Genomic DNA, 57,671 nt, shown 5'->3' on the forward strand with positions numbered 1-57,671 from the left:
GAACCGGCGTCGTCACGCCGCGTCAATCGACCAAGTGCAGCCACTTCACGCAGATGCTGGCGCGCGGGTTTCGCCGGCGAGCCCATCATCTTGTTGAGCCGCGTCTTCGTGCGCTCCGCGCTCAAGCGCTGGTGGTAGATGACGTCCTTCCCCGGCCACATCGTAGCGACGCCTTCACGAGGGTCGAAGGCGCCCACGGCGTCCTTGAGCGACAGCCCCTCCATGAGGAATATCGCATCCGAGTGGTACTTGCCGGGTTCGTCGCCGAACCCTTTAGGCCGCTCAGCGATCATCGCCTTGTAGGTCGCCTTCGGCAGCGCCAACACCTTGATCAGTTCGCTGTCGAGCTTGAACTTGGCGGGAAGGACCTTCTCGATGGCGCCCTTGGCATACAGCGTCGGCCGTCCTTCCACGTCGTGCAGCGTCGCCATCGTCTGCCGCGCCGAATCGAAGGGGAGTTCGTCCTGGCGCGGAAAGACATGGCGCAGGGTGGTCTCGTCCAGTCCGCCCTTGCGCGCCGCGACCAGCAGCGCGACTTCGGTGGGGTCGCCGGCGTGTAGCCAGCGCCGGCTTTCGAGGCTTAGCGCGGCGTCGTTGCATAGCGCAGCCGCGATCAGCACCTCGCGCAGCGCCGGTCCGGGTTCGCCGCCGCCGAGTGAACCTTCGGGATCGTAGCCATGGCCCGTAACGGTGACGCTGGTGCCGGCCGCCCACAGTTCGGTGACTGTCATCGCGTTCTCGGTCAGCGTGCCGGTCTTGTCCGAGCAGATCACCGTGGTACTGCCCAGCGCTTCCACCGCCGGCAGGTGGCGGATGATGGCGCGGCGTTTGGCCATGCGGCTGACGCCGATGGCGAGCGTGATGCTCATCGCCGCGGGCAGGCCTTCCGGGATCGCGCCGACGGCGAGCGCCACCGCCGCCATCAGCATTGCCGTCATCGGTTCGCCGCGCATCACGCCGATGACGAAGGTCAGCGCTGCCAGGCCGAGGATCACCCACAGCAGCAGGCCGGCGAACTCGCCCATCTTCTTCGTCAGCGGCGTGGCGATTTCGGGTGCGCTGGCGATCAGGCCCGAGATGCGCCCGGTCTCGGTGGCGTCACCCGTGGCGACGACGAGGCCATGGCCCTGGCCGGCGACCACGGTGGTGCCGGCGTAGGCCATGTTGCGCCGGTCCGCGAGCTGGGTGTCCGGCGGCAATCCGTCGTGGTGCTTGTCGATCGGCGCGGCTTCGCCGGTCAGCGCGGCCTCGACGGTGCGCAACTGGCGCCCGGAAATGATGCGCAGGTCGGCCGGTACCTTGTCCCCGGCGCTGAGCCAGACCACGTCGCCGGGCACGAGGTGTACGGCATCCATGCGCCGCCGGCGGCCGTCGCGCAGCACCGTGACCTCGGTCGCCACGGCGCGGGCCAGCGCCGCCAGTGCCGCCTCGGCCTTGCCTTCCTGCAGGTAGCCGATCACTGCATTGATGGCCACGACGCCAAAGATCACCGAACTGTCCACCCATTCGCCCAGCGCGGCGGTGACCGCGCCGGCGCCGATCAGTACCAGCACCAGCGGCTCGGTGAGCTGGCCGAGAAAACGCGAGAGAGCGCTGCGTCCGGCTTGCTGGCTGGGTCGATTGGGGCCATGGCGCGCCAGGCGTGCCGCCGCCTCGTCTTCGGTCAGGCCGTGGTCCGGGCGCACGCCGTGATCGGCCAATGCGTCGGCGGCGGGCAGCGCGTGCCACGGCGGTGGGTCGGGTTTGGACGACGATTCGGGGGGGAGGTTCATGCGCCAATTATCCAGCGCCCCGCAGCGGGACTAATTGATCGCCGGCAAATGTATGCGTGCGACAAGTCCGCGGCCGTCCGGCCCTTGCTCGAGCAACAGGCTGCCGCGGTGGACTTCGGCGATGCGGCGAACGATCGACAGTCCGAGGCCGCTGCCCGGAATGTTCTGTTCGCCCGCGTCACCGCCGCGGACGGCAGCCGAAAAGTCGGCGCTGGCGCCACGGCGAAAGCGCTGCTGCACGGCCTCGATTTCCGCCTCCGGAAGGCCCCTGCCGTCGTCGCTGACGCTCAGCACGGCGCGCTTGCCCTGCCGTTCGATGTGCACCTCGACGCGGGAAGGCGCGGCGTGGCGCAGCGCGTTGTGCACCAGGTTGCGCAGCATGGCCTGCAGCAGCGCGACGTCGCCGCGCACCCGCGCATCGCCGTCGGCCAGCACCAGTTCGCAGTTGCGCGCGATGGCCTCGCCGGCGGCGTCCGCCAGTACGTCGGCGGCGATCGGGCGCAGGGCCAGTGGCTGCAATGCCTCACCGCTGTCGGCATCGAGTCGCGCCAGGGTCAGCAACTGGGTGAGCAGATGCGTGGCCCGGTCGCAGCCGACCAGGATCTGGTCCAGCGCGTGGCGGCGCTGGGTTTCGTCGGTGGCGGCCAGCGCGACCTGGGCCTGGGCCTTGAGCGCGGCCAGCGGCGTGCGCAGCTCGTGCGAGGCGTCGGCGGTGAAGCGGCGCTCGTTCTCCAGGGCCCGCTTGATCCCGACGAAGAGCTCGTTCAGTCGCTGCACCAGCGGCAGGATCTCGCGCGGCGTGCCGCTGTCCGTGATCGGCGTCAGCCGGTGCGGCGCGCGTGCCGCGACGTCGTCGGCCAGGCGGCGCAGGGGCCGCAGCGAAACGCCGACCGCGACCAGCAGCACCAGGGCCAGCCCAGGCAGGGCGAAAAGCATGGGCTTCAGCAGGTGCTCGGCGATTTCGGCGGCGAGTTCGGCGCGCTCCTCCCGCATATGGCTGGCCGTGGCGGGGGGATGGTTGAGCAGTTCCTCGATCTCGTGCAGCGCCGAGCGCCAGGTGAAGGCGGCGGTAACCAGCCACACCACTGCCACCGCGGCGGTGGTCAGCAGCACCAGGCGCAGGCGCAGGGACATCATGCGGCGGCGTCCCTGGGGATCACGTAGCCGATGCCGCGCAGGGTGCGGATCGCTTCCGCACCGAGCTTGCGGCGCAGGTGGTGGATGTAGACCTCGATCGTGTTGCTGCCGATTTCCTCGCCCCAGGCATAGAGATGTTGTTCGAGTTGGGCGCGCGACAGGGCGCGTCCCGTCTGCTGCATCAGGGCGTGGAGCAGCGCGTATTCCTTGGCCGAGAGTTCAACCGCCTTGCCGGCGCAACTCACCGCGTGCGTCGCCGGGTCTAGCGTGATGCCGGAAGCCGTCAGCACCGGCGCCGGCTGGCCGCCGGCGCGGCGCAACAGGGCGCGCAGCCGGGCGTTCAGTTCGCCGAGGTCGAAGGGCTTCACCAGGTAGTCGTCGGCGCCGGCGTCGAGTCCCTTGATGCGGTCATCGACGGTGTCGCGCGCGGTAAGGATCAGCACCGGCAGCGCACGCTTCTTGGCGCGCAGCCAGCGCAACACGTCGAGCCCGTCCTTGCGTGGCAGGCCCAGGTCGAGCACCACGGCGGCATAGTCCCCGGTCGCCAGCGCCGTTTCCGCACTGACGCCGTCGCGCGTCCAGTCGACGGCGTGGCCGGCCTGCTTCAGGCCGGCCTGCAGCGCGTCGCCCAGCAGGGCATCGTCTTCAACCAGCAGGATTCTCATGGCGGATGTGCTTGCGTCCCGTGATCATCGCCTTGACCAGATTCTCTCCATGCAGCCAGCTGCTGACGACCACGCCGGCCAGGTGGATGCCGACCATCGCCATCATGCCATTGGCAGCAGCTTCGTGGACTTCCTCCATGAAATCCCCGCCGAACTCGTTGTAGGTGGCGTAGCCGCTGGCGGCGGCGGTGATGCCGAATCCGAGCAGGAGGAAGACCGCCACCGCGCCGGCCGGATTGTGGCCGACGTAGTGCTGCGGCTTTCCGCCCAGCAGGGACTTCAGGTAGTCGATGACTGTGGTCGGCGTCGGCAGGAAGTCGGCGAAGCGCGCATGGCCGCCGCCGACGAAGCCCCACAGGATGCGGAAGGCGATCAGCCCGGCCATGGCGTAGCCGGCCAGGACGTGGATGTCGCGCAGCTTCTCCGATTCCGCGGTGGCGAAGGCGATGACGAAACTGGTCGCCAGCGACCAGTGGAAGATGCGCGTCGGCAGGTCCCAGACGCGAACCGGTGTGCTGTCTGCATTCATGGCTGCCCTCACTTGGGGATGTTGATCGAACGTTCGCTGTAGTCGCCGGCCGCCGCTTGGCGGTGGCAGGCCGTGCAGTTAACCGGGCTCTTGATCGAGGCGCGCTTCCAGGTCGCGGCGGCGATCTCGCGATGCTTCCTTTCGAAGCGCGCGGTCTCGGTGATGCGCAGCAACGGCTTGCCGGAAGCGTCGCGCGTGGTGCCGGTCTTGCGGCCGCCGGCGTGGGTGACCAGAAAGTCGGTGATGGCGGCACGGCGTTTTTCGTCGAGGCTGGCATCCGATCCGAAGTGGTGCGCGAGGTCGCCCATCATCGCGCGCCAGGAATCGGCGTGCAGCATCTGCGGCGGAAAGGCCATGTGGCAGGAAGCGCATTCTTCCTCGAAGGCCCCGTGCTTCGGCAGGCGGTAGTTGTCGGCATGGGCGCTCACGGCGAACAGCAGCAGGGCGGTGGCTATCAGTCGTTTCATAAGAATCTCCGGCCTATTTGAGGGTCAGCAGCCAGGCCATGACGTCGGCCTTTTCCTGCGCGCTGCAAAGGCGATTCACTGTGTCGTTGCAGTTGCGGCGGAACCACTTGTCCACCTTGGCGGCGTCGGTGAAGCGCTCCGCATTCGCCACCGGCGCCAGCGCCGCGATCGGCTTGTCGGTCCTGGCGTGGCGTCCGGCCTGGGTCGGCTTGTCGGTGTGGCAGGAGGCGCAACTCCACTCGCCGCCCTGCTTGCTGTTGAAGAAGCGCGCGCCGCGCTCGGCGGAGGCGGCGCTGCCGGCCTCTTTTTCGAAGCGGGTCAGGAAATCGCGCGGGGTTTCGGCCCGGGCACCGGCGGCGGCGAGCAGGGCGGCGATGATGAACAGCTTGCGCATGTGAACCTCCATGGATGATCAGTGCCGCGCATCATGGAGGGCACCGCTTAAAGCGCGCTTAAGCGGTCGGGGAGGTCGCTTACTTCTTCGCCGGCTGGTAGAACTCGCGCAGCGAGGCATAGCGCGCGGCGCGGACTTCGCGCACGTGCTGGATCGCGTGCTCCATCGGGATGCCGGCCTGGACCAGGGTTTCGGCGGCGATCAGCAGGCTGCTCTCCAGCACTTCGGGAATCACCTCGGTGGCGCCGGCGGCCTTGAGCCGGGCCACATCCTTGTCGTCGGTGGTGCGCACCACGATCGGAATGTCGGGCCGGGTCGCGCGCACGATGCGCACCACGCGTTCCGCCGAGTGCGCGTCGGGATAGGTGACCACAACGGCGCGCGCGCGGGCGATGCCGGCCGCCTGCAATACCTCGCGGCGGTCGGCATTGCCGAAGACGACATTGATGCCCTCGGCCCGTGCGTCGGCGATGCGCTGCGGGTCGACGTCCAGCGCGATGAAGGGAATGCTTTCGATGGCGAGGAATTCGGCGATGCGCCCGCCGGTGCGCCCGTAGCCACATACCACCACGTGCTCGCCGAGGTCGATGCTGTGCACCGCGATGTCGTGGATCACGGTGGCCTTGTGCGCCCAGTCGCCGCGCCCCATGTCGCCGGAAAGGCGCGCGGCGCGGGCGATCAGGAAGGGCGCGATGAACATCGACAGCAGCATCGCCGAGAGCGTGATCTGGAAGGCGCTGTCGTTGATCAGCTTGAGCTGGCGCGCCAGTTCGATCAGCACAAGGCCGAACTCGCCGGCCTGCGCCAGTTGGGCCGCCGTGCGCAGGCTGGCCACCAGCGGTGTACGCGCGATGCGCGTCACGATCAGCATGACGAGGGCCTTGCCGGCGATCAGCAGCACCACGGCCAGCAGCAGCTTGTGGGCATTGGCCAACACATAATGGATGTCGAGCAGCATGCCCACCGTGACGAAGAACAGGCCGAGCAGGATGTCACGAAACGGCCGGATGTCGCCTTCCACCTGGTGGCGATACACGGTTTCCGAAATCAGCATGCCCCCGACGAAGGCGCCCAGCGCGAGCGAAAGCCCGCTTTGTGCCGTGAGGAAGGAAAGCCCGACCACGATCCACAGCGTGGTCAGCACCAGCAGCTCGTTGGAGCGAACCCGGGCCGCGGCATCGAGCAGGCGCCCCATCAGCTTCTGCCCGAGCCAGATCAACAGCGCCAGGACGAGGACCATCTGGGCCGCCGCCAAGGCCAGCGAACGCCACAGGTCTTCGCCGGAGGCCGCCAGCGCAGGCAGCAGGATCAGGCAGGGCGCCACCGCGAGGTCCTGGAACAGCAGCACGCCCATGGTCTGGCGCCCGGACCTCGAATGCAGTTCGAAGCGGTCGGAGAGCATCTTGGCCACGATCGCGGTCGATGACATGGCCACCGCCAGGCCGACGGCGATGCCCCCGCGCCAGCCCTGTCCGTAGGCCAGCGCCGTCACCAGTCCGGTACCGAGCGCGGTCAGCGCCATTTGCGCGGAACCGAAACCGAACACCAGGTTGCGCATCGCCTGCAGGCGCTTCAGGCTGAATTCGAGTCCGATGGTGAACATCAGGAACACCACGCCGAACTCGGCGAAGCCCTGTACTTCCTCGCTTTCCGCCAGCAAGGCCAGTCCGTGCGGCCCCAGGGCGATGCCGATGGCGAGGTAGGCCAGCATCGAGGGCAGCTTGAGGCGGCGCGCGATCAAGACCGCGCCGACGGCGGCGGTGAGCAGCAGCAGGATCGACAGCAGGTTGGAATGCATGAGGTAATCATAGCCTGCGGCCGCATTCGCAATCTTGACCTGGGTAAAATGGGCCTTCGATATCCGGCCACCCTTTCCTCGCCCCGATGACCGACCCAGTACTGCAGCCGCGCTTGCGTTACGGCGAGTTCCTCAGCGCCGTGCGCGTCAAACAGCGGCGCGTCAGCTACAGGGATGTGCATGCCGATGCCGGTAAATGGTCACGCGCGCGCAGCCTGCGACTGGTGGACGTGCATCGGCTGCTGACGCCCTATGTCAGCGTGCGCTTCCTCGAGCAATTGCGCGCCGTGGTGCCGCTGGCGCTGTTCCTCGCCCTGTTCCAGATCGCTGCATTGCGCGCCGATGTGCGGGAGGGCGAGCTGATCGCGTTCGGCATGCTGGCCGTGATGCTGGGGCTCATGCTTTTCATGGACGGCGTCAAGTACGGCCTGATGCCCTTCGCCGAAAGCATCGGCTTCAACCTGCCCAATCGGGCGGCGCCCGCGGTGGTGCTCGGCTTTGCCTTCCTGCTGGGCGGCATCGCGACCTTTGCCGAGCCGGCGATCGGCGCCCTGCGGGCGGCCGGCGGGGGTGTCGATCCCCTGCGGGCGCCCTGGCTGCATCTGCTGCTGACGCGCTATCCCGACCGCCTGGTGCTGGCCGTCGGGATCGGCGTCGGCCTTGCCGTGGTGGTGGGCATGCTGCGCTTCTTCTTCGCCTGGCGCATGAAGACCCTTGTCATCGCGACCTTGCTGCCATGCCTGGCCCTGACCACCTATGCCGGTCTCGACCCGCGCCTGGCGCCGATCATCGGACTGGCCTGGGATTGCGGCGCCATCACCACCGGGCCGGTGACCGTGCCCCTGGTGCTGGCGCTGGGCATAGGCGTGGCCGCCGCGGCGGGACAGGAAGACAATCCGCTCGCCGGCTTCGGCATCGTCACCCTGGCCTCGCTGTTTCCTGCGTTTGCGGTGATCCTGGTCGGTATCGGCCTGGTCGGCGAAATGCCCGATCCGGCCGCCCTGCCATCAATAGTCGGCGCTGGTGGCACGGCAGCCTGGTGGGATGAAACGCCGGCGGCCGAACTGGTCGCCGCATTGCGCGCCATCGTGCCGCTGATCCTGCTGCTCTGGCTGGTACAGCGCTTCCTGGTGGGTGCGGCGGTGAAGCAGCGCAACATCATTGCCTATGGCGTGGTGGTCGCGGTGCTGGGCATGGCCCTGTTCAACCTGGGCCTCAGCGTCGGGCTGGTTCCGCTCGGCAACCAGGCAGGGGCCACGGTACCGGCGGCGTTCAGCGCGGTCGGGGGCGGCGACGCGCTCTACCCGTACCCGCTCGGCATCGGCCTGACCCTGGTCTTCGCCGCCACCCTGGGCTACGGCGCCACAGTGGCCGAACCGGCGCTCAACGCCATGGGCACCACGGTGGAAAACCTGACCGACGGCGCCTTCCCCAAACGACTGCTGATCCAGGCGGTTGCCGTTGGCGTCGCACTGGGCATCGCGCTGGGAGTCGCCAAGATCGTTTTCGCCTGGTCGATACTGCCCCTGCTGCTGGGCGGCTACACGCTGGCCCTGGTCGCGACGGCCTGGTCCAGTGAAGAGTATGTCGCGCTGGCCTGGGACAGTGCCGGGGTGACCACCGGCCCGGTCACGGTGCCGCTGGTGCTGGCGCTCGGCCTCGGCTTGGGTCAGGCCGTGGGTGTCGCGGAAGGCTTCGGCATCCTGGCGATGGCGTCGCTGGGTCCGATCGTTTCGGTTCTATTGGTGGGCTTCTGGATCCGCCGCAGGGCGGAAGTCGCTGCGCGAGGGGAAAGCTAGGCATGAAACAACGCGACGAAATCGTGGTCCTGACGGATGCGGTCCTGATCACCTGCATCGTCCAGCGCGGGGTCGCCGACACCGTGGTCGACGCGGCGACGGACGCCGGCGCCCAGGGCGCGACCATCTTCTACGCGCGTGGCATGGGCGTGCGACAAAAGCACCTCGGCGTACTGGGCATTACCGTGAATGCCGAGAAGGAAGTGATCTACATCGTGGTTCCGGCCGACCACGCCGACCACATCTTCGAGCGCGTCTATGTCGCCGCCAAACTGGATACGCCGGGCATGGGCATGATCTACATGTCGCCGCTGGACAAGATGGCGACCTACGTGCCGCCGGAAATCGCCGCGCGCTTCGGCCACCATGGCTGAGGAGCTCAGGCCGCCGCCACCACGCGGCGAGTATCGCGTCATCACCTGCATCATGCCCGCCGGGCGCGGCGCCGAGGTGATGGAGGCGCTGCGCCGCGAACTCGGCGTGGTCAGCACCAGCTTCCACCATGCGCGCGGCATCGGCACGCACAGCCTGCGCCACAGGGTGTATTCAGACGAAAAGCAGGTTTTTACCGCGGTGGTCGCCGCGGACAAGGCGGACGCCGTGTTCGAGCTGATCTACTTCAGTGCCGGGCTCAATCTGCCCCATGCCGGCATGGTGATGATGGGCAAGGCTTTTCGCGCGGCGGGACTGGAATCGCCGGTCGCCGCCGAGGACGTGCAGTAGATCGAAACTGACGAGAAGCGGCGGGCGGCATGCTTACTTGACCACCGTCACCGGGCAAGGCGAGAGGTAGATCACGTCCCTGGCGACCGTTCCCATGAGGGCGGCGGCCAGCTTGCCGGTACCTTGGCGGCCAAGCACGATGACGTCGCATTCGCGCTCGGCGGCGATGCGGGCAATGCTTTCTGCGACGGGGCCCAGCACCACCATGGCTTCATGGGAGACACCCGCGGCGTCGAGCAACGCCCGTGTCGAAACGAGGGCGTCGCCGGCACGGGTTTCCTGCATGGCTTCGATCTCGCGCAGCGGCATGTGGCCGCGAAGTTCCGGCGCGTCGATCGGCGGCTGGACGTTGAGCAGCACGACGTCGCAGGCAATGCTGTTCTTTGCCAACTGGATGACATGCCGGGCGACGCGCTCGGAATGCTCGGAACCATCGACCGGAAGCAGAATTCTCATGGCTGGACTTTCACTCTCTGTAAGGCTCGAAGTTTAGCGTATTCCGCGAGAATCCCGACCACGAACCCGCTCCGGTGCAGGTTTCGCCGGCCGGCAGGCTGCTACAATCGGCCGACAAAAACGAGGAGGAGTGGTTGGAGATGATGGCTTTGCATCGCTTGTACAAATCCCTGCCACTGGCGGGCCGCTGGCTGGCCGCTTTCGCCATGCTGCTCGCGGCGTCCGCGGCGCAGGCGGCCGATGCGGCGGTGACCTCGCCTGCCTTGTTCGGCATCCCGGTGGATTTCATCCTTTTTGCGGCGACGCTGCTCGGTGTCGCGCTGTTCCACCACTACGTGCTGCAGGTGGCGCTGGCGGGGCTGGCCACCATCGCCACCTACAAGATCCTGTTCACCGGTTTCAAGACCGGCGCCGGCCTTGCCGGCTTCGGCGTGCATATGGCGCACGAATGGGTGCTGCTGGCCAACCTGCTCGGCCTGCTGGTCGGGTTTGCGTTGCTGGCGCGGCATTTCGAGGACAGCGGGGTGCCGGAGGTATTGCCCAAGCTGCTGCCCGAGGGCTGGCTCGGCCCCTTCATGCTGCTGGTGATCATCTTCGTCCTCTCCGGCTTCCTCGACAACATCGCCGCCGCGCTGATCGGCGCCACGGTGGCGGCCAGCGTGTTCAAGCGCAAGGTGCATATCGGCTACCTCGCCGCCATCGTTGCGGCCTCGAACGGCGGCGGCGCCGGTTCGGTGGTCGGCGACACGACGACGACCATGATGTGGCTGGACGGCGTCAGCCCGCTCGACGTGGTCGAGGCCTACATCGCCGCCGCCGTGGCACTGGTGGTGTTCGGCATTCCGGCGGCGCTGCTGCAGCACAAGCACATGGCCATCAGCCGCGACTTCCAGGCGGCGCACCATATCGACTGGGCGCGGGTCGGCATCGTGGTCTTCATCCTGGTCGCCGCCATCGTTACCAATGTCACCGTGAACCTGAAGTTTGCCGCCATGGCCGAGCACTTCCCCTTCCTCGGCGCCGCCGTCTGCATCGCCCTGCTGGTGGCGGTGCCCTTGCGCAAGCCGGAGTGGAGCCTGATACCCGGCGCCTTCAAGGGTTCGGTGTTCCTGCTGGCGCTGGTGACCTGCGCCTCGATGATGCCGGTGGAACAGCTGCCGCCGGCATCCTGGTCGACTGCGCTGGCGCTGGGCTTCATCTCGGCGGTGTTCGACAACATTCCGCTGACCGCACTGGCGCTGAAGCAGGGCGGCTACGATTGGGGCTTCCTCGCCTACGCTGTCGGTTTCGGCGGCTCGATGCTGTGGTTCGGCTCCTCGGCCGGCGTCGCCGTGGCCAACCTGTTTCCCGAGGCGAAGTCGGTCGGCCAGTGGCTGCGCCACGGCTGGTTCATTCCCATCGGTTACGTGGTCGGGTTCTTCGCCCTGCTGGCGATCCTCGGCTGGCATCCCCACGAAAAGCACAAGGAAGGTCCGGCGGCTGCCGTTCAGGTGCAGAAGGTGGTGCCTGCGGACTCACCGACACCGGCTCCGGTCGGCGCGCCGGGCTACCAGTAAGGAGTCAGGCGGCGGCTGCCGGGCTCCAGCTCACCGGCGCCTTGCGGATCGCCTCGACCGCCGGATGGCGGATGCGCCGCTCGTTGGAAATCGCGTAGTACTGCTCGCGCACCTCGTCCAGTACGCCGACCGCTTCGGCGCCGAACTGCGCCGCGATGTCGGCGCCCAGCACCGAAGGCGCCGGAAAGAGGCCGATGCCGGCGCGGCCGAAGGTCGTCAGCAGCGCGCTGTCCTCGAATTCACCGACGATCAGCGGCGCCACGTCATGGGTTTCCAGCCAACGCTCGATCTGGCCGCGCAGTGCGTTGCCGCGCGTCGGCAGCAGCATCGGCGCAGCGCCGAGGCTGTGCGGGAAATCCTTGCGGTAGCGCCAAGCCAGAGTAGGCGCGCCGAACAGCGTGATCTCGAACTCGCCCAGCGCGTGGCTGAACACCTTGAGGTTGCCACCGTGGGGCGCCGGCCGGTCGGTCAGCACCACGTCGAGCCGATGCAGCGCGAGTTCGGCGAGCAGGGTGTCGAACTCGCCTTCGCGGCAGACCAGGCGCACCTGCTGCGGCAGGTGGAACACGGCTTCCATCAGGCGATAGGCGATCAGCTTGGGCAGCGCATCGGAGATGCCGACCGCCAGGCGCAAGGTGTTCGCCGCATCGGTCTCGCGCAACGCGGCATCCATGCGTTCGCCGAGCTGGAAAATCTGGTCGGCGTAGGCCACCGCCAGCCGCCCGGCCTCGGTCGGCACCAGGCGCCGGCCCTGCGGTACCAGCAGCGATCTGCCGAGCGATTGTTCGAGCCGGGCGATCTGCACGCTGATGGTTTGTACCGCGACGCCGAGCCGCCGCGCCGCACGCGTGACGCTGCCTTCGCGGGCGACGACCCAGAAGTAGCGCAGGTGGTGGAAGTTCAGCGCAGCGGATTTCATTTTCGTATTTTACGAAGTTAACGTCATTTGTTGTTCGGTTTGTAGGAAGCTTGAATTTTCGTAGAATCGCTGCATCTAAGCCTTCACAATGAAGGCCTCAGGTGCCGTCGGCCGATCCCGGCCGGCGTGCGGCTCCGGCCAGGGTCTTTTTCGGGAGATTGCAATGAAACGCATCGTGCTGTTCTTGGTCACCAACATCGCCGTGATGCTGGTGTTGTCGATCGCCGCCAGCGTGCTGGGGGTGAATCGCTTCCTCCATGCCAACGGACTCAACCTCGGCATGCTGCTGGTGTTCGCCGGTCTCATGGGCTTCGGCGGCTCCTTCATTTCGCTCTTGATGTCGAAGATGATGGCCAAGTGGTCGACCGGCGCACGCATCATCGACAGCCCGTCGACCTCGACCGAATTCTGGCTGGTCGAAACGGTGCGCAAGCAGGCGCAAAAGGCCGGCATCGCGATGCCGGAAGTGGCCATCTACGAGGGTGCGCCGAATGCCTTCGCCACCGGTCCGAGCAAGAACAACTCGCTGGTGGCGGTGTCCACCGGCCTGTTGCAGAGCATGAGCAAGGAGGAGGTCGAGGCCGTGCTGGCGCACGAGGTCAGCCACGTCGCCAACGGCGACATGGTGACGCTGACGCTGATCCAGGGCGTGGTCAATACCTTCGTCATCTTCGTCTCGCGCATCGTCGGCTACCTGGTCGACAGCTTCCTGCGCCGCGGCAGCGACTCCTCCGGTCCCGGCATCGGCTACACGATCACGGTGATCGTCTGCGACATCCTGTTCGGGATACTGGCCAGCATCATCGTCGCCTGGTTCTCGCGCCAGCGCGAGTTCCGCGCCGATGCCGGCGCCGCCGGCCTGATGGGTTCGCCGCGGCCGATGATCTCGGCGCTGCAGCGCCTCGGCGGCCTGTCGGTGGAGCCCCTGCCGAAGAGCCTGGCGAGTTCCGGTATCGCCGGCGGGAAGGGCCTGATGGCACTGTTCGCCAGCCACCCGAGCATGGAAGAGCGGATCGCCGCGCTCTCCGCGCAAGGCCGGTGATTCCCATCCGGCGGGTTCGCCGGTCGAGGCCTCCGCCCAGAGCGGGGGCCTTTTTGCTTTGCTTAGCCGCCGCGCCGGCCTGGGCCGCGGGTTCCGACGTGGTCGGCATCAACCTGCTGTGGCTGGCGCTGATCCTGATGAGCGCGCGCCTCTTCGCGCCGCTGGCGCAGCGCGTCGGCTTTCCTGCCGTGCTCGGCGAACTGCTGCTTGGCGTGGTGCTGGGGAATCTTGCGCTGGTGGGCTTCACGGGTTTCGAGGCCATCCCGAAGGATCCGGTCATCGCCTTCATCGCCGAACTCGGGGTCATCGTGCTGCTGCTGCAGATCGGCCTGGAGACGCGGCTTGCTGACCTGATCAAGGTCGGTCCGCGCGCGCTCGCGGTCGGCTTGGTGGGCATTGTCGTGCCCTTCGTACTGGGCACCTGGGTGGTCGGGCCGTGGCTGCTGCCAGGACTGTCGCACAACGCCTATCTTTTCCTCGGCGCCACGCTTTCGGCCACGTCGGTCGGCATCACCGGGCGGGTGTTTCGCGACCTGGGCAAGCTCGACACGCCTGCGGCGCGCATCGTGCTCGGGGCGGCGGTGATCGACGACGTGCTGGGCCTGGTGATACTGGCCGTGGTCTCCAGCCTGGTGCAGGCGGGTTCGGTCAGCGTCGGTCAGGTCGGCGGCATCATCGCCCAGGCAGTGATTTTCCTCGCCGGTTCGATCTGGATCGGGCGCATGATTGCGCCGCACTCCAGCCGCTGGCTGGCCCAACTCGATGCGGGGCCATCGATGCTGTTCGCCCAGGTGCTGGCCACCGGCCTGTTCCTCGCCTGGCTGGCGCATGCCATTGGCCTGGCGCCGATCATCGGCGCCTTCGCCGCCGGCCTGCTGTTCGAACCGATGTTCCTGCGCGACTTCGACCGCCCGGCCATCGTGCGCGAAATCGAGCCGCTGCTGCCGAAGGGCGAACCCGCCCTGGCCGAGCGCCTGCTGCCGATATTGAAGAAGCACGGCGGCCACCAGCACGAGCACATGATCGAGCCGATCGGCTACTTCTTCGTGCCGGTGTTCTTCGTCCTGACCGGCATGCAGGTGGACCTCAAGACGCTGGCCGACCCGACCGTGCTGGGAGTCGGCGCCGGCGTCACGGTGGCGGCGATCGCCGGCAAGCTCGCCGCGGGCCTTGCCGCTGGGTCGTCGGGACGCTGGCTGGTGGGCTGGGGCATGGTGCCGCGCGGCGAGGTCGGCCTGATATTCGCCATGGTCGGCAAACAGTTGGGTGTCATGAACGAGGCGATGTTCTCGGTCATCGTCATGATGGTGATCCTCACCACGCTGGTCACGCCACCGGTATTGACGGCCCTGCTCAAGCGCCGGCAGTAGTGGCGGCCGTGCCCGCGCCGCTATAATCCGCGCCTCCTTTCCCGCGCCGCCGCCGACGTGTCCGATCGCCTCGCCGTCCTGTCCCAGTACCTGCTGCCGAAACAGGCCCTCACCGCGCTTGCCGGCAAGCTTGCCTCGGCGCAAGCCGGTGGGCTGACGACGTCGGTGATCCGCTGGTTCGTCGCTCGCTATGGCGTGAACATGGCCGAGGCCGCGGATCCGGACATTGCCGCGTATGCCAGCTTCAACGAATTTTTCACCCGGCCGCTGAAGGAGGGCGCGAGGCCGCTGGCCAATGCCGATTTCGTCTGCCCGGTCGACGGCGCGATCAGCCAGTTCGGCGCCATCGAGCGCGACCGGATATTCCAGGCCAAGGGCCACGGCTACTCGACCACCGCGCTGGTGGGCGGCGATGCGGCGCTGGCTTCCAAATTCGAGAACGGCGTGTTCGCTACGCTCTACCTGAGCCCGAAGGACTACCACCGCATCCACATGCCCTGCGCGGGAAAACTCACGCGCATGATCCACGTGCCGGGCGACCTGTTTTCGGTGAATCCGGTGACGGCGCGCGGCGTGCCGGGCCTGTTCGCGCGCAACGAGCGCGTGGTCTGCGTGTTCGAGGGCGAGCGCGGGCCATTCGTCATGGTGCTGGTCGGCGCCACCATCGTCGGCAGCATGGCCACGGTCTGGCACGGCGTGGTGAATCCGCCGCGCCCCGGCCATCTGCGCGATTGGCGCTACGAGGATCAGGACTTGCGCTACCGCCAGGGTGACGAAATGGGCCGTTTCCTGCTCGGTTCGACCGTGGTGATGCTGTTCCCTCGCGCCGCGCTGGGCTTCAATCCCGATTGGGCGCCGCAAGGGGCGATTCGGATGGGCGAGGCGATGGGCCGACGCCTGGCCTGAGCCAACTTTCATGATGCGGGACACACCACCCCGCATCATTGAAGTTGGCATTTTCCAAACACCCGCCCCCCTTCGCCCCCCTCGCGGGGGGTTCCTGATTTGCTCGCTGCGCTCGATGTCGCCTTGCGCGCTTTCTGCTGCCTTTCGTTAAGTCGGCCGCGCCGTAGCGAGGCCTTTCAATGCCATCCCCGGCATCCCGAAACAAGGGCGTGGGTCGCGCCAGTCGTAGCGGACGGCGAATTCCCCATCGAGCATCGCTTCTTCTCATAAATCACATTCAGTATGCCTTGTATCCATACTGATTTTATTGAGAAAAAATTTCACAAAATTTCTTGGGTTCCGCGTCTAAGCCTTTGTTGCGCTTGGAAAAATAGCCCTTTTCGATCTTGACCCCGGTCAAAATGTGTCTTAAAGTGGGTCTTAGTGGGGTTTGGTGGGAAATTTGATCGATTGATGGTCTGAATCCTGCCGGGGGAGACGGAATGTTCCAAGGTGCGACGTCGCTGAATCTAGATGCCAAGGGCCGCATGGCGGTGCCCAGTCGGCACCGCGACGCGCTGGCGGTGATCGGTCAGGGCCGTCTGGTGGTGACTGCCCATCCGCACCGCTGCCTGCTGCTCTATCCCGGACCGGCCTGGGAGCCTATCCGCGACCAGATTCTGGCCGCATCCAGCCTGCAGCCCGAAGCCGCCATGGTCCGCCGCCTGCTGGTGGGCTTCGCCGAGGATGTGGAACTCGACGGCGCCGGACGCCTGCTGCTCTCGCCCTCGCTGCGCCGCTACGCCGGGTTGGAAAAGGAAATCTGGCTGATCGGCCAGGGCCGCCACTTCGAGATCTGGTCGGATGCCGGCTGGAAGGCGCAGCAGGATGCGATCTTCGCCGTCGGCGACAAGCTTCTGCCTCCGGGCCTGGAAAACCTTGCGTTGTGAGTGTCGACTCCCACGTCAGCGTGCTGCTCGCCGAGTCGGTGGCAGCGCTGGCGATTCAGCCCCAGGGAACTTACGTCGATGCCACCTTCGGTCGCGGCGGCCACAGCCGGGCGATCCTCGCCGCGCTCGGGCCAGAGGGCCGGCTGATCGCGCTGGATCGCGATCCGGCGGCGATCGCGGCCGGCGCATCGATTGCGGATCCGCGCTTCACCCTGGTCCATGCGGCGTTCAGCGATTTCGACACGGTGCTGGACCGGCTCGGCGTCGGGCAGGTGGCTGGCGTGCTGCTGGACATCGGCGTTTCGTCGCCGCAACTGAACACGCCCGAACGGGGCATGAGTTTTCGTTTCGATGCGCCGCTGGACATGCGCATGGATACGACGCAGGGGGAGACCGCCGCCGAGTTCCTGGCGCGGGCATCGCAACCAGAAATAGAAAAGGTGATCAGAGACTATGGCGAAGAACGGTTTGCTCATGCGATTGCAAAGGCGCTTGTTGCTGCTCGGGGCGAGCACGGTATTTCAGGGACAGGACAGCTTGCCGCGCTCGTGGCGCAAACAGTCCGCACGCGGGAACCGGGCCAGCACCCGGCGACGCGGACTTTTCAGGCTTTACGGATTCACGTCAATCGGGAGCTTGAGGAACTGTCGCTAGTCCTGCCGCGGGCCCTCGATCGACTGGCACCGGGTGGACGCATGGCCGTGATCAGCTTTCATTCCCTCGAAGATCGCATCGTCAAACGCTTCCTGCGCGACGCGGCGCATCCCCCGCAGCCGCCGAAGGGCGTGCCGCTGCGCGCGGTCGAATTGCCGCAGCCGGTCGCCAGGCTGGTGGGCAAGGCGATGTTCCCATCAGACGCCGAGGTCGCGGCCAATCCGCGCTGTCGCAGCGCAGTGCTGCGCGTCGCGCAGAAGCTTGGCCCCGATAGCGGGTCACCGCGGAGCGGGAGCAACTAATTGGCACGGCTCAACCTCTTCCTGATCCTGATCCTGGTCGTGCTCGCCTGCGCCCTGTCGCTGGTGAGTTCCAACCATCGCGCGCGCAAGCTGTTCTCTGAGCTGGAAGCCGGGCAGAAGCGCATGCGCGACCTGGATGTCGAATTTGGCCAGTTGCAGCTGGAACAAAGTACTGTGGCGGCGCATGTGCGGGTGGAAAAGCTGGCGCGCGAGAAGCTGGGCATGAAACAGCCGGCGCCCGGGCAGATCATTTCGGTCGACGTCGGCACGGCGCGGTGATGCGGACATGAAGCCGATCAGGTTCGCCACGAGCCCGCTGCTCTCCGAGCGCCTGCCGCCGTGGCGGCAGCGCCTGGTGCTGGTCGTGCTGCTGGGCGCCTTTGCGCTGCTGGTCGGGCGTTCCCTCTACCTGCAGGGCTTCAACAACGAATTCCTCGGCGACAAGGGACGCGCGCGCTTCGAGCGCCAGATCGACATTTCAGCGACCCGCGGGCGCATCACCGACCGGCATGGTGACGTGCTGGCGGTGTCTACCCCGGTGCGCTCGATCTGGGCGATACCGGAGGATGCGCAACTGGTGCCGGCGCAGGCGCGCAACCTGGCGGCCGTGCTCGGCATGGACGTGCACGAAATCAACCGCAAGCTGGCTGCCGAGCGCGACTTCGTCTATGTCAAGCGGCAGTTGCCGCCGGAAACGGCGGAAAAGGTCAAGGCGCTTGCGCTGCCCGGCATCCACCAGAAGAACGAGTATCGGCGCTACTACCCGGCGGGCGAGGTGATGGCTCACGTGCTGGGTTTCACCGGCGCCGAGGATGTCGGCCAGGAGGGCATCGAGCTGGCCTTCAACGGCGAACTTGCCGGCAAGCCGGGCAGCCGCCGCGTGATCAAGGACCGGCGCGGCAACGTTGTCGAGGATGTCGAAAGCATCCGGCCGCCGCTGGACGGCAAGGAGATTGCGCTGGCCATCGACTCCAAGGTGCAGTACCTGGCCTATACCCACCTCAAGCAGGCGCTGGCCGAGCATCGCGCCAAGGCCGGTGGCGTGGTGGTGCTCGATGCCGACAGCGGCGAGATCCTGGCCCTGGTCAACCTGCCTACCTACAACCCGAACAACCGCAGCAAGCTGGCCGGCGCGCAACTGCGCAACCGGGCGCTGACCGACACCTTCGAGCCGGGTTCGACCCTCAAGCCCTTCACTGCCGCGCTGGCGCTGGAACAGGGCAAGGTGCGCTTCGACACGCCGATCCAGACTGCGCCGGGCAAGATGACCATCGGCTCGGCGACGATTTCGGATGCCCATGCCCATGGCGTCCTCACCGTGGCGCAGGTGATCCAGAAGTCCTCCAACATCGGTTCGGCGAAACTCGCGCTGTCGATGAAGCCGGAGGAAATGTGGGCGATGTTCGACAGCCTCGGCTTCGGCGCGCCGCTCAAGCTGGGTTTCCCGGGCGAAGCGGGCGGGCGCCTGCGTCCGGCGAAGACCTGGAAGCCGATCGAGCAGGCCACCATGGCCTATGGTCACGGCATCTCGGTGACCCTGATCCAGTTGGCGCGCGCCTACCAGGCTTTCGCCCGCGACGGCGACCTGCTGCCACTGTCGCTGTCGCGCGTGGTTGTGCCGCCGACCGCCGGCAAGCAGGTGTTCTCGGCGCAGACCGCGCGCGAAGTGCGTGCCATGCTGGAAATGGCCGTGCGTCCCGGTGGTACCGCGCCCAAGGCGCAGATTCCCGGTTATCGCGTCGCGGGCAAGACCGGCACCGCGCACAAGCTCGAAAGCGGGGCCTACGCCAACCGCTATGTCGCCTCCTTCGTCGGCTTTGCGCCGGTGTCCGACCCTCGCCTGATCGTCGCGGTGATGGTCGACGAGCCGTCCAACGGAAAATACTACGGCGGCGAGGTTGCCGCGCCGGTGTTCGCCCAGGTCATGGCCGGCAGCCTGCGCACGCTGGGCATTGCGCCCGACGCGCCGCTGGCGCCGCTGCTGATGACGGCCGCCGAGCCGACACGGGAAGAGATGTGAGCGCCGCCATGACGACCCTTGAACAACTCAGGGCAAAGGGCGTGACGCCGACCCGCCTCACCGCCGATTCGCGCCGCGTGCAGCCCGGCGACATATTCGTTGCACTCCCCGGCGCGCATGTCGATGGCCGCGATTTCATCGCGCAGGCCGTGGCGCGGGGCGCGGCGGCGGTGCTTGTCGAAGCGGGTGGCGGCGTTGCCGCAAAAGTCGGCGCTGGCGACACGGCGATGGTGGCAGTCGAGGGTCTGGCGGCGCTTTCCGGCGAGATCGCGCACATTGTGTATGGGCGTCCCTCCGAAAAGCTCTGGGTCGCCGGAATTACCGGCACCAACGGCAAGACCTCCATCTCGCAATGGATCGCCCAGGCGATGGATGCGCTGCCGTCTCTGCCGCCGGGCCGCCCCAAGGCAGAGACCGCCTTGAGGATGGAGTCGCCTGGCGACGAACCACCGTCATCCCTTTCCATGGGGCGCAGGCGGGGTTTCGCGGAGCACGGCTCCGCGCCGCCGCAGCCGGCCGGCTGTGCAAAGCCGGCCGTGGGGCAGGGGCTGGGGGAAAGGCTCCACAGGTGCGCCGTGGTCGGCACCCTGGGCAACGGTTTCGTCGATGCGCTGGCCGAGTCGCCCAACACCACGCCCGATGCCATCACCCTGCATGCGGCGCTGGCGGGATTCGTCGAACGCGGCGCGCAGGCCTGCGCCATGGAGGTGTCCTCGATCGGGCTCGACCAGGGGCGGGTGAATGGCGTTGCATTCGACGTCGCGGTGTTCACCAACCTGACGCGCGACCACCTCGAATACCACGGCAGCTTGGAGGCCTACGCCGCGGCCAAGGCGCGGTTGTTCGCCATGCCCGGCCTCGGCGCCGCGGTGTTCAATCTCGACGATGCCTTCGGCATCGAGTTGGCGCGCCGCCTCAGGGGCCGCGTACCGACCCTGGGCTACACGCTGGGCGACGCGGCGACGGAATGCGACGAAGTCCTGCGTGCCCGAAACCTGCGCATGGGTGCCGCCGGCATCGAATTCGATCTGCGCGGCGCGACCATCGCTGCGCCGGTTGTGGGCCGTTTCAACGCCTCCAACCTGCTGGCCGTCGCCGGCGCGCTGTTGAGCCGCGGTGAAGGCCTCGACACGATCGCGAGGGCGCTGCGCGGCATCCGTCCGCCGCCGGGACGCATGCAGGCGTTGGGCGGGCACGGCCATCCGCTGGTGGTGGTCGATTACGCGCATACGCCCGATGCCCTGGAAAAGGCGCTCGGCGTGCTGCGCGAAACCGCGGACGCGCGCGGCGGGCAACTGGTCTGCGTGTTCGGCTGTGGCGGCGAGCGCGATCCGGGCAAGCGGCCACAGATGGGGGCGATCGCCGAGCGCCTGGCGGATCGCGTGCTGGTCACCAGCGACAACCCGCGCGGCGAGGATCCGGATGCCATCATAGGTGCGATCCTCTCTGGAATGAAACACGAAGCACCGGTGCAGGCCGACCGTGCTCGGGCAGTCGCCGACGCGTTGGTCGCCGCCGACGCGCGCGACGTGATCCTGCTGGCCGGCAAGGGACACGAGCCCTACCAGGAGATCGCCGGCACGCGCCATCCCTACTCCGACCTCGATGCCGCAAAGTCGGCGCTGGCGGCACGGCGATGAGCGCCATTCGCAGGGCCGCCCCAAGGATGGCGCAGCCAGCAATATGGAGCGACGCAGTCGCGAACCCGAGTCACCCCTGCCCTTGGGGCGGGGGGTGGAGGCGGGGTTTCGCGAAGCACTGCTTCGCGCCGCCGCAGCCGGCTGGCCATGCAGGGCCGGCGGTGGAACGCGGGGTGGGTCAATGATGCGACTTTCAGAAGCCGGCGCTTCGTTCGGCGTGATGCACGAGGGCCCCGACGCGGAATTCCACGCCGTCGGCACCGATTCGCGCGCCGTGATCCCCGGCATGCTGTTCGTCGCGTTGAAGGGCGAGCGCTTCGACGGCCACGACTACGTGCGCGAGGTGCTGGCCAGGGGGGCCGCCGGGGCCATGGTCGAAGGCGCCTGGGCCGAGGCCAACCCGGGCCTGCCGCTGATCCCGGTGAATGACACGCACCTCGCGCTGGGCCAGCTCGCCGCCGCCTGGCGCGGCCGTTTCACGATTCCGCTCTTGGGCATCACCGGCAGCAACGGCAAGACCACGGTCAAGGAAATGTGCGCGGCGATCCTGCGCGCACATTTCGGCGGCGCGGCCGAGAGTGTGCTGGCGACCGAGGGCAACTTGAACAACGACATCGGACTGCCGCTGACCCTGCTCAAGCTGCGTGCGAAGCATCATGCCGCAGTGATCGAGATGGGCATGAACCACGCAGGCGAGATCGACTACCTGACGCGCCTAGCGGCGCCCACCGTGGCGCTGGTGAACAACGCGCAGCGCGCGCACCTCGAAGGACTCGGCACGGTGCAGGACGTGGCGTTGGCCAAGGGCGAGATCTACGTTGGCCTGGCACCCGACGGCGTCGCCGTGTTCAATGCCGACGACGCGCAGGCGGACGTCTGGCGCGAGCTTTCGCGCGACCGCCGACAACTGCGCTTCGGTCTCGACCGCGAGGCGGAGGTGCGCGGCAACTTCGTTCCGCACGGCCTCGGCGGCGAGCTGCACCTGGCCACGCCGGCCGGACCGCTGCCCGTAACGCTCGCGGTGCCGGGCCGCCACAACGCGCGCAATGCCTGCGCGGCCGCCGCCGCGGCGCTGGCCGCGGGTGCGACCCTGGATGCGGTGAAGCAGGGCCTGGAGGCGTTTGCCGGCGTCAAGGGACGCCTGCAGCGCCGCGTCGGTCGAGAGGGTGCGCTGGTGGTGGATGACAGCTACAACGCCAATCCGGATTCGATGCGCGCCGCGATCGACGTGCTGGCCACGGTACCCGGCAAGCGCATCTTTGTCATGGGCGACATGGGCGAAGCGGGCTCCGCGGCGGCGCAGTTCCACGACGAGATCGGCTGCTACGCCAAGAGCCACGGCATCGATCGCCTGTTCTGCCTCGGCCAGTTGGCGGCGGCGGCGGCCTACAATTTCGGCGCCGGCGGCGAGCATTTCGAACGCATCGAGGACCTGCTGAAACGCCTGGCCGGCGAACTCGATGGCGCCACCACGATACTGGTCAAAGGTTCGCGTTTCATGAAGATGGAACGCGTGGTCGAGGCCATCGTGGATCCCGTTCCCGCCGCCGGTCTGTCCCACGGCGGGAACCACCATCAACCGGAGCGGGCGTCGCCCGCGAACATCCGTCATCCCCTTCCGCGTGAAGGGGGAGGGGGGAAGGTCCGTAATGCTTCTTGAACTCGCACAATGGCTGGCGAAGGACTTCCGCGGCTTCAACGTATTCGGCTACATCACCCTGCGCGCGGTGCTCGCGACCATGACGGCGCTGGCGATTTCCTTCGTCTTCGGCCCCGCCGTGATTCGCTGGCTGACCGCCAAGAAGATCGGCCAGTCGGTGCGTGACGACGGACCGCAGACCCACCTGATCAAGGCGGGCACGCCGACCATGGGCGGGGCGCTGATCCTGATTTCGCTCGGCGTGTCTACCCTGCTCTGGGCCGACCTGTCCAACCGTTTCGTCTGGATCGTGCTGATCGTCACCCTGGGCTTCGGCGCGGTGGGCTGGGTCGACGACTGGCGCAAGGTGGTGTACCGCAACCCGGACGGCTTGTCGGCTCGTTCCAAGTTCTTCTGGCAGTCGGTGATCGGCGTGGTTGCGGCGATCTACATCGCGTTTTCAATCTCGGCGCCGAACAACGAAAAGGTGGTCGAGCTGTTCTTCCAGTGGGTCGGCAGCGGCTTCACGCTCGAGCTGCCGAGCCAGACCGCCCTGATCGTGCCCTTCTTCAAGACCGTGTCATACCCGCTGGGAATCTTCGGCTTCATGGTGCTGTCCTACCTGGTGATCGTCGGCAGCAGCAATGCCGTCAACCTGACTGACGGCCTCGACGGCCTCGCCATCATGCCCACGGTGCTGGTGGGCGCCGCGCTGGGCATATTCACCTACGTCGCCGGCCATGCCGGCTTCTCCAAGTACCTGCTGCTGCCCTACATCCCGGGCGCGGGCGAACTCGCGGTATTCTGCGGCGCGCTGGCCGGGGCCGGGCTCGGCTTCCTCTGGTTCAACGCCTATCCGGCCGAGGTGTTCATGGGCGACGTCGGCGCCCTGGCGCTGGGCGCGGCGCTCGGCGCCGTGGCGATCGTCGCCCGGCAGGAGATCGTGCTGTTCATCATGGGCGGGGTCTTCGTCGCCGAAACCCTGTCGGTGATGCTGCAGGTCGGCTGGTTCAAATACACCAAGAAGAAATACGGCGAGGGTCGGCGCATCCTGCGCATGGCGCCGCTGCACCACCATTTCGAACAGACCGGCTGGAAGGAGACGCAGGTCGTGGTCCGCTTCTGGATCATCACCATCCTGCTGGTGCTGTTCGGCCTGTCGACCCTGAAGATCCGCTGATGAAACTGCAAGGCAGACACGTCCTCATCCTCGGCCTCGGCGAATCCGGCCTGGCCTGCGCGCGCTGGTGCGCGCGGCAGGGCGCGCGGGTGCGCGTGGCGGACACGCGCGCGGCGCCGCCCTACCTTGACGAGTTGCGGCGCCGTGTCACCAGCGCCGACTTTCGTCCCGGCGAGTTCGACAAGGGCCTGCTCGACGGCATCGACCTGCTGGTGCTATCGCCGGGGCTTTCCGGCGGCCTGATGGTGGTGATCCATGCGCGCGCCGCCGGCATCCCGGTGCTCGGCGAAATCGAGCTGTTCGCCCAGGCCATGCGCGACATCAATGGCGGCCGGCCGCATCTGCCGCCGGTGCTGGCAATCACCGGCACCAACGGCAAGACCACCACCACGGCGCTCACCGGCCACCTGCTGCGCGCCACCGGCAGGACGGTCGGCGTCGCCGGCAACATTTCGCCGGCGGCGCTGACCGCGCTGATGGATGCGCAGGATGCCGGCGCCCTGCCCGAGGCGTGGGTGCTGGAACTGTCCAGTTTCCAGCTCGAAACCACCGAGACGCTGAACCCGGTCGCGGCCACGGTGCTCAATGTTTCCGACGACCATCTCGATCGCTACATCGATCTCGATGAATACGCGTCGGTCAAGGCCAGGGTATTCCAGAGCGGTGCCGGGACGCCGTGCATCCAGGTGCTCAACCGCAACGATCCGCGCGTTTGCCGCATGGTGCTGCCCGATCGCCAGATCGTCAGCTTCGGCCTCGACGCGCCGGCCGCCGCCGAGGACTTCGGCCTGCGCGTGCAGCGCGGCGAAACCTGGCTGGCGCAGGGCGCGAACTTCCTGGTCCCGCTTGCGGAACTGCCGCTGGCCGGCCTGCACAACGCGGCCAACGCCATGGCCGCGCTGGCCCTGTGCGGCAGCCTCGGCATCGACGCGGCAACCCTGCTGCCGGCGCTGCGCTCCTTTCGCGGCCTGCCGCACCGCGTGGAAAGAATCGCCGAGCGCCAGGGCGTCACCTGGTACGACGACTCCAAGGGCACCAACGTCGGCGCCACGGTGGCCGCCCTGGACGGTATCGGCGGCCAACTGGCGAACGCCGGCAATCAGAATGATCACAAGATCATTCTGATTGCCGGCGGCGACGGCAAGGGCCAGGATTTCTCCCCCATGCGCCTCGCGGTCGCCAGCCATGCCCGTGCCGTGATCCTGATCGGTCGCGACGGACCGCTGATCGGCAAGGCGATCGCCGGTGCCGGCGTCGCGGTCGAGGCCGCCGCCGACATGGACGATGCCGTGTGCCGCGCCGCCGCCCTGGCGCAGCCGGGCGATGCCGTGCTGCTGTCGCCGGCCTGCGCCAGTTTCGACATGTACCGCAACTACGAACACCGGGCGCAGGCGTTCGCCGCCGCCGTAACGGCCCTGGCGGCCAGCGGAACCGGGGCGAGCCGCTGATGAACCACGCTTATGCCGCGCCGAGCCACCGCGCCCCGGCCGAACTCGACGGCCTGCTGCTGTGGCCGGCCCTCGGCCTGTTGCTGCTGGGTCTGGTGATGGTGTATTCGTCCTCGATCGCGATAGCTGAAGGCAGCCGCTTCACCGGCAACCAGTCGGCCTATTTCCTGTTTCGCCACGCGATCTTCCTCTGCATCGGCCTGGTGGCCGGCGTGATGGCCTTCCAGGTTCCGCTGCGCCTTTGGCAGCAGGCCGCGCCCTGGCTATTCGTGGCTGGCGTCGCGCTGCTGCTGCTGGTTCTGGTGCCACAGGTCGGCCGCTCGGTGAACGGCGCGCAGCGCTGGATCGGACTCGGCCCGATCAACCTGCAACCTTCGGAGCTGATGAAGCTGTTCGCTGTGCTGTATGCCGCCGACTACACCGCGCGCAAGCTCGACGACATGGGTAGCTTCGTGCGCGGCTTCTTTCCGATGGCGCTGGTGATGGTGCTGGTCGGCGTCCTGCTGCTGCGGGAGCCGGACTTCGGCGCGCTGGTGGTAATCCTTGCCATCGCCACCGGCATCCTCTTCCTCGGCGGCATCAATGCCCGCGTGTTCGCCATCCTGGTCGCGGTGCTGGCAGTCAGCTTCGTGGTCATGATCTGGGCTTCCGATTATCGGCGGCAGCGCATCTTCGGCTTCATGGATCCGTGGCAGGACGCCTACGGCAAGGGATACCAGTTGTCCCACGCGCTGATCGCCTTCGGCCGCGGCGAGTGGTTCGGCGTCGGACTCGGCGCCAGCGTCGAAAAGCTGTTCTACCTGCCGGAGGCGCACACCGACTTCCTGCTGGCGGTGATCGCCGAGGAACTCGGCTTCGTCGGCGTCTGCGTCGTGGTCGGACTCTTCGCCCTGCTGGTACAGCGCTGCTTCGCCATCGGCCGCCAGGCCATGGTGCTGGGCCGGGTCTACTCCGGCCTGGTGGCGCAGGGCGTCGGCATCTGGCTCGGCGTCCAGGGTTTCATCAACATGGGCGTGAACATGGGCCTCCTGCCGACCAAGGGCCTGACCCTGCCGCTGATGAGCTTCGGCGGTTCCGGCATTGTCGCCAATTGCCTTGCCTTGGGAATCTTGCTGCGTGTCGACTGGGAGAACAGACAGATGATGCGGGGGCAGCAGGTATGAGCGCCGCCGGCCGGGCCGCCCCAAGGGCGGCGCAGCCAACATGCGGAGCTGCGCAGCAGCGAACCGCCGTCACCCCCTGCCTTGGGCAGGGGGCTGGGGGGAGGGCAGTTCAATGAGCCATACCCTGCTCGTCATGGCCGGCGGCACCGGCGGCCACATCATGCCTGGGCTGGCGGTGGCGGAGCATTTGCGCGCGCGGGGCTGGAAGATCGCCTGGATGGGTAATCCGGATGGCATGGAGGCGAAGCTGACCGCCGGGCGCGGCTACGAGATGGCCTGGGTGAATTTCACCGCGCTGCGCGGCAAGGGTTTGCTGCGCAAACTGCTGCTGCCGGTGAACCTGTTGCGTGGCTTCAGCCAGGCCTGGTCGCAGCTCAAGCGCATCCGGCCCGACGTGGTTTTGGGCATGGGCGGCTACGTCAGCTTCCCGGGCGGCATGATGGCCTCGCTGCGCGGCATTCCGCTGGTATTGCACGAACAGAATTCGGTCGCCGGGCTGGCCAACCGGGTTCTCGCCGGAGTGGCCGACCGCATCCTCGCCGGCTTTCCTGGCGCGCTGGCGAGGGCCGGCTGGGTGGGCAATCCGGTGCGTCCCGAAATCGCCGTGTTGCCGGCGCCGACTCTTCGCTACGCGCAGCATCAGGGGCCGTTGCGGATCCTGGTGGTGGGCGGCAGCCTCGGCGCGCAGGCGCTGAACGAAACCGTGCCCAGGGCGATGGCACTGATCGCCGAGGACGAACGTCCGCAGGTGGTGCACCAGGCCGGGGAAAAGCACCTGCCGATGCTGGAAAGCCTTTACATCTCGGCCGGCGTCAAGGCGGATTGCGTGGCCTTCATCGAGGACATGGCCGGCGCCTACGACTGGGCCGACCTGGTGATCTGCCGCGCCGGCGCGCTGACGGTGGCCGAACTGGCCGCGGCCGGTGTCGCCAGCCTGCTGGTGCCCTTTCCGCATGCGGTTGATGACCACCAGACCGGCAACGCGCGCTTCCTGAGTTCCGCCGGTGCCGCGATCCTGTTGCCGCAAGACCAGTTGACGCCGCAGCGGTTGGCCGAGATCCGGACCCTGTCGCGCGGGCAGTTGGCGCAGATGGCGGAAAAAGCACGGGAACTGGCGCGGCCCGAGGCCACGGCGGCCGTGGCGCAGGCCTGCGCCGACCTGGCGCGGAAAGGAAAACCGGAATGAAGCACAAGGTCAAACGCATCCACTTCGTCGGCATCGGAGGCTCAGGCATGTCGGGCATCGCCGAAGTGCTGGCGAACCAGGGTTTCGAGGTCAGCGGTTCCGACCTCGGCGACAGCGCGACGACGCGCCGCCTGGCGACGCAGGGCATCCGCATCACCATCGGCCACAGCGCGCAAAACGCCGCGGAGGCAGATGCGGTGGTGGTATCCACCGCCGTCAAGGAAGACAACCCCGAGGTGCGGATGGCGCGCCAGCGCCACGTGCCGGTGGTGCCGCGCGCGCAGATGCTGGCCGAGCTGATGCGCCTCAAGCAGGGCGTCGCGATCGCCGGCACCCACGGCAAGACCACCACCACCAGCCTGGTCGCATCCTGCCTCGCCGAGGGCGGCTTCGATCCGACCTTCGTCATCGGCGGCCGGCTGAATTCGGCCGGCGCCAATGCCAGGCTGGGCAGCGGCGAATTCCTTGTCGCCGAGGCCGACGAGTCGGATGCGTCCTTCCTCTTCCTCTCGCCCGTGGTCTCGGTGGTCACCAACATCGACGCCGACCACATGGAGACCTATGGCCACGATTTCGGCCGCCTCAAGCAGGCCTTCGTCGATTTCCTGCACCGCCTGCCGTTCTACGGCGTCGCCGTGGTTTGTGGCGACGATCCCAACGTGCGCGACATCATCCCGCGCGTGGCCAAGCAGATCGTCACCTACGGCATAGAGCGCGAGGCGAGCTTCCGCGCCGAGGACGTGGTGGCCGATGGCGGCACCATGCGCTTCACCTGCGTGCGCACCAACGGCAGCGTGACTCGCCTGCCCATCGTGCTCAACCTGCCGGGGCACCACAACGTGCTCAACGCGCTGGCGGCGATCGCGGTGGCCACGGAAGTCGGCGTCGGCGACACGGCGATCGTCAAGGCGCTGGCGGATTTTCGCGGCGTCGGCCGCCGCTTCCAGCGCTGCGGCGAGATCGCCTGCCCGAGCGGCGGACAATTCACGCTGGTCGACGACTACGGCCACCATCCGGTGGAAATGGCGGCGACGCTGGCGGCGGCGCGCGGCGCCTTTCCCGGCCGCCGCCTGCTGCTGGCCTTCCAGCCGCATCGCTACACCCGCACGCGCGATTGCTTCGAGGATTTCGTCAAGGTGCTCGGTGGCGTCGACGGCCTGCTGCTGGGCGAGGTCTATGCCGCCGGCGAGGCGCCGATCATCGCTGCCGACAGCCGTGCGTTGATCCGCGCCCTGCGCGTCGCAGGCAAGGTCGAACCGGTCTTCGTCGAGGACATCGCCGCCATGCCGGCCGCGATCCTGTCCGCCGCGCGCGATGGCGACGTGGTGATCTCCATGGGCGCCGGTTCCATCGGCGGCGTTCCCGGAAAGCTGATTGATGGTTGAACCGACAACACCCGTCGAACGCAGTGAGCAAGAAGTCACCCCTCCCGCGCGGGAGGGGCCGGGGGAGGGCGGGCCATTTAGGGGAGAGTTGCGCAGCAACGAACCTATGGCCGGACATGTGTCCTGGCGCGCCGGCGGTCCGGCGGCGCGTGCCTTTTTTCCGGTCGATCTGGATGACCTTGCCACCTTCCTCGGCGGCTTGCGTCACGACGAGCCCCTGTTGCTCGTCGGCCTGGGCAGCAACCTGCTGGTGCGCGACGGCGGTTTCGACGGCACCGCGATTTTCACCCATGGCGCCCTGAACACTTTGCGCCGTGAGCCGGACGGCAGCTTTTATGCCGAGGCTGGCGTCGCATCGCCCAAGCTGGCGCGCTTCGTCGGCCGCCGGGGCTGCGCGGAAGCCGAGTTTCTCGCCGGCATTCCGGGCACCGTGGGCGGTGCGCTGGCGATGAATGCCGGCTGCCATGGCGGCGAAACCTGGCGCTACGTGGAAAAGGTCCTGATGCTGAATCGCCAGGGCGAAAAGCGGCTGCGCGGGCCCGAGGACTTCGCCGTCGGCTATCGGCATGCCGGATTGAAAAGCGCCACGGACGAGGTATTCGCCGCGGCATGGTTCCGCTTCCCGCCGGGCGATGCCGGTGCGGCGCAGGCGCGCATGAAGGAACTGCTGGAGCGGCGGGTTGCGACTCAGCCGCTGACCCTGCCCAATGCCGGGTCGGTGTTCCGCAACCCGCCGGGCGACCATGCCGCGCGGCTGATCGAGGCGGCCGGCCTCAAGGGCACACAGATCGATGGTGCGCAGGTGTCCGAAAAGCATTCGAATTTCATCGTTAATCCCGACGGCGCGGCCAGTGCGAGTGCGATAGAAATGCTAATCGGCCGGATTCAGGCAGAAATACGGGAAAAGTTCGGGGTTTCGCTGGCGCGCGAAGTGCGCATCGTCGGCGTGGCGGGGCGGGGCGGGGAAAGGTCTTGATGGAATTCGGCAAGGTGGCGGTGATGATGGGCGGCAAGTCGGCCGAGCGAGAGGTGTCGCTGAAAAGCGGTGCAGCCGTGCTGGCGGCCCTGCGTTCGTCCGGCGTCGACGCCCATGCTTTCGATCCGCGCGACAAGGCGCTGGAAGCGCTGCACGGCGAGGGCTTCCGGCGCGTGTTCATTGCGCTGCACGGACGCGGCGGCGAGGATGGCAGCCTGCAGGGCGCGCTGGACCTGCTGGCGATTCCCTATACCGGCAGCGGCGTGCTGGCCTCCGCGCTGGCGATGGACAAGTGGCGCTCGAAACTGGTCTGGCAGGCCGTCGGCCTGCCGGTGCCGGAGTTCGCGGTGCTCGATGCCGCCAGCGATTTCGCCGCCGTCGAGCGATGCCTCGGCTTGCCATTGTTCGTCAAGCCGGCCAACGAGGGCTCCAGCATCGGCATCACCAAGGTCAAGCAGGCCGGCGACCTGAAAGCAGCCTATGAGACCGCGGTCCGCTACGACGACTGCGTGCTGGCCGAAGCCTTTCTCGGCGGCGGCGAATATACGGTGGGCATCCTGGCCGGCGAGGCCCTGCCGGTGATCCGCATCGTGCCCGCCACCGAGTTCTACGACTACGAGGCCAAGTACCTGCGCGACGACACCGAATATCGGATCCCGAGCGGTCTGGGCGAGGCGCGCGAAGCCGAAATGCGCGACATGGCGCTGCGCGCTTTCGCCGTACTAGGCGGTCGCGGCTGGGGGCGCATGGACCTGATGCTGGACGCTGCCGGGCGCATGTATTGCCTTGAAGCGAACACGTCGCCGGGCATGACCGACCACTCGCTGGTGCCGATGGCGGGGCGGGCGGCCGGAATGCCCTTTCCACAACTGGTCCTGAAGCTGCTTGCGGAGGCCCGTCATGGCTAGCCTGCGTGGGAAGGGAACGGGCAAGAACCGCAACGAGCGCGGCAATGGCGACGGCTTCTGGGACCGGCCGATGCTGATCAACCTGTTGGCCGACGTCCTGCTGCTGGCGGGTGGTGTGCTCCTGGGCTGGGCCGGCATCATGGCGCTGCAGCGCCTGCCGATCCTGCCACTGCGCGAACTGGTGGTTGCCACTCCGGTGGACCGCGTGTCGCGGGCCCAGATCGAGCATGCGGCGCGCAGTGCCCTGGTCGGGAATTTCTTCACCGTGAACCTCGATAGCGCCCGCACCACCTTCGAGCGCATGCCATGGGTGCGGTCGGCAAGCCTGCGCCGGATCTGGCCGGACGGCGTCGAACTGCGACTCGAGGAACATCGCGCCGTCGCGCGCTGGACTCCGCAGGAAGGCGAGGCGCGCCTGGTCAGCACGCGTGGCGAGGTGTTCGCGGCCACGTCCGACGAAGCGCTGCCCCAGTTTGTCGGTCCCGAAGGCTCCGCCGTTCTTGTTCTCGAACGCTTCCGCGCCTTCGGCGAGGTTCTTGCGGGTGCCGGCTACACGCTGGTCGGCATCCATCTGTCTGCCCGCGAGGCATGGCAGCTCAGGCTCGCCGACGGCGTGGTGCTGGAGTTGGGGCGCGAACAAGCCAAACATCCGCTGGCCGATCGCCTCGACCGATTTGCGCGCCACTACGCGGAGGCGGGCAGAGTGACCCGTGACCGCCTGCGTGGCATCGGCGTGGTGGATATGCGTTACCCCAACGGATTTGCATTGCGGCCGCGTGCAGCCGCCCCACAATCATGAGCAAAGAAGCCAAACGCGACCTGATCGTCGGCCTCGACATCGGCACGTCCAAGATCGTCGCCATCGTCGGTGAACTGGATGCCGAGGGACGGCTGGGGGTGCTCGGACTCGGTACCCAGGAATCCACCGGCCTCAAGCGCGGCATGGTGATCAACATCGAAGCCACCGTCAATTCCATCTCGCGCGCCATCGCCGAGGTCGAGATGATGGCCGGCTGCAAGGTGCGGGAGGTCTATACCGGCATCGCCGGCAGCCACATCAAGAGCAAGGATTCCACCGGCATGGCGGTGGTGCGAGACAAGGAAGTGACGCAGTTCGACGTGGAGCGCGCGATCGAGGCCGCCAATGCCACGTCGATCTCCGCCGACGACCAGATCCTGCACACGCTGGTGCAGGAGTTCACGGTCGACGGCCAGGACGGCGTCAAGGAACCGATCGGCATGGACGCGCGGCGGCTCGACGTCAAGGTGCATCTGGTCACGGGCGCCGTGACCGCGGTGCAGAATATCGTCAAGTGCGTGCATCGCTGTGGCCTCGAGGTGGTCGACCTGGTGCTGCAGCCGCTGGCCTCGGGCTATGCGGTGCTGACGGAGGACGAAAAGGACGTCGGCGTCTGCCTGGTGGACATCGGCGGCGGTACCACTGATGTCGCCGTGTTCGTGCATGGCGCGATTCGCCACACTGCAGTGATCCCGATCGCCGGCGACCAGCTGACCAACGACATCGCGATCGCGCTGCGTACGTCGACCCAGGACGCCGAGGACATCAAGATCCGCTACGGCGTGGCCCTGCAGCAACTGGCCGATCCGGAAGAGATGATTGAGGTGCCGGGCGTCGGCGACCGTCCGTCGACCCAGCTTTCGCGCCAGACCCTGGCCGGCTTCATCCAGCCGCGGGTCGAGGAGATCTTCCAGAAGGTGCAGGAGGAGCTGCAGCGCAGCGGCAAGGAACGCCTGTTGCGCGCCGGCATCGTGCTCACCGGCGGCGCCGCTCAGATGCCGGGCATGGCCGAGCTTGGCGAGGAGATTTTTCACAACACCGTGAAGCTGGCAATGCCGCATTACGACGGCAATTTGCGCGATTACGTGCGCAATCCGCGCTACTCCACGGCGATGGGTTTGTTGCTGGAAGGGGTGGCGCAACGCCACCGTGGCATGAAGACGCAGAGCCCGAGAAGCTTCGGGCAGGTTCTGTCGCGGATGAAGGCGTGGTTCACCCGAAATTTTTGAAGCGGTTGGTCTTTTCAGGAGGCGAAAAATGTTTGAACTCGAGGAAGTAGGGGCACCGGAGGGAGATTCAAGTTCGACGGTCATCAAGGTCGTCGGCGTGGGCGGCGCAGGCGGCAACGCGGTCGAGCACATGATTCGCGAAGGTGTCGGCGGCGTCGAATTCATCTGCTGCAATACCGACGCGCAGGCGCTCAAGAAGAGCAGCGCCGACGTCAAGCTGCAACTCGGGCCGGGCCTCGGCGCCGGCGGCAAACCCGACAAGGCCAGGGAACTCGCCGTACAGGATCGCGGCCGCATCGCCGAGGCGCTGCAGGGTGCGCACATGGTGTTCATCACCGCCGGCATGGGTGGCGGTACCGGTACCGGCGCCGGTCCGATCGTCGCCGAAGTGGCGCGCGAACTGGGCATCCTTACGGTGGCGGTGGTGACCAAGCCCTTCGAGTACGAGGGCAAGCGCAAGCGCCTGGCCGAAGAAGGCGTGGCCGAACTGGCGCGCCACGTCGATTCGCTGATCATCATCCTCAACGAGAAGCTCGAGGAAGTGCTAGGCGAGGAAGTCAGCATGTTGGAAGCCTTCCAGGCCGCGGACAACGTGCTGCGCAACGCGGTCGGTGGCATCGCCGAGATCATCAACGTGCCCGGACTGGTCAACGTCGATTTCGAGGACGTGCGCACCGTGATGGGCGAGATGGGCAAGGCGATGATGGGCTCCGCCGTTTCGGCCGGCGTCGATCGCGCTCGCGTCGCCGCCGAGGAAGCGGTGGCGAGTCCGCTGCTGGAAGGCATCGAGCTGTCCGGCGCGCGCGGCGTACTGGTCAACATCACCGCCAGCACCACGCTGGGCCTCAGGGAATACAAGGAGGTGATGAGGACCATCCGCCAATACACCGCGCCGGAAGCCACGGTGATCTGCGGGGCGGTGTTCGACGAAGGGATGGAAGACCGGTTGCGCGTCACGGTGGTCGCCACCGGCCTCGGCGTGGTTGCGACGCGCGAGACGGCCAAGCCGAAGATGAGCGTGGTAGAAACCGTTGGCTTGCGCACCGGAACCGACAACCTGCAGGTCTACGACGTTGCGATGGCGCAAGTCGCGGTCGACCTTTCCAGTGTTACCAGCAGCGCCCGTGGCGGTCCGCGCAATGCGCAGGCAGACGCCATGGCGGCGTCGGGCGTCGACAAGTACGACATTCCCGCCTTCCTGCGGCGTCAGTCGGACTAGCAAGGCGTTCCGATCCCCGGTCCGGCGGGCGCCTCCTCCCGCCGGGCCGGGTGCTCGTGATAAAATTGCGGCCCTGCACCATTTACTTGCGAATCGAAATTCGATGCTTCGTCAGCGCACCCTGAAATCTGTCGTCAAGGCCACCGGCGTGGGTCTCCACTCCGGAGTCAAGGTTTCGCTCGTGCTGCGTCCGGCCCAACCCGACACCGGGGTGGTGTTTCGCCGCGTCGACCTGACGCCGCCGGTTGACCTGAAGGCCGACGCGCTAGGCGTCGGCGACACGCGGCTGGCGTCCTGCCTGGAGCGGGACGGCGTGAAAGTCGCGACCGTCGAGCACTTGATGTCCGCCCTGGCCGGCCTTGGCATCGACAATATCTATGTGGATGTCGACGCCGCGGAACTGCCGATCATGGACGGTTCGGCCGCGCCCTTCGTTTTCCTCCTCCAGTCGGCGGGCATCGAGGAGCAGAAGGCGGCGAAGAAGTTCCTGCGGGTGAAAAAGACCGTGGAAGTCAGGGACGGCGACAAATGGGCGAAGCTTTCCCCCTACGATGGATTCAGCATCGACTTTTCCATTGTCTTCAACCATCCGGCGATGGATCGCGCCGCCTCGCGCGCGCATGTCGATTTCGCCGACCAGTCCTACTTGCGGGAAGTGGCGCGGGCGCGCACCTTCGGTTTCATGCAGGACGTCGAATCCCTGCGCGACCAGGGGTTGGCGCTGGGCGGTAGCCTGGAAAACGCCATCGTGATGGACGAGTATCGTGTCCTCAACAGCGACGGATTGCGCTATGCCGACGAATTCGTCAAGCACAAGATACTCGACGCGATCGGTGATCTCTATCTGGCGGGTCATCCGCTGCTTGGTGCGTTTTCCGCGCACAAATCCGGCCACGCGCTGAACAACCAGTTGTTGCGCGCCTTGTTGGCCGACGCCTCGGCCTGGGAGGCGGTCACCTTCCAGAACGTTGCGGAAGCGCCGGTCGGCATCGCCCGCTTGTATCCCCAACTGGCCTGAAGGCCACCGCGCCCATGTTCCTGCTCAGGATCATCGGCATTCTCACCCTGATCACGATAGGCAGCGGCATCGTCGCCTGGCTGGTAACCCGCGATCGGCGCTACCTTGTGCTGTCGGGCCGCGTCGCCAAATGGGCGCTGGTCTTTACGCTGGTGGTGCTGGTCTTGATGATGGCGGAGCGCCTGATCATTCTTTGACGGCGAGCAGAAGGCGCTCCAGCGCCCGCTTGAGGGGTGACTCGCCGGGAAGTTCCCGAGCCAAATTAGTGAGTCCTTGCTTCTGTTTATTTCCAGGCAGGTCAGGGCGCTTGTGCATCTTGCGAGGTGGAACTGGGTTGCGGGCTTGCACTCGAACCTCGATTTGGGTAACCTTCGCGTCCTTGTTCGATAATTCGCTGGCGAGACTCGGTCCGAGTTGACGGACTTTCGTAGCGACCGCGCCGTTGGCGGTGTGGATAAGTAATTTCCCCAGGCGGAAGTTGGCTACCCGGGCATGAGGTCTCAGAGCCTCCGGCAGAGCAGCTTCCAGAAGTCGCTGGAATTGGAGCAGGCGTTGGGCGTGGGCAGCAAGCCGCGCCAAGCTGTCACCGGAGTCGAGATGTTCCTGGAGACTGCGCGCTGTCATCTAAATTGAAGTTTCAGTTTTTTGGCCGGCACCGGCATGTTTTCGTGCTCTCTACGAGTGGCCAGAACTGATACGTACCTGGAGGGAGAGAAGAGTGCATATTATTCTCGTCTCTGACCGGCTGGCAACCGCGAGAAGCATCACCTTGACCTGGCGCCATGTCCTGATGTTCATGGGCGCCATGTTTGCTTCGGTTCTGTTCCTGTCGTCGCTGTTTTCCTATGTCACCGTTCGCCACGCGGCCGAGATCCGCTTGCCCTTCCTGCAGGACCTGCTGCGCTCGGTCAATGCCGAAGAGTCGCAGCGGTCCAAGGATTTCGTTCGCGAGAACCTGAACGCGATGGCGATCAAGCTCGGCGAGATGCAGGCGCAGTTGCTGCGGCTGGACACGATAGGCGAACGCCTTGCGGGCATCGCCGGGGTCAGGCCACAGGAACTCAAGGCCTTCGAGGCAAAGGCCGACGGACGCGGCGGTCCGCTGTTGCAGCCGACCGCGCTGACCTCGACCGAGCTGCAACGGGCGGTGGATGCCCTGGCGACCCAGCTCGAAGCAAAGTCCGACGCGATTTCGATGATCGAATCGCAGATGCTCGAAGACCGCATCCGCAAGAGCCTGCTGCCCACCAGCCTGCCGGTTGACACGCAATGGAACGCATCGACCTACGGCTGGCGCGTCGATCCGTTTACCGGGGAACGGGCGATGCACGAGGGGGCCGATTTCGTCGCGCTGCCGGGTACCGCAATCAAGGCCGCCGCGGCGGGCGTCGTCGTCAGCGCCGAGCGCCATCCGCAATACGGAAATCTCGTGGAGATCGACCACGGCAAGGACCTGACCACACGCTATGCCCACGCCTCCAAGATTCTGGTCAACGCCGGTCAGTTGGTGAAGCGCGGCCAGAAGATCGCAGAAGTCGGGTCCACCGGGCGTTCTACGGGACCCCACCTGCATTTCGAAGTGAGAATTCGAGGTCTGGCGCAGAATCCGGAACGCTTCCTGCGCATGGCGCAGTCGAATCAGCGTCCCGCCACAAGCCGGCACTGAAGCCAGGGGAGGGTGTCCTCCCTCGCATGCTAAAATCGCCGCTTGTTTTTTCCGCCCGTTTTACGGTCGCGGCCCCCTTGAATTCGCAGCCCAACGCCCGCCTGCGCCGGCATCGGCTTTCCATGATGCCGACCTCTGACTGACCTGAAAAATGATAACCGGCATTCCTTCCAGCGCAACGTCCCAATTCGCGGGCCTTGGCTTTCTCTGAAGCCGGTCCAACCGATATGAAAACGATAACCGGCTTTAGATTCAGCATAACGCCCACGTTCGTGGGCATTGGCTTCCTCTGAAGCCGGTCCAACCGACATGAAAATGATAACCGGCTTTCTCAAGAAGATTTTCGGCAGCCGCAATGACCGCCTGATCAAGCAGTACATGCAGACCGTGGTGCGCATCAACTCCTTGGAGGCGACCACCCAGACGCTTTCCGACGAGGCCTTGCGCGCGCGAACCGAGGAGTTCCGTGTCCGCCACGCCAAGGGCGAGTCCCTGGACGACTTGCTGCCGGAGGCGTTTGCGGTGGTTCGCGAGGCCAGTCGCCGCGTCCTCGGCTTGCGCCATTTCGACATGCAGCTTATCGGCGGCATGGTCCTGCACTACGGCAAGATCGCCGAAATGCGCACCGGCGAAGGCAAGACGCTGACGGCGACGCTGGCGGTGTACCTGAATGCGATTCCCGGCAAGGGCGTGCACCTGATCACGGTCAACGACTACCTGGCGAGTCGCGATGCTGAATGGATGGGGCGCATCTACCGCTTCCTCGGGCTCAGCGTCGGCATCAACCTGTCGCAGATGCCGCACGACCAAAAGCAGGCGGCCTACGCTTCTGACATCACCTATGGCACCAACAACGAATTCGGCTTCGACTACCTGCGCGACAACATGGTGTATTCCGCCGGGGAGCGCGTCCAGCGCGGCCTTTCCTATGCCATCGTCGACGAGGTGGATTCGATCCTGATCGACGAGGCGCGCACGCCCCTGATCATTTCAGGCCAGGCCGAGGACCATACCGAGCTCTACGTTCGCATGAACGCCGTGCCGCCGCTGCTGACGCGTGGCGATGCCGCGAAGGAACAGGGCGATCCCGATACCGGCGACTACACCGTCGACCTCAAGTCGCACCAGGTGCTGCTGACCGAGGCAGGACATGAAAAAGCCGAACAGATCCTGGCACGCCTTGGCATGCTGGCCGAAGGCAGCAGCCTCTACGAGCCATCCAACATCCTGCTGATCCACCACCTGTACGCCGCCCTGCGCGCGCACACGCTTTACCACCGCGACCAGCAGTACGTGGTGCAGGACAACGAGGTGGTGATCGTCGACGAGTTCACCGGCCGCCTGATGGCCGGCCGCCGCTGGTCGGATGGGCTGCACCAGGCGGTCGAGGCCAAGGAAGGCGTGGCGATCCAGTCGGAGAACCAGACCCTGGCCTCGATCACGTTCCAGAACTACTTCCGCATGTACGGCAAACTCGCCGGCATGACCGGCACGGCCGATACCGAGGCCTACGAGTTCCATCAGATCTACGGCCTGGAAACCGTCGTGATCCCCACCAACCGGCCAATGATCCGCAAGGACGAGAACGACCAGATCTACCGCACCGCGGCGGAAAAATACAAGGCGATCATCGAGGATATCCGCGCCTGCCACAAACGCGGGCAGCCGGTGCTGGTTGGCACCACTTCGATCGAGAATTCCGAGCTGCTCTCCGGGCTGCTGCAGAAGGAGAAGCTGTCGCACCAGGTACTCAACGCCAAGCAGCACGCGCGCGAAGCCGAGATCGTGGCCGAGGCCGGCCGCCCAGGCATGATCACGATTGCCACCAACATGGCCGGTCGCGGCACCGACATCGTGCTCGGCGGCAACATCGAAAAGCCGACCAACGCCATCCGCGACGACGAATCCCTGAGCCCGGACGAGAAGGCCGCGCGTACCGGCGCGCTCAAGGCCGAATGGCAGAAGGTGCACGACCAGGTGCTGGCGGCCGGCGGCCTGCACATCATCGGCTCGGAACGCCACGAGTCGCGCCGCATCGACAACCAGCTGCGCGGCCGTTCAGGACGCCAGGGTGACCCCGGTTCCTCGCGCTTCTACCTCGCGCTGGATGATCCGCTGCTCAAGATCTTCGCCGGCGAACGCCTCAATGCCATCATGGTGCGCCTCAAGATGCCCGAGGGCGAGGCCATCGAGCATCCGCTGGTCAGCCGGTCGCTGGAATCGGCGCAGCGCAAGGTCGAGCAGCGCAATTTCGACATCCGCAAGCAACTGCTCGAGTACGACGACGTCTCCAACGACCAGCGCAAGGTGATCTACCAGCAGCGCAACGAGCTGCTCGACAGCGAAGACATCGCCGAGACGATAGCCGCCATGCGCCAGCGCCAGATTCACGATACCTTCCGCATCCACATTCCGGCCGAAAGCGTCGAGGAGCAGTGGGACGTCGCTGGCCTCGAAGCCTCGCTGGCATCCGAGCTGCACCTGAAACTGCCTGTCGGCGAATGGATCAGGGCGGAACCGCAGCTCGGCGACGACGAAATCCTCAAGCGCCTGCTGGACGCGGGTGACGCGGCCTATGCGGAGAAGACCACGCTGGTCGACGCCGCCGCATGGTCCGGCTTCGAGCGCAACGTGATGTTGCAGAGCCTCGATACCCACTGGCGCGAGCACCTGTCGGCACTCGACCACCTGCGCCAGGGCATCCATCTGCGCGGCTATGCGCAGAAGGATCCGAAGCAGGAATACAAGCGCGAGGCCTTCCAGCTGTTCGAGGGCCTGCTGCAGACGGTCCGCAGCGAAGTTTCGAAGTTGTTGATGACGGTCGAAGTCCGCAACGAGGAACAGATCGAGGAAGCCGAGGCGCCGCCCCAACTCGAGAACGTCCAGTACCACCACGCCAATTACGACGAGGCGCTCGGTACTGCCACGCCGAATTCGGCTCAGCCGGTGGAGCGGCCGGGACCCAAGGTCGGTCGCAACGATCCTTGTCCCTGCGGCAGCGGGAAGAAATACAAGCACTGCCACGGCAAGCTGAGCTGAGAGGGTCTTGAATTGAAGTCCGGCGTGAGCGGCGACGCGCCCACCCTGCGCGAGGATGGGGATTGCGTCGTCGTCCTCGATCAGACGCTGCTGCCGGCGCGCACTAGCTTTGTTGCCTTGCGCAGCCTCGATGACGCCGCCCACGCCATACGCGTCATGCAGGTGCGCGGCGCACCGCTGATCGGAGCCACCGCCGCCTATGGAGTGGCGCTGGGCCTGGCGGAGGATGCCGGAGACGCGCGACTTGATCTGGTGATTGAAGCCCTCGCGGCGACACGGCCGACGGCGGTCAATCTCCACTGGGCACTGGCTCGAATGCAGCGCGTGTTGCAGAAGTCGGCGCCGGTGGCACGGCGCGAGTTGGCCTGGCGTGAAGCACGGGCGATCGCCGAAGAAGACCAGGCGGCGAATGCCGCTATCGGGCAGCATGGGTTGCCGCTGATAGCGGCAATCCATGCTGCCTTCGGCAACGAGAAGGACAATCCCTCCAACCCCCGTCCCACGGCCGGCTTTGCAGAGCCGGCCGGCTGCGGCGGCGCGGAGCAGTGCTCCGCTAAACCCCGTGTCCGCCCCGCGGAAGGGAGTGACTATTTCAGGCAGGCTGCGTCCGCAATCGTTAACATCATGACGCATTGCAACGCTGGTCGCCTGGCCACCGTCGGCCACGGCACGGCGCTGGCGCCGGTCTATGCCGCCCATGCCGCAGGCATTGCGCTGCATGTCTGGGTGTCCGAGACGCGGCCGCGCAACCAGGGCCTGCTCACCGCCTGGGAACTGCGTGAAGCCGGCGTGCCGCATACGCTGATCGCCGACAACGCCGCCGGGCTGCTCATGATGCAGGGCAAGGTTGATCTGGTGATCGTCGGCGCTGACCGCATTGCCGCCAACGGCGATGCGGCCAACAAGGTCGGTACCTATCTGAAGGCGCTGGCGGCACGTGCCAACGGCGTGCCCTTCTACGTTGCGGCGCCGCTGTCCACAATCGATTTCGCCTGTGCCAAGGGGGCGGACATCCCGATCGAGGAGCGCGCCGCGGCGGAACTCGGCGCCGGCACCACGCCGGTTGCCAACCCGGCCTTCGACGTGACGCCCGCGGCCCTGATTGACGGGATCGTTTCCGAGCGCGGTGTGGCGCCATCCGGCGATCTGACGCGGTGGCGACCATGAGCGGCCGCAATGCCCAGCTCGCGGCCTCGGTCCTTGCCACGGCGCGTGCGATGAATGCCTCGGGCATCAACCGCGGCAGCGCGGGCAACGTCAGCACGCGCTGCAAGGATGGTTTCATCATCACGCCGACCGGCATGGCCTACGATGCCTGCAGTTCCGGGGACATGGTGAAAGTTATGCGAAGCGGTATCCAGGCGGACGGCGCCGACGGCACGGCGAGCGGAACGCGCAAGCCGTCGTCCGAGTGGCGTTTCCACCGCGACATCTACGCCGCGCGCCCGGAGGCCGGCGCCGTGGTGCACACCCACTCGCCGTTCGCCACGGCGCTGGCCTGCCAGACCCAGGACATCCCGGCCTTTCACTACATGGTGGCGCGTTTCGGCGGCAGCGACGTGCGCTGCGCCGCCTATGCCACTTTCGGCAGCCAGGAATTGTCCGATGCCATCATTTCCGCGCTGAACGGGCGCAGCGCCTGCCTGATGGCGCACCACGGCATGGTCGTGTTCGGCCGCGACTGCGATCATGCGCTGGCGCTGGCGGTGGAACTGGAAACCCTGTGCGAGCAGTACTGGCGTGTGCTGCAGCTCGGCGCGCCGCGGCTGCTGCCGGACGCCGAGATGAAGCGCGTTCTGGCGAAGTTTGCCGGCTACGGCCAACAGGGCTGAGTGAGCCCGATGCCGCCTAGGCGGCGTGGTAGGACGTCACCCGTCCCACTTCGTTTTTCGAGCCGAGGATCACCGGCACGCGCTGATGCAGCCTCTCGGGCTGGATGTCGAGGATGCGCCGCCGACCGTCGGTGGCCGCGCCGCCTGCTTGTTCGACGATGAAGGCCATCGGGTTGGCTTCGTACATCAGACGCAGCTTGCCGCCCTGGGCGCGCGTCTTGCTGTCGATCGGGTATATGAAGATGCCGCCGCGACTCAGGATGCGATGCACGTCGGCCACCATCGAGGCGACCCAGCGCATGTTGAAGTCCTGTCCGCGCGGGCCATCCTTGCCGGCCAGGAGTTCGTCGACGTAGCGCTTGACCGGTGCTTCCCAGTAGCGCGCGTTGGAGGAATTGATGGCGAACTCGCGGGTCTCCTCGGGGATCTTGACGTCGGCCTGGGTCAGCACGAAGCGGCCGAATTCGCGATCAAGCGTAAAGACGTTGACGCCGTCGCCGAGGGTCAGCACCAGCAGCGTAGTAGGGCCGTACACGGCATAGCCGGCGCAGACCTGGCGCGTGCCGGGCTGAAGGAAGGCCTGCTCGGTGGGGTCCATGCCCTCGGGACACTGCAGCACGGAGAAGATGGTGCCGACCGAGACATTGACGTCGATGTTCGATGAGCCGTCGAGCGGATCGAACAGCAGCAGGTATTCTCCCTTGGGGTAGCGGTTGGGAATGGCGTGCGGCATTTCCATTTCCTCCGATGCCATGCCGGCGAGGTGGCCACCCCATTCATTGGCTTCGAGCAGTATCTCGTTCGAAATCACGTCGAGCTTCTTCTGCACCTCGCCCTGTACATTGTCGCTGCCGGCGCTGCCGAGAACCCCGGCCAGGCTGCCCTTGCCGATGGCGATGGAAATGGCCTTGCAGGCGCGGGATACGACCTCGACCAGCAGGCGCAAATCGGACGAGATCACGTTCTTGTCGCGTTGTTCCTCGATCAGGAAGCGGGAGAGGGTCATGTGGCGCATGCTGGACGGGTACCGATGGGGGAGTTGGATGCCAAATTATACCGGCAGGCCCGGCTGCGGATTTCCGGCCCGGCGTTGGCATCGCGGGACGATGGCGGGGGCCGGCCCGGACGGTTCGGATGGCGCGCGGGGCCGTGGTCGACAGGGGCGCAGGAATGGGTAAGATGCCCGTCAGCGGCCGCCTCAGCAAGCGCCCGGTTCGCCGCCGATCGCGGGGCGACGGCGAAGAGTCTGCCAACCAGCGCATTACCAAGGAAAGTTCATGACCCGACCGGACTGGCTGTCCACGGAGCGGTTTCGCAAAACCTGGCAGTTCCTCGCCGTGACGGTGCTTGCCCTGGTCGTCTCCCTGGGCAGCGAGCGGCTTGGCTGGCTGCAGGATTACGAGAACATCTACTACGATTACTGGCACCAGTTGGCGGGAAAGCGGCGGGACGCCCGGCATGCGGCGGTGATCGCGGTCGATGACGACACGCTGCTGCAGTACCGGGACGATCCGTTGGCATTCTGGCAGCCGATCTTCGCCGTTGCGATGCAGAACCTTACGGACGCCGGCGTCAAGTCCATCGGCCTCGATTTCATCTATGCGGTCAGTGCCGAAGCCTGGCTGCGCAAGCTGAACCTGCCGGACAGCGAGGTTTCGCGCAACTACGATTCGCCGTTTCGCGGCCAGTTGGCGCAAGGTGGCAAGATACTCATCGCGCAACTGGTGGAGACCTCGCAGGGCGACATGGAGGTAATCGGGCCGCCGCAGGAGCACCTGCTGATGCTGCCCAATGGCGCCCATGACACGGGAATCGCCAACCTGTACCCGGACAGCGACAAGCTGGTGCGCACCTTTTATCCGGTGGTGATACCCGATCCCCAGTTTCCCGGAGTCGGCTTCGCCATGCAGCTGGTGCTGCGAGCGACCGGCGGCGACAGCCTGGCCGGGGGCTGGACCTTCGCCGGCGAGACCTATGCGCGAAACCGCGAGCGACGGCGCATCGGCTTCGTCGGTCCGCCCGGCAGCATGCTTACGGTTTCGATGAGCAAGCTGCTGCAGCCCGACGCGCTGGCCGATCCCGAGGTGCGCAAGCTCAAGGGGCGCTCCGTGATCATTGCGCCGAACAACATAGGAACCTCCGATCGTCATTTTTCGCCCTATTCGAGGGTGTTGCCCGGGTTCTCGGCGGAGCCGATGATCGGCGGCGAGATCCATGCGAACGCGATCGAGACGATCCTTTCCGGAATCTATCCGCGCAATCTTTCATTGTGGCTGGCCTGGCCGGCGCTGGTGTTGGTGCTGGTTGTCGCGGTGACCCTATACCTGCGCCTGCACCCGGCGGGAGGCCTTGGCGTCGGGCTTGGATTGTCGCTGCTGATAATGATTCCGGCCTACGCCCTGTTCCAGAAGGACCTGCTGCTGGCTGTTGCACCGTTCCATGTCGCGCTGGCGACGGCCTACCTGGGGACGCTGGCGCTGCGCCTGACCGGCGAGGAAAGGCAGCGCGCCCACCTGAAGTCGATGTTCGGACAATACGTGTCCGACGTGGTGGTCGACAAACTGATCGCCGAGGGACAGCGTCCCAATCTGAGCGGCGAAAAGCTCGAGGTGACGGTGCTGTTCTCGGATATCCGCAATTTCACGACTATTTCGGAAAAGCTCGATGCCGAGGAAGTCGTGGAAATGCTGAACGCCTACTTCGGACTGACCTGCGAACCGATCCTGGAGCAGGGGGGCATGGTGAACAAGTTCATCGGCGATGCGGTCATGGCTGTGTTCGGTTCGCCGGTGCATTACCCCGATCACGCTCGGCGCGCGTTGCTGGCCGCACAGGGCATGGCGCGCGAGGCGCAAGGCTTCAAGGACTGGATGAAGCAGCGCTTTCCCGACCGGGGCCTGCCCGAATTCGGCATCGGCATCGGCGTGCACACGGGGCCAGCGGTAATGGGTGACATCGGCTCGATCAAGCGCCGCGAGTTCACCGCGATCGGCGACACCGTGAATGCCGCATCGCGCCTGGAGGGGGCGACCAAGGATCTCGGTTGCGTGGTTGCGGCCAGCGCCGCCGCGATCAAGGCTGGCGGCGAAGGCATACGAACCGGACGGCGCCAGGTCATCCAGGTCAAGGGCAAGGCCGAACCGATCGAAGTATTCGAAGTGCTGGTGGATTGACGCATCGGGGAACCGGTAGCCGCGGCGGACAGTCGACGGGAGGCAAAAGTCGTTGAGGTCTTGAATTTCGTGATTTGGGTGGGATAATCAAAGGCCGGATTCGCTGGCTGGACAGTATTCTCGTAAAACTACCAATGGCGATCAGCAACATCATTCATCCAATGTGGCTTCGGCCGGTTGCCGCGATCCGACGCGCCATCGGCGTCGGCCTCGCGTTGGTGACCTTGCTGGGAACCGTCGGCGCTCCCGCACAGGACCGCAATTCCGGCGGGCCGTCTTCGCCGCAGGAAGCGCGCGTGGCGCTGATCATCGGCAACTCCGACTACAAGTCGGCACCGCTTGAAAATCCCGCCAACGACGCCGCCGACCTGGCGAATGCCCTGGAAAAGCAGGGCTTCAAGGTTCTGGTGCGCGAGAACGTCGGCGAACGCGGACTCAAGGAGGCGGTGGATGTCTTTGCCAGACACCTGAAGCAGGGCGGAATCGGACTGTTCTTTTTCGCCGGCCACGGCATTCAACTGAAGGACCAGAATTTCCTGCTCCCGGTGGATATCGGTTTCGACAGCGAGGCCGACATCACCTTCAAGTCCGTCAGTGCGGAATACGTCCTGTCGCGCATGGCCGAGGCGGGAAATCGCATCAATGTCGTGATACTCGATGCCTGTCGCAACAATCCTTTCCAGCAGGCGCGCAAAAACGTAAGCAAGGGCCTGGGCGTAATGAACGTCGGCCGTGCCGAGAAGGGAACCTTCATTGCCTATGCAACCTCGCCGGGTGCCACCGCGGCGGACGGCACCGGGCGCAACGGGCTTTACACCAAACACCTGCTGCGTTCGCTGGAAACACGGGATTCCGATATCGACAAAGTGTTCGGCCGGGTCCGCACCGGCGTGGTGCAGGATACGGGCGGCGACCAGGTGCCATGGACCTCGAGTTCCGTGATCGGAAGCTTTCACTTCGACCTTGTCGAGGATATGGCCGCCCTGCGCGGAGCAACGCAGCCGGCTGCCGCCAGGCACGAGGCGGCAGCCGAGGCGGCCACGGCACCCTATGATCCGGTACAGGAGAGGGCGTACTGGGAGCGCATCAAGGATAGCCGCGTCGCCGCGGACTTCGTCGGCTACCTCGAGAAGTTCTCCGGTGCGCCGCGGGCGGCCTATGCCCGCTGGATGGCAACCAAGTATGGCGGGGTGGTACCCGCGATCGCCGCGCGCCCCGCTCCGGTCACGTCGCCGGAGCCGGAACGCCTGGCACTGGCAACGCCGTCCCCGCCACCGCAGCTACCGGCAGGCAGCGCCCTCTCCGGGGCGATTCCCTCTCCCGGTACCGTGATCCATGATTGTGCCGAGTGTCCCGAACTTGTCGCGGTTGCGCCCGGGGAGTACACGATGGGCAGCGGGCCGAAGGAAAGGTTGCGCGAGCCCGACGAAGAGCCGGCGCATCGGGTACGTGTTGCGACCTCCATCGCCGTTGGGAAGTACGAGGTGACCCGGGGCCAGTATTCAGCGTTCGTCAAGGAGACCGGGCGCGAGCAAAAGCCCGGTTGCCATTCCACGCGCGGGGGGGTTTTCCACAAGAATCCCAAGGCGACCTGGCAGAATCCAGGATTCGAGCAGAAGGACGATGACCCGGTGGTCTGCGTCAGTTGGGACGATGCACAGGCATACCTCGCGTGGCTGGGCAAGAAAACCGCCAAGCAATACCGGCTGCTCAACGAGTCCGAGTGGGAGTACGTGGCCCGCGCCGGGACCACCGGCAGCCGTCACTGGGCTGACGCGGATCAGGCGGCGACCTGCCGCTACGCCAGCGTGGCGGATACGACGTTCAAGAGCGTCTCGCCCGGGGCGCCGCTGTTTCCGTGCAGCGACGGGTTTGCGTTTACCGCGCCTGTCGGGCGCTTCCCGGCCAATCCGTTCGGGATTCATGACTTGCTCGGCAATGCGTGGGAATGGACCGAGGATTGCTGGAACGAGGGATATGCCGGCGCGCCCGCGCTCGCCGCGCCGCGCCTTACCGGATCCTGCGCGGAGCGCGTGTTCCGCGGCGGGGCCTGGAACAGCGCGCCGTCAACGGTTCGGGCCGCCTATCGGGACCGCGGATCGAAAGACGAGCGCCACGATAACCTCGGATTCAGGGCTGCGCGATCCCTGCCGTGACCAGCCGCCGAGATGACCCGTCGCGCCGCGGCGATCCGCGCAGCAGGTTGCGACGCAGCCTGTTGCTGGGTGGAGGCGCCGGACTGGCGCTGGGTTCCATGTCGATTTCGCCGAATCTGCTGGCGCAGGCGGGTGGCGATCCGGTACAGGACATCTATGCGCCGCGGGCAAAATATGCCCTGCTGATCGGTAACCGCGACTATCCGAATCGCAAGGATATCGCCCCGGCCCACAAGAACGTCACCGACCTCAAGGACGTCCTCGAGTACTACGAATTCAAGGTCAGGGATTATCGCGACCTCGATGCATTGGGAATGCTGCGGGTCATGACCGAATTCGGCGCGGAACTCCGTAGTGTCGGCGAAGGCAACCTGCCGGGTTCCGTCGCCGTGGTGTTCTATTTTTGCGGCCATGGATTTCAGTCGGCCGGCCGCAATTTTCTGGTGCCGGCCGGGATCGATCCTTCGTCGGAAAAGGCGCTCAGCGCGTCGCTGCGCCTGAACGAAGACATCCTGGTGGCATTGCCGCAACGCTATCCGGGCATCAGCATCGCGCTGATCGATGCCTGTCGCACCGATCCCTTCATTCGGCGCGGAGTGGATGACTTCAACCAGATCGTTGCCCCCGAGGGGATGCTGGTGTTTTTCGCCACCCGTGCCGGGCGTCCGGCCCTGGCGCCGATCAGCGCGGATCGCAATACCTTCTTCGCCGGCGCCCTGGTGGACGTGCTGCGCGATGCCAATGGCGTGACGCCGGTCGATGATCTGTTCCGGATCGCCGCCGTCGAGTGCCAGGCGCGGGTGAAGGCGGAGTTCGACAAGGTCAAGCTGGCCATTCCGCCCCAGTTTCCGGAAAGTACCGGCAATTTGCGCGGCCGCTTCGTGATCCGCAACCGCCAGCTCGAACTGCTCCGGACACGCAAGGGGCCGACGCTGATCGGCGTCGATTCCGCCCTGATGGAGCGGCGCTGGCAGGCCGTCCAGGAGACGCTGCGGCCGGCGCGATTGATCCGCCTCTGCCAGGACTTCGAGCGGGATTTTCCCGGCAGCGAGTTCAGCCAGCAGATCCGGGTCGCGATCAGCGGCGCACAGCAGGCGCTGGACAGCCAGCGCTCGGCGCGTCTCTCCGGCGACCTCTTCGTCGAGGGGGCCGGCGACAAGGGATACCGCGACGACTTGCTCAAGGCCTTGCGCGGCGACAAGGATGCGGCGCACCGGATCGCGATCGCCTATCGCGATGGGACCTCCGGTGTCGCCGCCAATCCCCGGCGCACGGAACAATGGCTGCGCTTCGCCGCCGAACTCGGCAACGGAATCGCCAGTTGGGAGCTGTCCGAAATCTACAACCAGAGCGACCAGGTCGCCGACGCCGCGAGGTTCGAGAAAAAGGCGCTCGATCTTGGTTACCGCCCGCCACCCAGGCTGGCGACGCGTGGATACTGAAGGAAAGGACGGAAATCCGGCTCGCGGCTGCCGCACGGCGGACCGTGTTGCCGTGTCGTCGGCGCCGACTTTTGTCCTCCCGCGCTTTCTTCCCCGGTTCGGCGCCGCGACGTTGGCATGGTGCGCATTGGCCGCCGGAGTTGGCGCCGCAGCGGTAGCCGACCCGACTCGCAAGTCGACGGGCGCCGCCGACGCCCGCGAAGCGCGACCGGCCGCTCCCGCCCGTCGGCCGGCGCCCGTTGTGTCCAATCCGGCGCTACGGATGAAACCGGCGGGTTCGGTCGATTCCCGGTCGACAGATCAACCGCAGTTGCCGGTGTCGCCCAGCTTCATGGCGTCCGGGATGGACGAATGCTGGGAGAGACTCAAGGCGGCACGACGGCCGTCCAAGTTGGTGCGCATGAGCGAGGCATGCGAAAGAGATCATCCGGACGGCGCGTTCGCGGAGGAGATGCGGAATATTGCGGCGGGCGCCGGCAAGGTGCTGGAAATCCAGCACGCCATCGGTCTTTCCGGAGACTTTTTCGAGGATGCCGTCGGCGATGCAACGTATCGGTCCAACCTGGACAGGGCATCACGCGGCGACAAGGATGCGGCATATCTCATGGCGATGGCCTATCGGGTCGGGATGTTCGGCGTCGAGGTGAATTTGCGACGGATGGAACAATGGCTGCAAATTTCAGCCGGATTGGGCAGCGGACTGGCAAGCTGGGAACTCGCGGAATACTACAACTATGGCGGGCGGGTCGCCGACGCTGCCCGCTTTGAAAAACGGGCGTTGGATCTGGGCTATAAACCCGCTTTTCGGCTGCCTACCCGCGGCTACTGAGCCGGCATGGGCGCGCCGGGACTGGCGGTTTGACTGTATGCATGAGCTAGAATCAAGCGTTGTACACCGCAGCTCCACGGTCGGCTGGTTGTATCGCTTGGGCGTATATCCTTCCGGATCCCATCCAGACTCGGCAAGGCTTGTCTCGTTTGCGTTCCGTGGCGGGCGGGTTGGCTGGAGACAACAAGACCAATGAGTTCGAACCAGCGACGAGGGGGAGTTTGCGCGCAGGCGGGACTGCGCCGATTGCTGTCGTGCGGAATGCTGCTGTTGCTGCCTTGCGGGGCGGCCTTCGGTCAGGCGGCTCCCGAGGCGGGATCCTTGCTGCAAACGTTGCCGCCGCCGGCATCGCGGCCGGGAACAGTTCCCGACATTGACGACCGGTTCTCCAAGCCGCGGGCCATCGCCGACGTGGAAGGGATGCGCCTGGAGGTCAAGGGTTTTCGCCTCGTCGGCCTGACGGTTGCCGCCGAGGCCGACATGGGCGACGCACTCGCCCCGTTCGTCGGTGCCGACAAACGCTTTCAGGATCTGCTCGATGCCGCCGCCGCGGTGCGGCGCGAGCTTGCCGCGCGCGGCTATTTTTTGGCCGACGTCATGGTTCCGGAGCAGAAGCTGAAAGAGGGCGTGGTCGAGTTGCGCGTGCTCGAAGGACGCCTGGGCAAGGTTCGCCTCGAGGTGGACCCAGCGGTGTCGATCAGCCGGGCTTTGCTCGCGTCCTATATCGCCTCGCTTGAAGAAGGCGAATTGATCCGCACCGGGGATGTCGAGCGCGCCCTGTTCCAGATCCATGACCTGCGCGGAATCGTCGCCACCAGCAGTTTCGGTCCCGGGGCCGCGGCCGGAACGGCGGACCTGACCATCCGGGTCAGCCCCGGCAAGAAGCTCGACGCCAACCTGGATTTCGATGCCAACGGCTCGGTGTACACCGGCATCCATCGCATCGGCGGCGGCGTGGATGGCAACAGCCTGCTGGGTTATGGCGAGCTCATCAATGTGCGCGCCAGCAACGCCATCGACGGCAACCTGCGTTTCGCGCGGGCCTCCGCGCTGGTGCCGGTCGGCCCCTGGGGCACCAAGGTCGGGGCCGCCTATTCGGAACTCAAGTATCGGCTTGGCACCCCTGCTTTCAATGCGCTCAAGGTCAACGGCGCCGCGGCGGTGGTTTCGCTGATCGCCATCCATCCCGTGATTCGTTCGCGCAACACCAATTTGCTGGTGATCGGGCAACACGACAAGCGCAAGTTCCATGACATCCAGCTGGCGACCGGCGCCGAGACGTTGAAAAAGACCGACGTCAGTTCCCTCGGCTTTTCCGGTGACTTCCGCGACCGCCTGGGCGGCGGCGGCATCAACGTGTTCAATCTCGCCTATACGCTGGGCGAACTCAAGTTCGGCACCGTCGGCCTTGAAGCGACCGACTTTGCCGGACGCAGGACGCGGGGGCAGTTCGGCAAGACCAATGTGTCCCTGTCTCGCCTGCAGGCGGTGTCGGAACGCCTCGCGCTGTACGCCTCGTACAGCCAGCAATTCACCAACAAGAACCTCGATCCCAGCGAGAAGTTCAGCCTCGGCGGGCCGAATGCCGTGCGCGCCTATCCCCAGGGCGAAGGCGCCGGTGACCGAGGCTATTTCGCCAGCCTGGAAATGCGCTATCGGCTGCCTTTTGATGAAGACCTTCCGGGCAGCCTGGTGCTGACCGGGTTCTACGATTTCGGGCGCTCCATCCTGATCCAGCAACCGACGGCGGCCGACCTCGCGGCCAATGCCGAGCGGCTGCGACGTATCGCCGGCCCGGGCATCGGCGTCAATTGGGAAGTGCCGAACGACTGGTACCTGCGCACCACGCTGGCCTTCCGAGATACCACCAAAGCCACCGCCGACCACCTGTTGCGCTATCCCCGCTTTTACTTCCAGGTCAGCAAGTTTTTCTGATTCGCGGGCGACAGCGTTGCCCACCGATTGAGTTTGCCGATTCGACGCACCGCCTTTCGCCAGAGCGATGCGGGTAATTCGCCAAAGGACATTGCCATGTTCAAGCACGCCACGCTGAATCGATCTTACCGTTTGATCTGGTGCGAATTGCACGCGACCTGGGTCGCCGTGGCCGAATTCGCCGGCAGGCGCGGCAAGCGCAGCTGCGGCGCCCTGGTCACGGGAGCGGTGCTTGCGCTGATCCCCGCGGCGGCGGCGGCGGGAGACCCCGCGCCGAACGCTTTGCCCTCGGGTGGCCAGGCTGTCGCCGGGCAGGTGGCTATCGGTGCCAGTGGAGCGCGTATGGATGTGACCCAGTCGTCCGGGAGCGCGATCGTCAATTGGGACAGCTTCAACATCGGCAGCCACGCCCACGTTAACTTCGTCCAGCCCGGCTCCTCGTCCGTCATACTCAACCGGGTGCTGGGCGGCGAGGGTTCGGCGATCTTCGGCCGCATGACCGCCAATGGCAACGTGTTCATCAGCAATCCCGGAGGCATTCTGTTCGCCCCCGGCGCCCAGGTCGATGTAGGCGGCCTGGTGGCCTCGTCGCTGGGCATCTCGGATGCCAACTTCCTCGCAGGAAAGTACCACTTCGAAAGAGTCGGTGCCGGCGGCACGGTGGCAAATCAGGGCACCATCAATGCAGCGAACGGCGGCTTCGTTGCCCTGATCGCGCCGCGAGTCGCCAATGGCGGCAGCATCACGGCGAGCGGCGGCAGCGTCGGCATGGCTGCCGGCGATTCGGTGAACCTCGATTTCGACCACGACGGTCTCCTAAGCTTTCAGGTCAACGTCGCTACCGCTGCCGCGCGAGCAGACAACAGTGGCGTCATCGTCGCCGACGGCGGACGGGTGGTGATGGACGTGCGGGCCAAGGAAGCCTTGCTGTCCACCGTTCTCAACAGTGACGGCATCATCCGCGCCCGCAGCCTCGAATCGCGCAACGGTGAGGTTTGGCTCGACGGCGGCGGTTCCGGCGTGGTCAGCGTAACCGGCACGCTGGATGCCTCGGGCACGGGCGCGGGCATGCACGGCGGCATGGTCAAGGTACTGGGCGACAAGGTCGGCCTGTTCGGTCAGGCGACGATCGACGTTTCCGGAGTCGGCGCCGGCGGTACGGCACTGGTCGGCGGCAATTGGCAGGGCAAGGGGGCGGAGCGCAATGCCAGCGCCACCTACGTCGGCCGCGAGGTGAAGATAGCGGCCAATGCCATTGGCAGGGGTGATGGCGGCAAGGTGGTGGCCTGGGCCGACGGCGACACACGCTTCTACGGTTCCGTGAGTGCGCGGGGCGGCGCCCTGGGTGGCGAGGGCGGACAGGTGGAGGTTTCAGGCAAGCACCGGCTCGCCTTTGCCGGGAAAGTGGACACGCGCGCTCCCGCCGGCAGGACCGGTATGCTGCTGCTCGATCCGGATGACATCGATATCAACACCGGCGGGGCGGATATCGCGACGGTGGGTGACGGCAATGCGATCGTAACGTTCGCCGAGTCCGTCGATCCAGGCGTAAGCATCACGCCCGCATCTCTGGTCCTGCTCGATACGGACGTTTCGCTTTCGGCAAACAACGACATCACGTTCAGTTCGGCGCTCAGCTTGAACGCCACCCGCAGCCTTACCGCCGTGGCGGGACGCAACATCACGGTCAACGCCGCCATCGACGCACCGGGCGGCGTCGACCTTACGGCGGGCAACAGCGTCGCCGGCACGCTCACCGTTGCCGCCGGCATATCCTCGCTGGGAACCATCGCGCTGAAGGCTGGTGCGAATCCCGTGATCTTCGACCTGACGACCGCACCCGTACTGACGGCGACCATTACTGGCGGCGCGGGCAGCGACACCGTCACGGGTAGCGGGCAGACCTACACCCTGGACAACGCCACGGCCAATGCCGGCAACAACGGCACGGTGAGCTGGACCTCGATCGAGAACCTGACCGACAGCGGCGCCGGGATCTTCCAGATGGGCACCGCCGGCAGCGTCGCCGGCACGCTGACGGCGGTCAATGGCACGGTCAGCTACGCCACGCGCACGGCGGCGGCCAGCTTCGCCCTGGGCGGCGGCGCCAGCAGCGGCATGGGCGGCTGGAGCGGCATCACCACGGTAGCCGGCAGCGGCAACAGCGACACCGTCACGGGCGCCGGCGGCACCTACAATCTTACGGGTGTCAATTCCGGAAGTGACGGTGCGGTGGCCTGGACTTCGATCGAAAACCTCACCGCGACCGGCGTATCCACCCTTGTCTTTTCCGGTGGCAGCAATCTCGGCGGTAACCTCAGTGTCGGCGCCGCGACGATCGGGGGCACCGTACGCACGGGTGGCAACCAGACCTATGCCGGACCCGTGACGCTGAATTCCGCAACCACGCTGACGTCATCGGGTGGCGGGTCAATATTGTTCGCCGGTACTGTCGATGGTGCTCAGGACTTGACTGTCAATACTGCCGGCACTACGACCTTTGTCGGGGCTGTCGGCGGTGTGGTGGCGCTGACCTCACTCGCTACGGACGCGGCCGGCAGCACCGCGATCGGTGGCGGCTTGGTGCAAACCAGCGGGGCGCAGACCTACAACGACCCGGTGTCGGGCAGCGCGATCTTTACGGTGACCGGCGCAGGCGACATTTCTGCGGCGAATCCCGGCAACAGCCTTGGTGCGCTATCCCTGAACGGCGTGAACGCGGTGGTTCACAATGCGGGAGGCATTACTTTGGGGACGTCGAGCCTTACCGGATACCTTGACCTTGTTGCGGGTGGCGACATAGGACAATCCGGCACGCTTACAGCCGCCAATCTCTGGGCCAGTTCTTCGGGAAGCATACTTTTGAAGAACGCCAATGTTCTTGGGGGCACGGTTTCCCTGATCGCCGGAGCCGGCGGTGAGGTCTGGTTGAATTCAGACCGGATTGCGGTGGGGACGGTCCGGCCTTCCGACGGCTCGACCACGAATGTCGGCATATCGGGCGAACGGATTACCCTCCAGGCTCCGAATGCGGCAGCGTTCATCACCACCGGGGTCGAGGGCGAAGTAACCGCTTCCGCCCCGCTCAGCTCGATTCCGGCGCTTACGATCATGGCCAACGGCGTCATAGGCAACGCAGGCGCGCCGACCACCCAGGGGCTACGGGTGCGGACCAGCGGTTTGGTTCGTGTCGTCGGTGACGGCATCGGCGATGGAGCGATCTTTTTGATCGGCGACGACTCCATCCAACCGAAGTACGAATTCTCCGGCGATCCCTTGCACCGGACCGTCAAGTACAACGGCGCCGACGCTGCCAATGCCCAGTTGACCGGTGCCCTGGATGCCGCCTACCTGGACATTCGCAACCAGACCACCGAGATCCGGGAATCCGGTTTCGCCAAGGAGAATGCCAGCAAGGTGTTGCGGCGGGGCGTGGTGACCTCGGCCGGTCCCGGGCAGCCCGCGGTGGATGACAGTACCGGGATGGCCGGACTGGAGTCATGCGAAGGCAACTTTGGAGGAAGCACGCTTTCCTGCGAGTAATCCCGATTGACAATTCTCGGCTCGATGCTTCGATTCCGGCCGGAATTGCCCGGAATCGTGACTTTTGTCGTTGACTGGGGGTAGACCGGCGGGTATGTTTTGAGCCCAAGTAGTTCGCTGTTGCCGCTTTCCCCGGAGGTAATCATGTTCAAAAGCCTTGTTGTCGCCGCGTTGTCGATATTTTCTTTGTGCGGAGTCGCATTTGCCGCGGATGACGACACAAGGCAGACGGCGTCGATAAACACGCCCAATCCGAAGGTTGATGAGGTCGAAGGCGCCTTGTTTCCCAAGGAGATCGTCGCCCTGAAGGATGAATGCGCGCAGATGGAGAAGATCGGACTGCGTTGCCAGGGCGTGATTCCCAAGTCGTCCCTGGATACGATACAGGTCACTTTCGCGCGTGGCTCGGCCATCCTGACCGACGAGGGCAAGGGTTTTCTGCGGTCCGTGGGCGCGGCCTTGCAACGCAAGTCGGGCGTCTGGAAGTCGCTCCTCATCGAAGGGCATACCGACGCAACCGGCAGCGAGGCCACGAATCGTCGCCTGTCCAAATCCCGTGCCGATTCGGTCAAGACTTTCCTGCAGGCAGAGTTTGGTTTAGGCAACATCGAGACGGCCGGGCGGTCCAGCGACAAGCTGCGGGATGCCGATAATCCGTCCGGCGCCTTGAATCGTCGTGTTGAATTCGTTCCCAACTGGTGAGAATCATGAAAATACTTGCAACGAGCATGGTGGTTGTCTCATTCCTTGCCTCGCTGGCCGGTGGCGTTTCTGCTGCGGATGCCGGTGGCGACGTAGGGCTGGTGAATGCCCTGCAGGGCGACGTCAGTTACCAGGGCAAGGATGGCCCCGCGCGCAAAGCTCAGGCCTACATGAGACTGCGCCATGGCGACAAGATCGTGCTCGCCTCGGGCGCCAGCATTCGCATCAGCTATACGACGGCAAGCCGCCAGGAGTCCTGGACGGGGCCGGGCAGTTTCGTCGCGACTTCTGCCGGAGGCGAACTGTTGAAGGGCAACAAACCCGAGGTGTCGCAGTTGCCTGCGGCCGTGCCGCAGAAACTGGCCCGCGTTTCCGAGTTGATGAATACGTCGCGAGTCGGCGGCCTGGTGGTGCGGTCGGCCAAAGCGCAGACGTCGGCCAGCAAGGAGGAAGTGGCTGCGGCGGTGGCCACCTATGAGTCGATGCGGGCTGCCGCGGCACCGACCGATGTGACGCCGGAACTGTTCCTGTACTCGGTGTTTCAGGAGCACGGGATGATCGACGACCTGAAGATCGTCGCCCGCGAGATGATGTTGCGTCAGCCGGATAACGCGGAAATCCAACAACTGGCCAAGGCGGCACTCGCCGCCCGCTGAGAGTCCGCAGTATGGATGGGCCGTGGCCGGCGCAAGCCGGCCACGGCCTTTTTGCTTGCCAGAAGGGCAAAACAACGAGCAAGCAGGGCGGCTTTTTGTGGCTTGCGAGCGTCGGTGCTCGGCCATAATTTCCGAATGTCCGTCATTCCGGTTCGCCCTTGTTCGCGATTCGGCACCCGTCCATGAGTGCAGTGAGCGCATCTGATCCACCCAGCCATCCGCTACCGGAGAAAATCGCCCTCCTGGTCGATGAGGCACGCTGGTTGCTGGTCGGCTTGTCCGGTCTCTACCTGACCATCATCCTGGGCGGATTCGACCGTGGCGATCCGGGCTGGTCGCATGCCGCGATCGTCGAGCGGATCGCCAACCCGGGTGGACGCTTCGGTGCCTGGCTAAGCGACTTGCTGCTTTACCTGTTCGGTCTTTCGGCCTGGTGGTGGGTCGCCTTGCCATTATTCCTGGTGGCGTGGGGTTACCATCGCCTGAGCCACCTTTTTGGTGGCGATCGCCGTTCCATCCTGATTGCCCTGGCTGGATTCGTCCTGCTGCTGGTAGCAAGCAGCGGACTCGAAGCGATGCGTTTCTGGAGCCTGCAAGTCGCCCTGCCCCTGGCACCCGGCGGCATGCTCGGACATGAGGTCGGGCGCCTCGTCACCCAGTTCCTTGGCTATACCGGTGGCACCCTGGTTCTTTTGGTGCTCGCCATGATCGGTTTCAGCCTGTTCGCCGGCGTGTCGTGGATCACCGTGGCCGAGAAGGTCGGATTGGTGGTGGAGGGCGCCGTCGTCGGTGTGCGCAGCCTGTGGGACGGCTGGCAGGATCGCCGCTACGGACGCGCGGTGGCCGAACAACGCGAAGAAGTGGTGGCCTCCGAGCGGCGCAAGGTGGAAGAAAGCCCCTTGCCGCCGGTGCGTATCGAACCGGTGGATATCATCGTGCCGGTCGCGCCCAAGGCGGTGGCTCGGGCGGAAAAGGAGCGCCAGGCGCCGCTGTTCTTCGATGCGCCCGGCGGCGCCCTGCCGCCGTTGCACCTGCTGGCCGAAGCGGTGCATAGCGCCGACGACCTGCCTGCGGCGCAGACGCTGGAGTTCACTTCGCGCCTGATCGAACGCAAGCTGGCGGACTTCAATGTCGAAGCCAAGGTGCTGACGGCGCATCCCGGGCCGGTGGTGACGCGTTACGAAATCGAGCCGGCGGTCGGCGTCAAGGGCAGCCAGATCGTCGGCCTGGCGAAGGATCTGGCGCGCGCGCTGTCGCTGGTGTCGATCCGTGTGGTGGAAACCGTTCCCGGCAAGTCCTGCATGGCGCTGGAACTGCCCAACCCGCGGCGGCAGATCGTGCGCCTGTCCGAGATCATCGGCTCGCAGGCCTACCATGGCATGCATTCGCCGCTGTCGATGGCGATGGGCAAGGACATCGGCGGCCAGCCGGTGGTGGTGGATCTGGCCAAGATGCCGCACCTGCTGGTGG

Annotated in this window: 49 protein-coding genes (1 of these 49 running past the window's edge); 38 read left to right on the top strand and 11 right to left on the bottom strand. The window is 66.1% G+C overall.

Annotated elements, in window-relative coordinates; translation table 11 throughout:
- The 7 genes from J0M27_RS13810 to J0M27_RS13840 all read right to left on the bottom strand — a co-directional run.
- On the bottom strand, positions 1-1,772 hold a 1,772-nt coding region (locus tag J0M27_RS13810), incomplete at its 3' end, for an HAD-IC family P-type ATPase (protein ID WP_294992691.1).
- A 30-nt stretch (positions 1,773-1,802) separates the two neighbouring features.
- Complete coding sequence (locus J0M27_RS13815) at positions 1,803-2,909, bottom strand: ATP-binding protein (RefSeq protein ID WP_294992694.1); 1,107 nt, start codon at positions 2,907-2,909, stop codon at positions 1,803-1,805.
- Positions 2,906-3,574 carry a response regulator gene (locus J0M27_RS13820; RefSeq protein ID WP_294992696.1) on the bottom strand — a complete coding sequence of 223 codons (669 nt, stop codon included), beginning with the start codon at positions 3,572-3,574 and terminating at the stop codon, positions 2,906-2,908. The genes J0M27_RS13815 and J0M27_RS13820 overlap by 4 nt, the downstream gene beginning before the upstream one ends.
- Entirely contained in the window at positions 3,555-4,103 is a 549-nt protein-coding gene (locus J0M27_RS13825; RefSeq protein WP_294992699.1) for a cytochrome b/b6 domain-containing protein, read from the bottom strand. Before J0M27_RS13825 ends, J0M27_RS13820 begins: the two co-directional genes overlap by 20 nt.
- Positions 4,104-4,111: 8 nt before the next feature.
- Positions 4,112-4,570, bottom strand: a complete 459-nt coding sequence (locus J0M27_RS13830) for a diheme cytochrome c (protein ID WP_294992702.1) — start codon at positions 4,568-4,570, stop codon at positions 4,112-4,114.
- Between the two features lie 13 nt (positions 4,571-4,583).
- On the bottom strand, positions 4,584-4,964 hold the full coding sequence (locus tag J0M27_RS13835; protein WP_294992704.1) for a DUF1924 domain-containing protein: 381 nt from the start codon (positions 4,962-4,964) through the stop codon (positions 4,584-4,586).
- A gap of 79 nt (positions 4,965-5,043) precedes the next feature.
- Complete coding sequence (locus J0M27_RS13840; protein WP_294992707.1) at positions 5,044-6,762, bottom strand: cation:proton antiporter; 1,719 nt, start codon at positions 6,760-6,762, stop codon at positions 5,044-5,046.
- 86 nt (positions 6,763-6,848) lie between these two features.
- Between J0M27_RS13840 and J0M27_RS13845 the strand changes: the two genes are divergently transcribed.
- Genes J0M27_RS13845 through J0M27_RS13855 form a run of 3 tightly spaced genes read left to right on the top strand, consistent with a single transcriptional unit; the run spans position 6,849 to position 9,284 of the window.
- The gene (locus J0M27_RS13845) at positions 6,849-8,561 is read left to right on the top strand and encodes a DUF1538 domain-containing protein (protein WP_294992710.1); all 1,713 of its coding nucleotides are present in this window, start codon (positions 6,849-6,851) and stop codon (positions 8,559-8,561) included.
- 2 nt (positions 8,562-8,563) lie between these two features.
- Positions 8,564-8,935, top strand: coding sequence for a P-II family nitrogen regulator (locus tag J0M27_RS13850; protein WP_294992712.1), 372 nt, complete (start codon positions 8,564-8,566; stop codon positions 8,933-8,935).
- A complete protein-coding gene (locus tag J0M27_RS13855; RefSeq protein WP_294992715.1) occupies positions 8,928-9,284 on the top strand; it encodes a hypothetical protein in 357 nt (118 codons plus the stop codon). The genes J0M27_RS13850 and J0M27_RS13855 overlap by 8 nt, the downstream gene beginning before the upstream one ends.
- Positions 9,285-9,317: 33 nt before the next feature.
- Here the strand turns inward: J0M27_RS13855 and J0M27_RS13860 are convergent, their stop codons facing one another.
- On the bottom strand, positions 9,318-9,740 hold the full coding sequence (locus J0M27_RS13860) for a universal stress protein (protein ID WP_294992718.1): 423 nt from the start codon (positions 9,738-9,740) through the stop codon (positions 9,318-9,320).
- A 140-nt stretch (positions 9,741-9,880) separates the two neighbouring features.
- Between J0M27_RS13860 and J0M27_RS13865 the strand changes: the two genes are divergently transcribed.
- The gene (locus J0M27_RS13865) at positions 9,881-11,296 is read left to right on the top strand and encodes a citrate transporter (RefSeq protein WP_294992719.1); all 1,416 of its coding nucleotides are present in this window, start codon (positions 9,881-9,883) and stop codon (positions 11,294-11,296) included.
- A gap of 4 nt (positions 11,297-11,300) precedes the next feature.
- On the opposite strand, the gene J0M27_RS13870 is transcribed toward J0M27_RS13865, so the two are convergent.
- Positions 11,301-12,215, bottom strand: a complete 915-nt coding sequence (locus J0M27_RS13870; protein WP_294992722.1) for a LysR family transcriptional regulator — start codon at positions 12,213-12,215, stop codon at positions 11,301-11,303.
- Positions 12,216-12,378: 163 nt separating this feature from the next.
- Here J0M27_RS13870 and htpX point away from each other — a divergent pair, with 163 nt between their 5' ends.
- The 21 genes from htpX to J0M27_RS13975 all read left to right on the top strand — a co-directional run bounded on the left by htpX (position 12,379) and on the right by J0M27_RS13975 (position 35,425).
- A complete protein-coding gene (htpX, locus tag J0M27_RS13875; protein WP_294992725.1) occupies positions 12,379-13,257 on the top strand; it encodes a protease HtpX in 879 nt (292 codons plus the stop codon).
- A gap of 53 nt (positions 13,258-13,310) precedes the next feature.
- A complete protein-coding gene (locus J0M27_RS13880) occupies positions 13,311-14,627 on the top strand; it encodes a cation:proton antiporter (protein WP_294992728.1) in 1,317 nt (438 codons plus the stop codon).
- A gap of 57 nt (positions 14,628-14,684) precedes the next feature.
- Positions 14,685-15,533, top strand: coding sequence for an archaetidylserine decarboxylase (gene asd / locus J0M27_RS13885; RefSeq protein ID WP_294992730.1), 849 nt, complete (start codon positions 14,685-14,687; stop codon positions 15,531-15,533).
- Positions 15,534-16,015: 482 nt separating this feature from the next.
- The gene (mraZ, locus tag J0M27_RS13890) at positions 16,016-16,462 is read left to right on the top strand and encodes a division/cell wall cluster transcriptional repressor MraZ (protein ID WP_294992733.1); all 447 of its coding nucleotides are present in this window, start codon (positions 16,016-16,018) and stop codon (positions 16,460-16,462) included.
- On the top strand, positions 16,459-17,418 hold the full coding sequence (rsmH, locus tag J0M27_RS13895) for a 16S rRNA (cytosine(1402)-N(4))-methyltransferase RsmH (protein WP_294992736.1): 960 nt from the start codon (positions 16,459-16,461) through the stop codon (positions 17,416-17,418). The genes mraZ and rsmH overlap by 4 nt, the downstream gene beginning before the upstream one ends.
- Positions 17,419-17,697 carry a cell division protein FtsL gene (gene ftsL, locus J0M27_RS13900; RefSeq protein ID WP_294992739.1) on the top strand — a complete coding sequence of 93 codons (279 nt, stop codon included), beginning with the start codon at positions 17,419-17,421 and terminating at the stop codon, positions 17,695-17,697. It begins immediately after the preceding gene.
- A gap of 7 nt (positions 17,698-17,704) precedes the next feature.
- Positions 17,705-19,438, top strand: coding sequence for a penicillin-binding protein 2 (locus J0M27_RS13905; protein WP_294992742.1), 1,734 nt, complete (start codon positions 17,705-17,707; stop codon positions 19,436-19,438).
- Positions 19,439-19,446: 8 nt separating this feature from the next.
- A complete protein-coding gene (locus tag J0M27_RS13910; protein ID WP_294992745.1) occupies positions 19,447-21,078 on the top strand; it encodes a UDP-N-acetylmuramoyl-L-alanyl-D-glutamate--2,6-diaminopimelate ligase in 1,632 nt (543 codons plus the stop codon).
- Positions 21,079-21,259: 181 nt separating this feature from the next.
- Positions 21,260-22,738 (top strand): UDP-N-acetylmuramoyl-tripeptide--D-alanyl-D-alanine ligase, encoded by a 1,479-nt coding sequence (gene murF, locus J0M27_RS13915; protein WP_294992748.1) that lies wholly within the window; start codon positions 21,260-21,262, stop codon positions 22,736-22,738.
- Entirely contained in the window at positions 22,728-23,897 is a 1,170-nt protein-coding gene (gene mraY, locus J0M27_RS13920) for a phospho-N-acetylmuramoyl-pentapeptide-transferase (protein ID WP_294992751.1), read from the top strand. The genes murF and mraY overlap by 11 nt, the downstream gene beginning before the upstream one ends.
- Positions 23,897-25,345, top strand: coding sequence for a UDP-N-acetylmuramoyl-L-alanine--D-glutamate ligase (murD, locus tag J0M27_RS13925; protein ID WP_294992753.1), 1,449 nt, complete (start codon positions 23,897-23,899; stop codon positions 25,343-25,345). Before mraY ends, murD begins: the two co-directional genes overlap by 1 nt.
- Positions 25,345-26,508 carry a putative lipid II flippase FtsW gene (gene ftsW, locus J0M27_RS13930; protein ID WP_294992756.1) on the top strand — a complete coding sequence of 388 codons (1,164 nt, stop codon included), beginning with the start codon at positions 25,345-25,347 and terminating at the stop codon, positions 26,506-26,508. The genes murD and ftsW overlap by 1 nt, the downstream gene beginning before the upstream one ends.
- Before the next feature lie 112 nt (positions 26,509-26,620).
- Positions 26,621-27,694: an undecaprenyldiphospho-muramoylpentapeptide beta-N-acetylglucosaminyltransferase gene (gene murG, locus J0M27_RS13935; RefSeq protein ID WP_294992759.1), complete on the top strand. Its 1,074-nt coding sequence runs from the start codon at positions 26,621-26,623 to the stop codon at positions 27,692-27,694.
- Complete coding sequence (gene murC, locus J0M27_RS13940; RefSeq protein WP_294992762.1) at positions 27,691-29,079, top strand: UDP-N-acetylmuramate--L-alanine ligase; 1,389 nt, start codon at positions 27,691-27,693, stop codon at positions 29,077-29,079. Before murG ends, murC begins: the two co-directional genes overlap by 4 nt.
- An 88-nt stretch (positions 29,080-29,167) precedes the next feature.
- Positions 29,168-30,055 (top strand): UDP-N-acetylmuramate dehydrogenase, encoded by an 888-nt coding sequence (gene murB / locus J0M27_RS13945; RefSeq protein ID WP_294992765.1) that lies wholly within the window; start codon positions 29,168-29,170, stop codon positions 30,053-30,055.
- Positions 30,055-30,963, top strand: a complete 909-nt coding sequence (locus J0M27_RS13950; protein ID WP_294992768.1) for a D-alanine--D-alanine ligase — start codon at positions 30,055-30,057, stop codon at positions 30,961-30,963. Before murB ends, J0M27_RS13950 begins: the two co-directional genes overlap by 1 nt.
- Positions 30,956-31,762 (top strand): cell division protein FtsQ/DivIB, encoded by an 807-nt coding sequence (locus tag J0M27_RS13955; protein WP_294992770.1) that lies wholly within the window; start codon positions 30,956-30,958, stop codon positions 31,760-31,762. Before J0M27_RS13950 ends, J0M27_RS13955 begins: the two co-directional genes overlap by 8 nt.
- Positions 31,759-32,991, top strand: a complete 1,233-nt coding sequence (ftsA, locus tag J0M27_RS13960; RefSeq protein WP_294992773.1) for a cell division protein FtsA — start codon at positions 31,759-31,761, stop codon at positions 32,989-32,991. Before J0M27_RS13955 ends, ftsA begins: the two co-directional genes overlap by 4 nt.
- Before the next feature lie 28 nt (positions 32,992-33,019).
- Positions 33,020-34,210, top strand: a complete 1,191-nt coding sequence (gene ftsZ / locus J0M27_RS13965; protein ID WP_294992776.1) for a cell division protein FtsZ — start codon at positions 33,020-33,022, stop codon at positions 34,208-34,210.
- A 103-nt stretch (positions 34,211-34,313) separates the two neighbouring features.
- On the top strand, positions 34,314-35,228 hold the full coding sequence (gene lpxC / locus J0M27_RS13970) for a UDP-3-O-acyl-N-acetylglucosamine deacetylase (protein ID WP_294992778.1): 915 nt from the start codon (positions 34,314-34,316) through the stop codon (positions 35,226-35,228).
- Positions 35,229-35,242: 14 nt separating this feature from the next.
- Positions 35,243-35,425: a hypothetical protein gene (locus tag J0M27_RS13975; protein WP_294992781.1), complete on the top strand. Its 183-nt coding sequence runs from the start codon at positions 35,243-35,245 to the stop codon at positions 35,423-35,425.
- Here the strand turns inward: J0M27_RS13975 and J0M27_RS13980 are convergent.
- The gene (locus tag J0M27_RS13980) at positions 35,415-35,852 is read right to left on the bottom strand and encodes a DciA family protein (protein WP_294992784.1); all 438 of its coding nucleotides are present in this window, start codon (positions 35,850-35,852) and stop codon (positions 35,415-35,417) included. The two genes, J0M27_RS13975 and J0M27_RS13980, sit on opposite strands and share 11 nt — an antisense overlap.
- A gap of 94 nt (positions 35,853-35,946) precedes the next feature.
- Between J0M27_RS13980 and J0M27_RS13985 the strand changes: the two genes are divergently transcribed.
- The 4 genes from J0M27_RS13985 to J0M27_RS14000 all read left to right on the top strand — a co-directional run bounded on the left by J0M27_RS13985 (position 35,947) and on the right by J0M27_RS14000 (position 41,765).
- Positions 35,947-36,894 carry a M23 family metallopeptidase gene (locus tag J0M27_RS13985; RefSeq protein ID WP_294992786.1) on the top strand — a complete coding sequence of 316 codons (948 nt, stop codon included), beginning with the start codon at positions 35,947-35,949 and terminating at the stop codon, positions 36,892-36,894.
- A 315-nt stretch (positions 36,895-37,209) separates the two neighbouring features.
- Entirely contained in the window at positions 37,210-39,933 is a 2,724-nt protein-coding gene (secA, locus tag J0M27_RS13990; protein WP_294992833.1) for a preprotein translocase subunit SecA, read from the top strand.
- 24 nt (positions 39,934-39,957) lie between these two features.
- The gene (locus tag J0M27_RS13995) at positions 39,958-41,100 is read left to right on the top strand and encodes an S-methyl-5-thioribose-1-phosphate isomerase (RefSeq protein ID WP_294992789.1); all 1,143 of its coding nucleotides are present in this window, start codon (positions 39,958-39,960) and stop codon (positions 41,098-41,100) included.
- The gene (locus tag J0M27_RS14000; protein ID WP_294992792.1) at positions 41,097-41,765 is read left to right on the top strand and encodes a class II aldolase/adducin family protein; all 669 of its coding nucleotides are present in this window, start codon (positions 41,097-41,099) and stop codon (positions 41,763-41,765) included. Before J0M27_RS13995 ends, J0M27_RS14000 begins: the two co-directional genes overlap by 4 nt.
- Positions 41,766-41,781: 16 nt before the next feature.
- Here J0M27_RS14000 and J0M27_RS14005 read toward each other — a convergent pair whose 3' ends face one another.
- The gene (locus J0M27_RS14005) at positions 41,782-42,780 is read right to left on the bottom strand and encodes a class 1 fructose-bisphosphatase (protein WP_294992795.1); all 999 of its coding nucleotides are present in this window, start codon (positions 42,778-42,780) and stop codon (positions 41,782-41,784) included.
- A 262-nt stretch (positions 42,781-43,042) separates the two neighbouring features.
- Between J0M27_RS14005 and J0M27_RS14010 the strand changes: the two genes are divergently transcribed.
- The 9 genes from J0M27_RS14010 to J0M27_RS14050 all read left to right on the top strand — a co-directional run.
- Entirely contained in the window at positions 43,043-44,938 is a 1,896-nt protein-coding gene (locus J0M27_RS14010) for an adenylate/guanylate cyclase domain-containing protein (RefSeq protein WP_294992798.1), read from the top strand.
- A gap of 134 nt (positions 44,939-45,072) precedes the next feature.
- The gene (locus tag J0M27_RS14015) at positions 45,073-47,094 is read left to right on the top strand and encodes an SUMF1/EgtB/PvdO family nonheme iron enzyme (RefSeq protein ID WP_294992801.1); all 2,022 of its coding nucleotides are present in this window, start codon (positions 45,073-45,075) and stop codon (positions 47,092-47,094) included.
- Entirely contained in the window at positions 47,091-48,536 is a 1,446-nt protein-coding gene (locus J0M27_RS14020) for a caspase family protein (RefSeq protein WP_294992804.1), read from the top strand. Before J0M27_RS14015 ends, J0M27_RS14020 begins: the two co-directional genes overlap by 4 nt.
- Positions 48,537-48,798: 262 nt before the next feature.
- Positions 48,799-49,365: a hypothetical protein gene (locus tag J0M27_RS14025; RefSeq protein WP_294992806.1), complete on the top strand. Its 567-nt coding sequence runs from the start codon at positions 48,799-48,801 to the stop codon at positions 49,363-49,365.
- A gap of 321 nt (positions 49,366-49,686) precedes the next feature.
- Positions 49,687-51,300 (top strand): ShlB/FhaC/HecB family hemolysin secretion/activation protein, encoded by a 1,614-nt coding sequence (locus J0M27_RS14030; protein ID WP_294992809.1) that lies wholly within the window; start codon positions 49,687-49,689, stop codon positions 51,298-51,300.
- A 96-nt stretch (positions 51,301-51,396) separates the two neighbouring features.
- Complete coding sequence (locus J0M27_RS14035; RefSeq protein ID WP_294992811.1) at positions 51,397-54,843, top strand: filamentous hemagglutinin N-terminal domain-containing protein; 3,447 nt, start codon at positions 51,397-51,399, stop codon at positions 54,841-54,843.
- A gap of 144 nt (positions 54,844-54,987) precedes the next feature.
- Positions 54,988-55,545 (top strand): OmpA family protein, encoded by a 558-nt coding sequence (locus tag J0M27_RS14040; RefSeq protein ID WP_294992814.1) that lies wholly within the window; start codon positions 54,988-54,990, stop codon positions 55,543-55,545.
- 5 nt (positions 55,546-55,550) lie between these two features.
- A complete protein-coding gene (locus J0M27_RS14045) occupies positions 55,551-56,201 on the top strand; it encodes a hypothetical protein (protein ID WP_294992816.1) in 651 nt (216 codons plus the stop codon).
- Between the two features lie 182 nt (positions 56,202-56,383).
- A protein-coding gene (locus J0M27_RS14050) for a DNA translocase FtsK (RefSeq protein ID WP_294992818.1) crosses the window boundary here: on the top strand, positions 56,384-57,671 show its 5' portion. 1,031 nt of this gene lie beyond the right edge of the window; the window shows 1,288 of its 2,319 coding nt (coding positions 1-1,288); it begins with the start codon at positions 56,384-56,386; its stop codon lies beyond the right edge, outside the window.

Origin of the sequence: Sulfuritalea sp. (assembly GCF_017302275.1) — a bacterium.
GTDB lineage: Bacteria > Pseudomonadota > Gammaproteobacteria > Burkholderiales > Rhodocyclaceae > Sulfuritalea.

Coding starts and splice junctions, on each gene's coding strand:
- J0M27_RS14040 (WP_294992814.1), top strand. CDS start 54,988: ATGTTCAAAAGCCTTGTTGTCGCCGCGTTGTCGATATTTTCTTTGTGC.
- murD (WP_294992753.1), top strand. CDS start 23,897: ATGAAACTGCAAGGCAGACACGTCCTCATCCTCGGCCTCGGCGAATCC.
- J0M27_RS13835 (WP_294992704.1), bottom strand. CDS start 4,964: ATGCGCAAGCTGTTCATCATCGCCGCCCTGCTCGCCGCCGCCGGTGCC.
- htpX (WP_294992725.1), top strand. CDS start 12,379: ATGAAACGCATCGTGCTGTTCTTGGTCACCAACATCGCCGTGATGCTG.
- J0M27_RS13910 (WP_294992745.1), top strand. CDS start 19,447: ATGACGACCCTTGAACAACTCAGGGCAAAGGGCGTGACGCCGACCCGC.
- murC (WP_294992762.1), top strand. CDS start 27,691: ATGAAGCACAAGGTCAAACGCATCCACTTCGTCGGCATCGGAGGCTCA.
- J0M27_RS13840 (WP_294992707.1), bottom strand. CDS start 6,762: ATGCATTCCAACCTGCTGTCGATCCTGCTGCTGCTCACCGCCGCCGTC.
- J0M27_RS13830 (WP_294992702.1), bottom strand. CDS start 4,570: ATGAAACGACTGATAGCCACCGCCCTGCTGCTGTTCGCCGTGAGCGCC.
- murG (WP_294992759.1), top strand. CDS start 26,621: ATGAGCCATACCCTGCTCGTCATGGCCGGCGGCACCGGCGGCCACATC.
- J0M27_RS13850 (WP_294992712.1), top strand. CDS start 8,564: ATGAAACAACGCGACGAAATCGTGGTCCTGACGGATGCGGTCCTGATC.
- J0M27_RS14005 (WP_294992795.1), bottom strand. CDS start 42,780: ATGCGCCACATGACCCTCTCCCGCTTCCTGATCGAGGAACAACGCGAC.
- J0M27_RS13955 (WP_294992770.1), top strand. CDS start 30,956: ATGGCTAGCCTGCGTGGGAAGGGAACGGGCAAGAACCGCAACGAGCGC.
- murF (WP_294992748.1), top strand. CDS start 21,260: ATGATGCGACTTTCAGAAGCCGGCGCTTCGTTCGGCGTGATGCACGAG.
- J0M27_RS14045 (WP_294992816.1), top strand. CDS start 55,551: ATGAAAATACTTGCAACGAGCATGGTGGTTGTCTCATTCCTTGCCTCG.
- J0M27_RS13860 (WP_294992718.1), bottom strand. CDS start 9,740: ATGAGAATTCTGCTTCCGGTCGATGGTTCCGAGCATTCCGAGCGCGTC.
- ftsA (WP_294992773.1), top strand. CDS start 31,759: ATGAGCAAAGAAGCCAAACGCGACCTGATCGTCGGCCTCGACATCGGC.
- secA (WP_294992833.1), top strand. CDS start 37,210: ATGATAACCGGCTTTCTCAAGAAGATTTTCGGCAGCCGCAATGACCGC.
- J0M27_RS14015 (WP_294992801.1), top strand. CDS start 45,073: ATGGCGATCAGCAACATCATTCATCCAATGTGGCTTCGGCCGGTTGCC.
- J0M27_RS14025 (WP_294992806.1), top strand. CDS start 48,799: ATGAAACCGGCGGGTTCGGTCGATTCCCGGTCGACAGATCAACCGCAG.
- J0M27_RS14010 (WP_294992798.1), top strand. CDS start 43,043: ATGACCCGACCGGACTGGCTGTCCACGGAGCGGTTTCGCAAAACCTGG.
- J0M27_RS14000 (WP_294992792.1), top strand. CDS start 41,097: ATGAGCGGCCGCAATGCCCAGCTCGCGGCCTCGGTCCTTGCCACGGCG.
- J0M27_RS13825 (WP_294992699.1), bottom strand. CDS start 4,103: ATGAATGCAGACAGCACACCGGTTCGCGTCTGGGACCTGCCGACGCGC.
- J0M27_RS13865 (WP_294992719.1), top strand. CDS start 9,881: ATGATGGCTTTGCATCGCTTGTACAAATCCCTGCCACTGGCGGGCCGC.
- J0M27_RS13870 (WP_294992722.1), bottom strand. CDS start 12,215: ATGAAATCCGCTGCGCTGAACTTCCACCACCTGCGCTACTTCTGGGTC.
- J0M27_RS13905 (WP_294992742.1), top strand. CDS start 17,705: ATGAAGCCGATCAGGTTCGCCACGAGCCCGCTGCTCTCCGAGCGCCTG.
- ftsW (WP_294992756.1), top strand. CDS start 25,345: ATGAACCACGCTTATGCCGCGCCGAGCCACCGCGCCCCGGCCGAACTC.
- J0M27_RS13975 (WP_294992781.1), top strand. CDS start 35,243: ATGTTCCTGCTCAGGATCATCGGCATTCTCACCCTGATCACGATAGGC.
- ftsZ (WP_294992776.1), top strand. CDS start 33,020: ATGTTTGAACTCGAGGAAGTAGGGGCACCGGAGGGAGATTCAAGTTCG.
- J0M27_RS13950 (WP_294992768.1), top strand. CDS start 30,055: ATGGAATTCGGCAAGGTGGCGGTGATGATGGGCGGCAAGTCGGCCGAG.
- J0M27_RS13820 (WP_294992696.1), bottom strand. CDS start 3,574: ATGAGAATCCTGCTGGTTGAAGACGATGCCCTGCTGGGCGACGCGCTG.
- J0M27_RS13845 (WP_294992710.1), top strand. CDS start 6,849: ATGACCGACCCAGTACTGCAGCCGCGCTTGCGTTACGGCGAGTTCCTC.
- lpxC (WP_294992778.1), top strand. CDS start 34,314: ATGCTTCGTCAGCGCACCCTGAAATCTGTCGTCAAGGCCACCGGCGTG.
- J0M27_RS13855 (WP_294992715.1), top strand. CDS start 8,928: ATGGCTGAGGAGCTCAGGCCGCCGCCACCACGCGGCGAGTATCGCGTC.
- mraY (WP_294992751.1), top strand. CDS start 22,728: ATGCTTCTTGAACTCGCACAATGGCTGGCGAAGGACTTCCGCGGCTTC.
- J0M27_RS14035 (WP_294992811.1), top strand. CDS start 51,397: ATGTTCAAGCACGCCACGCTGAATCGATCTTACCGTTTGATCTGGTGC.
- mraZ (WP_294992733.1), top strand. CDS start 16,016: ATGTTCCAAGGTGCGACGTCGCTGAATCTAGATGCCAAGGGCCGCATG.
- J0M27_RS13815 (WP_294992694.1), bottom strand. CDS start 2,909: ATGATGTCCCTGCGCCTGCGCCTGGTGCTGCTGACCACCGCCGCGGTG.
- J0M27_RS13980 (WP_294992784.1), bottom strand. CDS start 35,852: ATGACAGCGCGCAGTCTCCAGGAACATCTCGACTCCGGTGACAGCTTG.